General features: G+C 42.8%; 51 protein-coding genes, 6 tRNA genes and 1 pseudogene (1 of these 58 running past the window's edge). 17 read left to right on the top strand and 41 right to left on the bottom strand.

The window, feature by feature from the left end; genetic code table 11:
- Positions 1 to 164, bottom strand: the 5' portion of a protein-coding gene (locus BUC07_RS15180; protein ID WP_073171321.1) for a valine--tRNA ligase. The gene continues 2,878 nt to the left of window position 1, outside the view; 164 of the gene's 3,042 nt are visible here — the first part of the coding sequence; the start codon lies at positions 162 to 164; the stop codon falls past the left edge of the window.
- Between the two features lie 187 nt (positions 165 to 351).
- Here BUC07_RS15180 and BUC07_RS15175 point away from each other — a divergent pair, with 187 nt between their 5' ends.
- The 5 genes from BUC07_RS15175 (at position 352) to BUC07_RS15155 (ending at position 6,038) form a co-directional block, all read left to right on the top strand.
- The gene (locus BUC07_RS15175) at positions 352 to 2,202 is read left to right on the top strand and encodes an LTA synthase family protein (protein WP_073171318.1); all 1,851 of its coding nucleotides are present in this window, start codon (positions 352 to 354) and stop codon (positions 2,200 to 2,202) included.
- 5 nt (positions 2,203 to 2,207) lie between these two features.
- A complete protein-coding gene (locus BUC07_RS15170; RefSeq protein WP_073171315.1) occupies positions 2,208 to 3,095 on the top strand; it encodes a diacylglycerol/lipid kinase family protein in 888 nt (295 codons plus the stop codon).
- Between the two features lie 154 nt (positions 3,096 to 3,249).
- Complete coding sequence (locus BUC07_RS15165) at positions 3,250 to 3,729, top strand: nucleoside deaminase (protein ID WP_073171312.1); 480 nt, start codon at positions 3,250 to 3,252, stop codon at positions 3,727 to 3,729.
- Between the two features lie 93 nt (positions 3,730 to 3,822).
- The gene (locus BUC07_RS15160) at positions 3,823 to 4,530 is read left to right on the top strand and encodes a DUF2490 domain-containing protein (protein ID WP_073171309.1); all 708 of its coding nucleotides are present in this window, start codon (positions 3,823 to 3,825) and stop codon (positions 4,528 to 4,530) included.
- Between the two features lie 5 nt (positions 4,531 to 4,535).
- Entirely contained in the window at positions 4,536 to 6,038 is a 1,503-nt protein-coding gene (locus tag BUC07_RS15155; RefSeq protein WP_073171306.1) for a CotH kinase family protein, read from the top strand.
- An 18-nt stretch (positions 6,039 to 6,056) separates the two neighbouring features.
- Here the strand turns inward: BUC07_RS15155 and BUC07_RS15150 are convergent, their stop codons facing one another.
- From BUC07_RS15150 to BUC07_RS21535, 3 genes and pseudogenes are all read right to left on the bottom strand, one after another.
- Entirely contained in the window at positions 6,057 to 7,520 is a 1,464-nt protein-coding gene (locus BUC07_RS15150; RefSeq protein WP_073171303.1) for a NupC/NupG family nucleoside CNT transporter, read from the bottom strand.
- A 12-nt stretch (positions 7,521 to 7,532) separates the two neighbouring features.
- Positions 7,533 to 7,634 carry a UvrB/UvrC motif-containing protein gene (locus BUC07_RS21540; RefSeq protein WP_245792717.1) on the bottom strand — a complete coding sequence of 34 codons (102 nt, stop codon included), beginning with the start codon at positions 7,632 to 7,634 and terminating at the stop codon, positions 7,533 to 7,535.
- Positions 7,635 to 7,784: 150 nt separating this feature from the next.
- A pseudogene (locus tag BUC07_RS21535) lies at positions 7,785 to 8,026 on the bottom strand (bifunctional nuclease family protein); the annotation flags it as partial.
- Positions 8,027 to 8,389: 363 nt separating this feature from the next.
- Here BUC07_RS21535 and leuS point away from each other — a divergent pair.
- Both leuS and BUC07_RS15135 read left to right on the top strand, forming a co-directional pair.
- Complete coding sequence (leuS, locus tag BUC07_RS15140; protein WP_073171300.1) at positions 8,390 to 11,041, top strand: leucine--tRNA ligase; 2,652 nt, start codon at positions 8,390 to 8,392, stop codon at positions 11,039 to 11,041.
- Positions 11,042 to 11,127: 86 nt separating this feature from the next.
- The gene (locus BUC07_RS15135; RefSeq protein ID WP_073171297.1) at positions 11,128 to 11,829 is read left to right on the top strand and encodes an SIMPL domain-containing protein; all 702 of its coding nucleotides are present in this window, start codon (positions 11,128 to 11,130) and stop codon (positions 11,827 to 11,829) included.
- Between the two features lie 2 nt (positions 11,830 to 11,831).
- Here the strand turns inward: BUC07_RS15135 and BUC07_RS15130 are convergent, their stop codons facing one another.
- From BUC07_RS15130 to BUC07_RS15035, 19 genes are all read right to left on the bottom strand, one after another.
- Complete coding sequence (locus BUC07_RS15130; protein WP_175552543.1) at positions 11,832 to 13,493, bottom strand: lytic transglycosylase domain-containing protein; 1,662 nt, start codon at positions 13,491 to 13,493, stop codon at positions 11,832 to 11,834.
- A 9-nt stretch (positions 13,494 to 13,502) separates the two neighbouring features.
- Entirely contained in the window at positions 13,503 to 14,126 is a 624-nt protein-coding gene (locus tag BUC07_RS15125) for a DUF5683 domain-containing protein (protein WP_139279610.1), read from the bottom strand.
- 52 nt (positions 14,127 to 14,178) lie between these two features.
- Positions 14,179 to 15,051, bottom strand: a complete 873-nt coding sequence (locus BUC07_RS15120) for a ParB/RepB/Spo0J family partition protein (protein ID WP_073171290.1) — start codon at positions 15,049 to 15,051, stop codon at positions 14,179 to 14,181.
- Between the two features lie 16 nt (positions 15,052 to 15,067).
- Positions 15,068 to 15,868 carry a ParA family protein gene (locus BUC07_RS15115; RefSeq protein ID WP_073171287.1) on the bottom strand — a complete coding sequence of 267 codons (801 nt, stop codon included), beginning with the start codon at positions 15,866 to 15,868 and terminating at the stop codon, positions 15,068 to 15,070.
- A 122-nt stretch (positions 15,869 to 15,990) separates the two neighbouring features.
- Entirely contained in the window at positions 15,991 to 16,986 is a 996-nt protein-coding gene (locus BUC07_RS15110; protein ID WP_217652711.1) for a bifunctional heptose 7-phosphate kinase/heptose 1-phosphate adenyltransferase, read from the bottom strand.
- A gap of 130 nt (positions 16,987 to 17,116) precedes the next feature.
- Complete coding sequence (gene priA / locus BUC07_RS15105) at positions 17,117 to 19,585, bottom strand: replication restart helicase PriA (protein ID WP_073171284.1); 2,469 nt, start codon at positions 19,583 to 19,585, stop codon at positions 17,117 to 17,119.
- 66 nt (positions 19,586 to 19,651) lie between these two features.
- On the bottom strand, positions 19,652 to 20,515 hold the full coding sequence (locus BUC07_RS15100; RefSeq protein WP_073171280.1) for a 4-hydroxy-3-methylbut-2-enyl diphosphate reductase: 864 nt from the start codon (positions 20,513 to 20,515) through the stop codon (positions 19,652 to 19,654).
- Entirely contained in the window at positions 20,505 to 21,209 is a 705-nt protein-coding gene (cmk, locus tag BUC07_RS15095) for a (d)CMP kinase (RefSeq protein ID WP_073171277.1), read from the bottom strand. The genes BUC07_RS15100 and cmk overlap by 11 nt, the downstream gene beginning before the upstream one ends.
- Positions 21,210 to 21,271: 62 nt before the next feature.
- Entirely contained in the window at positions 21,272 to 22,294 is a 1,023-nt protein-coding gene (gene porQ / locus BUC07_RS15090; protein WP_073171275.1) for a type IX secretion system protein PorQ, read from the bottom strand.
- Between the two features lie 77 nt (positions 22,295 to 22,371).
- The gene (locus tag BUC07_RS15085) at positions 22,372 to 23,412 is read right to left on the bottom strand and encodes a PDDEXK nuclease domain-containing protein (RefSeq protein WP_073171272.1); all 1,041 of its coding nucleotides are present in this window, start codon (positions 23,410 to 23,412) and stop codon (positions 22,372 to 22,374) included.
- A gap of 16 nt (positions 23,413 to 23,428) precedes the next feature.
- Complete coding sequence (locus tag BUC07_RS15080) at positions 23,429 to 24,784, bottom strand: restriction endonuclease subunit S (RefSeq protein WP_073171269.1); 1,356 nt, start codon at positions 24,782 to 24,784, stop codon at positions 23,429 to 23,431.
- Positions 24,785 to 27,031, bottom strand: a complete 2,247-nt coding sequence (locus tag BUC07_RS15075; RefSeq protein WP_073171266.1) for an N-6 DNA methylase — start codon at positions 27,029 to 27,031, stop codon at positions 24,785 to 24,787.
- Positions 27,032 to 27,270: 239 nt separating this feature from the next.
- Positions 27,271 to 27,771 carry a YkgJ family cysteine cluster protein gene (locus BUC07_RS15065; RefSeq protein ID WP_073171260.1) on the bottom strand — a complete coding sequence of 167 codons (501 nt, stop codon included), beginning with the start codon at positions 27,769 to 27,771 and terminating at the stop codon, positions 27,271 to 27,273.
- 105 nt (positions 27,772 to 27,876) lie between these two features.
- The gene (locus tag BUC07_RS15060) at positions 27,877 to 29,313 is read right to left on the bottom strand and encodes a sodium:solute symporter family protein (protein ID WP_073171257.1); all 1,437 of its coding nucleotides are present in this window, start codon (positions 29,311 to 29,313) and stop codon (positions 27,877 to 27,879) included.
- A gap of 4 nt (positions 29,314 to 29,317) precedes the next feature.
- A complete protein-coding gene (locus BUC07_RS15055; RefSeq protein WP_073171254.1) occupies positions 29,318 to 29,521 on the bottom strand; it encodes an Lrp/AsnC family transcriptional regulator in 204 nt (67 codons plus the stop codon).
- A 22-nt stretch (positions 29,522 to 29,543) separates the two neighbouring features.
- Entirely contained in the window at positions 29,544 to 29,741 is a 198-nt protein-coding gene (locus tag BUC07_RS20960) for a hypothetical protein (RefSeq protein ID WP_073171251.1), read from the bottom strand.
- A 4-nt stretch (positions 29,742 to 29,745) separates the two neighbouring features.
- The gene (gene ablB / locus BUC07_RS15045) at positions 29,746 to 30,588 is read right to left on the bottom strand and encodes a putative beta-lysine N-acetyltransferase (RefSeq protein WP_073171372.1); all 843 of its coding nucleotides are present in this window, start codon (positions 30,586 to 30,588) and stop codon (positions 29,746 to 29,748) included.
- The gene (kamA, locus tag BUC07_RS15040; RefSeq protein WP_073171375.1) at positions 30,578 to 31,906 is read right to left on the bottom strand and encodes a lysine 2,3-aminomutase; all 1,329 of its coding nucleotides are present in this window, start codon (positions 31,904 to 31,906) and stop codon (positions 30,578 to 30,580) included. The genes ablB and kamA overlap by 11 nt, the downstream gene beginning before the upstream one ends.
- Before the next feature lie 212 nt (positions 31,907 to 32,118).
- A complete protein-coding gene (locus BUC07_RS15035) occupies positions 32,119 to 32,607 on the bottom strand; it encodes a MarR family winged helix-turn-helix transcriptional regulator (protein ID WP_073171248.1) in 489 nt (162 codons plus the stop codon).
- Between the two features lie 190 nt (positions 32,608 to 32,797).
- On the opposite strand from BUC07_RS15035, the gene BUC07_RS15030 reads away from it, so the two are divergent.
- Both BUC07_RS15030 and BUC07_RS15025 read left to right on the top strand, forming a co-directional pair.
- Positions 32,798 to 33,676 carry a sugar phosphate isomerase/epimerase family protein gene (locus BUC07_RS15030; RefSeq protein WP_245792716.1) on the top strand — a complete coding sequence of 293 codons (879 nt, stop codon included), beginning with the start codon at positions 32,798 to 32,800 and terminating at the stop codon, positions 33,674 to 33,676.
- Positions 33,677 to 33,747: 71 nt separating this feature from the next.
- The gene (locus BUC07_RS15025) at positions 33,748 to 34,638 is read left to right on the top strand and encodes an IS1595 family transposase (protein ID WP_073171245.1); all 891 of its coding nucleotides are present in this window, start codon (positions 33,748 to 33,750) and stop codon (positions 34,636 to 34,638) included.
- Positions 34,639 to 34,749: 111 nt separating this feature from the next.
- Here BUC07_RS15025 and BUC07_RS15020 read toward each other — a convergent pair whose 3' ends face one another.
- The 3 genes from BUC07_RS15020 to BUC07_RS15010 form a co-directional block, all read right to left on the bottom strand.
- Positions 34,750 to 35,259, bottom strand: a complete 510-nt coding sequence (locus BUC07_RS15020; protein WP_073171242.1) for a hypothetical protein — start codon at positions 35,257 to 35,259, stop codon at positions 34,750 to 34,752.
- A 31-nt stretch (positions 35,260 to 35,290) separates the two neighbouring features.
- Entirely contained in the window at positions 35,291 to 36,013 is a 723-nt protein-coding gene (locus BUC07_RS15015) for a head GIN domain-containing protein (protein WP_073171239.1), read from the bottom strand.
- 85 nt (positions 36,014 to 36,098) lie between these two features.
- Positions 36,099 to 37,007 carry a carbohydrate kinase family protein gene (locus tag BUC07_RS15010; RefSeq protein WP_073171237.1) on the bottom strand — a complete coding sequence of 303 codons (909 nt, stop codon included), beginning with the start codon at positions 37,005 to 37,007 and terminating at the stop codon, positions 36,099 to 36,101.
- A 180-nt stretch (positions 37,008 to 37,187) separates the two neighbouring features.
- Between BUC07_RS15010 and BUC07_RS15005 the strand changes: the two genes are divergently transcribed.
- Positions 37,188 to 37,264 (top strand) — tRNA-His (locus tag BUC07_RS15005).
- A 50-nt stretch (positions 37,265 to 37,314) separates the two neighbouring features.
- Here BUC07_RS15005 and BUC07_RS15000 read toward each other — a convergent pair.
- From BUC07_RS15000 to BUC07_RS14975, 6 genes are all read right to left on the bottom strand, one after another.
- Positions 37,315 to 37,983, bottom strand: coding sequence for a fatty acid desaturase (locus BUC07_RS15000; RefSeq protein ID WP_073171234.1), 669 nt, complete (start codon positions 37,981 to 37,983; stop codon positions 37,315 to 37,317).
- Between the two features lie 38 nt (positions 37,984 to 38,021).
- The gene (locus BUC07_RS14995; RefSeq protein WP_073171231.1) at positions 38,022 to 38,771 is read right to left on the bottom strand and encodes a LytR/AlgR family response regulator transcription factor; all 750 of its coding nucleotides are present in this window, start codon (positions 38,769 to 38,771) and stop codon (positions 38,022 to 38,024) included.
- Between the two features lie 2 nt (positions 38,772 to 38,773).
- A complete protein-coding gene (locus tag BUC07_RS14990; RefSeq protein WP_073171228.1) occupies positions 38,774 to 39,823 on the bottom strand; it encodes a sensor histidine kinase in 1,050 nt (349 codons plus the stop codon).
- 37 nt (positions 39,824 to 39,860) lie between these two features.
- A complete protein-coding gene (locus tag BUC07_RS14985; RefSeq protein ID WP_073171225.1) occupies positions 39,861 to 40,595 on the bottom strand; it encodes a LiaF transmembrane domain-containing protein in 735 nt (244 codons plus the stop codon).
- 42 nt (positions 40,596 to 40,637) lie between these two features.
- Positions 40,638 to 41,015 (bottom strand): LiaF transmembrane domain-containing protein, encoded by a 378-nt coding sequence (locus tag BUC07_RS14980; RefSeq protein WP_139279608.1) that lies wholly within the window; start codon positions 41,013 to 41,015, stop codon positions 40,638 to 40,640.
- Positions 41,016 to 41,155: 140 nt separating this feature from the next.
- Entirely contained in the window at positions 41,156 to 42,853 is a 1,698-nt protein-coding gene (locus BUC07_RS14975; protein WP_073171220.1) for a glutamine--tRNA ligase/YqeY domain fusion protein, read from the bottom strand.
- A gap of 123 nt (positions 42,854 to 42,976) precedes the next feature.
- Here BUC07_RS14975 and folB point away from each other — a divergent pair, with 123 nt between their 5' ends.
- From folB to BUC07_RS14960, 3 genes are all read left to right on the top strand, one after another.
- Entirely contained in the window at positions 42,977 to 43,327 is a 351-nt protein-coding gene (gene folB / locus BUC07_RS14970) for a dihydroneopterin aldolase (RefSeq protein WP_073171217.1), read from the top strand.
- 114 nt (positions 43,328 to 43,441) lie between these two features.
- Entirely contained in the window at positions 43,442 to 43,624 is a 183-nt protein-coding gene (locus BUC07_RS14965) for a hypothetical protein (RefSeq protein WP_139279607.1), read from the top strand.
- Positions 43,625 to 43,793: 169 nt separating this feature from the next.
- Positions 43,794 to 43,864 (top strand) — tRNA-Cys (locus BUC07_RS14960).
- Positions 43,865 to 43,985: 121 nt separating this feature from the next.
- On the opposite strand, the gene BUC07_RS14955 is transcribed toward BUC07_RS14960, so the two are convergent.
- Positions 43,986 to 44,058 (bottom strand) — tRNA-Phe (locus BUC07_RS14955).
- Between the two features lie 363 nt (positions 44,059 to 44,421).
- On the opposite strand from BUC07_RS14955, the gene BUC07_RS14950 reads away from it, so the two are divergent.
- Positions 44,422 to 45,786, top strand: coding sequence for a multiheme c-type cytochrome (locus BUC07_RS14950; protein ID WP_073171213.1), 1,365 nt, complete (start codon positions 44,422 to 44,424; stop codon positions 45,784 to 45,786).
- Between the two features lie 12 nt (positions 45,787 to 45,798).
- Positions 45,799 to 46,995 (top strand): hypothetical protein, encoded by a 1,197-nt coding sequence (locus BUC07_RS14945; RefSeq protein WP_073171211.1) that lies wholly within the window; start codon positions 45,799 to 45,801, stop codon positions 46,993 to 46,995.
- A gap of 9 nt (positions 46,996 to 47,004) precedes the next feature.
- On the opposite strand, the gene BUC07_RS14940 is transcribed toward BUC07_RS14945, so the two are convergent.
- The gene (locus tag BUC07_RS14940) at positions 47,005 to 48,123 is read right to left on the bottom strand and encodes a carboxypeptidase-like regulatory domain-containing protein (RefSeq protein WP_073171208.1); all 1,119 of its coding nucleotides are present in this window, start codon (positions 48,121 to 48,123) and stop codon (positions 47,005 to 47,007) included.
- Between the two features lie 108 nt (positions 48,124 to 48,231).
- On the opposite strand from BUC07_RS14940, the gene BUC07_RS14935 reads away from it, so the two are divergent.
- Both BUC07_RS14935 and BUC07_RS14930 read left to right on the top strand, forming a co-directional pair.
- A complete protein-coding gene (locus BUC07_RS14935; RefSeq protein ID WP_073171205.1) occupies positions 48,232 to 48,897 on the top strand; it encodes a hypothetical protein in 666 nt (221 codons plus the stop codon).
- A gap of 21 nt (positions 48,898 to 48,918) precedes the next feature.
- Positions 48,919 to 49,521, top strand: coding sequence for a 3-keto-disaccharide hydrolase (locus BUC07_RS14930; RefSeq protein WP_073171202.1), 603 nt, complete (start codon positions 48,919 to 48,921; stop codon positions 49,519 to 49,521).
- 715 nt (positions 49,522 to 50,236) lie between these two features.
- On the opposite strand, the gene BUC07_RS14925 is transcribed toward BUC07_RS14930, so the two are convergent.
- From BUC07_RS14925 to BUC07_RS14895, 7 genes are all read right to left on the bottom strand, one after another.
- Positions 50,237 to 50,309 (bottom strand) — tRNA-Gly (locus tag BUC07_RS14925).
- 6 nt (positions 50,310 to 50,315) lie between these two features.
- A tRNA-Leu gene (locus BUC07_RS14920) sits at positions 50,316 to 50,402 on the bottom strand.
- Between the two features lie 61 nt (positions 50,403 to 50,463).
- Positions 50,464 to 50,536, bottom strand: a tRNA-Gly gene (locus BUC07_RS14915).
- Between the two features lie 128 nt (positions 50,537 to 50,664).
- Positions 50,665 to 53,247, bottom strand: coding sequence for a DNA mismatch repair protein MutS (mutS, locus tag BUC07_RS14910; RefSeq protein ID WP_245792715.1), 2,583 nt, complete (start codon positions 53,245 to 53,247; stop codon positions 50,665 to 50,667).
- Between the two features lie 129 nt (positions 53,248 to 53,376).
- Positions 53,377 to 54,150 carry an inositol monophosphatase family protein gene (locus BUC07_RS14905; protein ID WP_073171195.1) on the bottom strand — a complete coding sequence of 258 codons (774 nt, stop codon included), beginning with the start codon at positions 54,148 to 54,150 and terminating at the stop codon, positions 53,377 to 53,379.
- 12 nt (positions 54,151 to 54,162) lie between these two features.
- Positions 54,163 to 55,434 carry a zinc-binding dehydrogenase gene (locus BUC07_RS14900; RefSeq protein ID WP_073171192.1) on the bottom strand — a complete coding sequence of 424 codons (1,272 nt, stop codon included), beginning with the start codon at positions 55,432 to 55,434 and terminating at the stop codon, positions 54,163 to 54,165.
- A gap of 72 nt (positions 55,435 to 55,506) precedes the next feature.
- Entirely contained in the window at positions 55,507 to 57,483 is a 1,977-nt protein-coding gene (locus BUC07_RS14895; RefSeq protein ID WP_073171190.1) for an SDR family NAD(P)-dependent oxidoreductase, read from the bottom strand.
- Positions 57,484 to 57,671: the final 188 nt, after the last annotated feature.

Genomic DNA, 57,671 nt, shown 5'->3' with positions numbered 1-57,671 from the left:
AGCATGTGCCCCATGTGCAACACGCCGGTTACGTTGGGTGGCGGAATAACGATTGTGTAAGGTTCCCGCTCATCCGGTTCCGAATGAAAAAAGTTCTGTTCAGTCCAGTATTTATACCACTTTTGCTCAACGTTGGCCGGGTTGTATTTGCTCGGAATTTCCATGTTTTTCTGATTCAGAATTCTACGTAAAAATTTGAGGTGCAAATATAATATTAAATGTTCAGGGTTCAATGTTCTCCGCAGCCTTAGTTCGTTGTGCGGGTTCAATAATACAATAACAGCCGAATAGAAAAAACAAGGCATTTTTTTTTATACTTTAGCAGGCTGGAATTTTTTGAGCATATTCTGAATGAAACGCATCATTACTGCATTTATTAAATACTACCTGTTTTGGGTGGTTTACTTCACTTTTTTTAAGGTGTTTTTTGTGCTGTACAATTTTTCTGTACTAAGTAATCTGCCCACTTCCGAAATTTGGGGAATTTTTCGCCATGGCATTGTTATGGATTTATCGGTAGCCGGTTATTTAAGCCTTTTGCCGGGTGTAATTTTCGGACTTGGCTACCTGTCAACTGCCCGTTTCAGCACCAGTCTGCTAAAATATTACACCCTGTTGGTAGTAATTTTAATGACAATTCTTGGCATTTCCGACAGCGGATTATACCAGCCCTGGGGAAACCGGCTGAATGCACAACTTTTCGAATACCTGAAAACTCCGGGCGGGGTTATTGCTTCGCTCTCCTGGTGGCAACTAATTCTGATTCCAATACTTTTAACCGGCATAGCCTGGGGGAGTATGTGGCTGTTTAACCGCACGTTGCAGCTGAATAAACTGAAAACCACGCACATGAAATGGCATGGAGTTCCGGTAGTTTTGCTGCTTACCGCGGCACTTATTCTTCCCATTCGCGGAAGTTTAGACAGCTCGCCAATGAACCACAGCAGTGTTTATTTCAGTGAATATTTAGAAGCTAACCAAAGTGCCTATAACTATTTTTGGAACCTCATGCACAGCACTTTTCAGAACAATAAATCGAAAATGACAGTGCATTACATGGACGATACCGAAGCGGAAACCGTGGTTCGCGCCCATGACAAGCCTGCTTTAACTGCCCCGCGGCTTATTCTTCCGAAAGATGGGAAACCAACTAATATCATTCTGGTTTTGCTCGAAAGTTTTTCAAACAAAATTATTGAACCGCTCGGAGGATTACCGGGAGTTACCAACCGGCTGAATGAATTTTGTGAAGAGGGACTTGCATTTCCAAACTTTTATTCAACCGGAAACCGATCCGATAGAGGAATGTCGGCCCTTATCGGCGGATTCCCATCGGACATGCGTCGCACCACAGCACTTGCGTTTCCTGACAGGTTGTCGCAACTCGATTACCTGCCCCGCTATTTTGCTAATATGGGGTACAACATGTCGTTTTACTACGGCGGCGATGTGAACTTTTACAACACCCGTGCTGTGATGATTGAATCCGGAATAAAAAAAATTGTGTCGAAAGAAAACTTCCCGCTCAAACTTGGGCGAAAACAAAACTGGGGTGTCCCCGACGAATATTTGTATGCCCGTTTGTTTAATGATTTAAAAAGTGAGCCACAGCCCTTTTTTAGCATGGTTTACACAATCAGCAGCCACGAGCCATTCGATATTGAAGGGTACAAAAAATTTAACGGAAGCAGCGTGGAACAAAAATATTTAAACGTGGCCGCATACGCCGACAGTTGTTTGGGCAATTTTATCGACTCGCTTAAACAAACTGATTACTGGGAAAATACGCTGGTAATTATCACTTCCGACCACACCTCGCTCCAGCCCGGACCAAGCAATATTATTGAACCATCTTCCTATAATATCCCGCTGATTATGATTGGCGGGGTAATTCCCGAACACCGGGTTTGTGAATGCTTTGGGAATCAAAATGATTTGGGGCCGATGCTGCTGAAACAACTTGGCCAAAAGCACAAACCTGACATCCTTTCGAAAGATTTTCTGGTTGAAGGAGATTATGCTTTCTATTTCCGGCAGGAAGGCTGGGGATTTGTATCGCCCGAAATGGGTTGGTTTTATAACGTAAATACAAATATGCAGGATTTCTTTTACAATTATTCGCCTGAAAAAACCGATTCGGTCATGCATTTTGCAAAGGCTTATGTACAATATTTACATAACGTGCCCTTCAATAAAATGTAAATACTATGGTGCAAAAAATTACCTTCATCATCAATCCTGTTGCCGGGCCGCACGATAATCTCAAATACATGGGGGTGCTGAAAAAATCACTAAAAAAGAGTAATATTCCGTTTCGCACCAAAGTCACAAAACATAAAAACCATGCTGCCCAACTGGCTCAAAATCAAATAAAGCAAGAAGGAAATGCGGTGATTGTGTCCATTGGTGGGGACGGCACTTTTAACGAAGTGGCATCGGAACTGGTCAACAGCAAAGCTTCACTGGGACACATTCCGCGCGGATCGGGAAACGGACTGGCACGGATGCTTAATATTACCGGGGCGTTGAAAAAAGTGAGAACTTACCTTGCAAACCCAACAATTCAAAAAATCGATGCGGGCAAAATCGGGGAAAAATATTTTTTCTGCACCTCCGGTTTTGGTTTCGATGCGTTAATTGCCCGGTATTTTGAAAAAAGCAACAAACGAGGGCTGAAAAGCTATGTCTTCTTCATCATAAAAAATTTCTTCCGTTTTAAAGGAGTGGAAGCCGATTTTGAACTGGATGGTGAGCGGTTTTCGGGCCGTTTTTTTACGGTTACCATTGCCAACGCCAACCAGTACGGCAACAATGCTTTTATTGCTCCCAAAGCTGAAATCAACGATGGTTATCTGGATGTTACCTTAATTCGTCCATTCCCCCGGTGGTACACGCCGCTGATAACACTGGCACTTTTTGGCAAGTGGCTGGATAAACTTCCGTATGTTGATACCCGCAAAGTGAAACACATAAAAATCAACCACGTTGCTTCCACCTGTTTTCACCGCGATGGCGATGCAGATGAACTTTCATTTCCAACGAATATTTCTGTAATACCGGATGCAATACAATTACTGGTTCCCAAACAAAAATGACAGTAAAATTATCCTGAAATCACACCAATTATCGCTTCTCCAAACAACAATTACAGTTTTACTGAAATAAAAAGCAAATCATCATAAATTGAGCATCGTTTTGTTTCCTTTGCTGAAAAAAGCTATCTTAAATGGCAAAATAAACAAGTAAAAAATGGACAACAAGCAACACAATTCGTTTATGCAGCGGGCCATTGAGTTGGCAGAAAAAGGGATGAACAATGGATTTGGCGGACCGTTTGGCGCCGTTGTGGTGAAAGACGGGAAAATAGTTGGGGAAGGTTACAACAGTGTCATTCACAATAACGATCCCACTGCCCATGCTGAAGTGCTTGCCATCAGAGAGGCTTGTAAAAACCTTACCTCTTTTGAACTGAACGACTGCACCATTTACACTTCGTGCGAACCCTGCCCGATGTGCCTCGGGGCTATTTACTGGGCACGAATAAGTAAAGTAGTTTACGCCTGCACCAAAGAAGATGCGGCGCAAATCAGCTTCGACGATGACGATTTTTACGGGGAGATAGCAAAAGATATGAAACACCGGAAAATTGATTTTGAAGAGCTAATGCGCGATAAAGCGTTACCACTGTTCAGCAAATGGAAAATGAAGCCTGATAAAAAAAACTACTAAAAAGGTTCGGGTTACTGGAAAATCCGGGAGGCTGCTTTTTTCAGTCCTTTCATTATATTTGAATGAAAATTTAAAGTTCCAACTAATGAATTCATGAATATTGAATCCTTCCGCCGGTTGCTAAAATATTGTTTCATCTTAATCGTTTCTCTTTGTTTCTGTGGTTCGTCTGCCGGCCAGGAACAAAAAGTAGTGCGCGATTTGGGGCTGTGGACAGAAATCAAGCTGGAGAAAGAAGTTATTAATAATTTGGAAATCTTTTTCAGTCAGCACCTGCGACTTCACAAAAATATGACAGGCTTCGACGATTACATTTCGGAAGCCGGGCTGGATTACAAAATCAATTCAAATTTCGACATTGGAGCCGCCGGCCGTTACACCCGCAACAACCATTTCGACAATCTTGCCGAAAACGATTACCGCTACGATTTGTATTTCAGTTACGACACAAACATCAGTGAAAAATTAAAAATATTTGCACGGGCCAAATACCAGAAAGAATTTTACCGGTCGGGGGTTTTTAATGAATTTTTGCACTATTTTGAAACGACTTACCGCTATCGCATGAAACTGGAATTTGCAAAAGATGAGAAACACGCATTTTATGGCTCTGCCGAGTTTTTCAGGCTGGCCAAAAAATCACGCGAACCGTTTTGGGATAAATACCGCATCTGGCTGGGCGATGAAATCGCCGGGGGTTTTGGCGATTTTGATTTGGCCTGGGGAATCGAACACGAGCTGAATGCAATGAATCCCTACACCTATTTTATCCTGAAAGTGAATTATACCATTGAATTGTAGTGCGCATGAGTAAAAAATGGCTGACATATTTCATTCTCCTGTTTCCGATAATTTTTCACTCGTGCTATCTTGAAGAAACAGTGTTCGATGCCGAACCCGACGATGCACTGAATCTGCCGGCTTTGCTGAAGTTGAATGGCAAACAGTGCTTTTTCGATGCACCTCAAAACATGCTTCGTTATTCGCTAACAGAAGATTCATCCGACTTTTCGCCGTTTGTGGAACACAATCGCAATTCCTTACTGACATTCAACGGCAAGACTCTTGACAACAACAAAATAAATCCTTTTGGTGAAATTGAGATTGGAAAAACCTATCCGCTGACAATAGAAAATAACGGAACGCAACAGCAGTTTAAATTTGTTTTTACAAATCTTCCGGTAGTTCAAATTATTTCCGATTCCGAAATTTACGACGAGCCCAAAACACTGGCGAAAATTCAGATTACTGAGACTGAATCAGCTTCCACCTTTTCATCTTTCGCCGGTATCGAACGCCGCGGAAAGTTTTCGAAATATTTCGATAAACGCTCCATGGGATTTGCGCTTTGGAAAAATATGAACAGCATTAGCGAATATTCTGCCCCTGTTCTGGGATTTCAACCGAACAGCGACTGGATTTTGAACAGCACCGTTGTGGACCCGTCGCGCATCCGCAACCTGGTTTCACTTGAAATATGGAACAATCTGCCGGGATGGGAAAATGAAGAAAATCTGAATTACACCGAAATTCATTCAAAACCGGTTGAAGTGTTTCTGAACAATAAGTTGCAGGGAATTTATATTTTTTCTGAACGAATCAATCGTGAATTTCTGGAAGCCGGCAACGAAGCGGTGCTTTACAAAGCCATCGACTGGTCGGATGGCGCCACCCGCTTCGAACGCTTCAATCCCAAATCGTCGAACAACCGGTTCTGGAACGGATGGGAGCAGGAAATTCCCGACCCCGATTCTGTGCTGAACTGGAAACCGCTGGAAAATTTGTATGCACTTGCCGTTCATGCATCCGATGAAACATTCAAAAATACCATCTCCTCCCAAATCGATTTGGAAAATTTCATCGATTATTTTTTGCTGCTGAATCTGACTTCAGCCGGCGACAATACCGGAAAAAATATGTTCTTCTACAAAGAAAACAGCAGCGCCCCGTTTCAAATTATCCCGTGGGATTTGGATGGTGCCTGGGGAATTCGTTACGACGGAACCAGAACCGGTTATGAATCTGTTTTAACCAACCATCTCTTTGATCGGCTGGTTGAAATCAATGCCGGAAATTTGAAACAGAAGCTGAAAAACCGCTGGTTCTATCTGCGGGAAAATAATTTTTCTGAAGAACAACTAATTCGGCTTTTCGCCTACTATTTCAGCGAAATAGAAGAATCAGGGATTATCGTTCACGAAAACAGAATTTGGAATGAAAACCTCAATTTTGATGCAGAAAGAAGCTACATTGAAACCTGGATAGAAAACCGACTTATTTTTCTCGATGAATATTTCAGTCAGTTGTAACTTCCTTTTACAAGGCAGTTACCCCATTATCATTCCAATTATCGTAGCGCTCATCAGCGATGCCAGCGTTCCGGCCAGCAGCGCCCGCATTCCAAACTGAGAAAGCAGCACCCTCCTTTTTGGTGCCAATGCACCAATTCCGCCAATCTGAATTCCGATGGACGAGCAGTTGGCAAAACCGCATAAAATATAGGTGGCCATGATAATCGATTTTGGATTGGAAAGCACGCCGCTCGATTTTAATTCTGCCAGGCTGATATACCCGATAAATTCGGTCAGAATTAGTTTTTCGCCCAACAAACGGCCAACCGAAATGATGTCTTCACCCGCTACGCCGATCAGCCACATGAGCGGGGCAAACGTGTACCCCAGGATAAACTGGAGCGAAAGTCCGTCGTAACGGCCATTGGTTCCTTCCACAATCAGTTCGTTGAGAGTGGTCCATTCTCCGATTTTCCCCACAATAAAATTAAACATGGCAATAAATGCGATGAAGGCCAGCAACATGGCAGCCACGTTCACCGCCAGTTTTACACCCTCGCTGGTTCCGTTGGTAATGGCATCGAGCACGTTGCTGCCAATTTTTTCTTTGCTCACTTCAATTTGTTTGTTAATGGCATCGGTAGGTGGAACAAGCATTTTTGAAAAAATAATGGCTGCCGGTGCGGCCATCACCGATGCGGTGAGCAGGTGTTTTGCAAATTCGAGCCTCAACACAGGGTCGTCGCCGCCAAGCATGGCAATGTAGGCTGCCAGCACACCCCCGGCCAGCGTGGCCATCCCGCCGGTCATCACCAGCAGAATTTCCGATTTGCTCATTTTATCTAAGTAGGCTTTAATCATAAGCGGCGATTCGGTTTGTCCCAGGAAAATGTTCCCGGCAACCGACAAGGCCTCGGCTCCCGAAATTTTCAGCGCCTTTGTGAAAACCCATGCGAGTCCGTAAACCACTTTCTGGATGATTCCCCAGTAAAACAAGAGGCTGGTGAGTGCCGAAAAGAAAATTATGGTGGGCAGCACCTGAAATAAAAAGATGTAACCGTAAGTGTCGGCGTCCATCAAATCGCCCAGCAGGAATTCGCTGCCTGCTTTGGTGAAATCGAGTATCTTAACAAATATCTGTCCGAAAAATTCAAAAATGACCCGAATAAACGGAACGTACAACACCCCCACGGCCAGAAGAATTTGGATAACCAAACCAACAATAACCGTTCGCCACGGAATGTTGCGGCGGTTGGAACTGAAAAGAAAACCAATAAAAATGAGAACGGCCATTCCAAGCATTCCCCGTAAAATAGTGGTAAAGGAAAAAGGTGTTTCGCGTTCGCCTGATAACAGCAGCACCGAGTTGTCGGAGGTAGTATCTTCAACTGCCGATACCTGCTCTGTAGTTTTTGGAGCTGGTTCCGGATCTTGCGCCTGAACGGGCTGAAAAAAGAAAATGCCGGTAATCACGACCAGCATAAAAAGAAGTTGTTTCATCTTTTAAAAAGGTTAATTTTTTTTGCGGTTATTGATTTCATCTCTCAGCACCGAGGCTTTTTCGTAATCTTCATTCTGAACGGCTTCGTTTAGCAACTCTTCCAGCTCCTGCATGGTGTATTGCGAAAAAGAAGAAGTTCCTGAAGAACCAGCCTTTTTCTCCGGTGCTTCTTTTTCCGAACCCTTTATTTCATCCGATTCGAGCACTATTCCAGCTTTGGAAAGAATACCTTCGGTGGTGTAAATGGGGCACCTGAAACGAAGTGCCAGCGCCACAGCATCAGAAGTTCGTGAATCAATTTTCACCTCTTTGCCGTCCATTTCACACAATAATTCGGAGTAAAATATTCCTTCTTCCAGTTTATAAATAGTCACCTCAAGCAACACAATCTCAAAAGCCTGGGCAATATTTTAATCAAATCGTGGGTCAGCGGGCGGGGTGGTTTCAACCCTTCCAGCTGAATGGCAATGGCCTGGGCTTCAACCGGGCCAATGATAATAGGCATGCGGCGCTCACCTTTTTCTTCTGCCAAAACAAGCGCGTAAGCTCCTGATTGTGTCTGGCTTACCGAAAGCCCCAAGATGTTTAAACGAATTTTTTGCATTACAGATTCTGCCTCGTTTTTTATGTGAAAACAAATATAACAATCATTTTTGTTTTAGCTAAGGTTCACAAACGGAAGTACGGAATCTTTCCTTCCGTGATTGATTTTTATCATAAATCCTGCTCTTGAAAAATACAAACAAAAACGTTCATTGTTGAATTAAAAGCTGAAATGATTGATATGGTTTTGCTTTCATTAATTTTTTTAGCCTGTCTCCACGAATCATTTTTTATCTTTGCGGCTTAAAATCAGATTTTCAAAAAAATGGAATACAAGTTCGCCGAAATTGAGCCAAGGTGGCAAAAATACTGGGAAGAAAACAAAACGTTTAAAACGGAGGATGATTTTTCCAAACCGAAATACTACATCCTCGATATGTTTCCCTACCCGTCGGGGGCCGGATTACACGTAGGCCATCCGGAAGGATACACTGCAACTGACATCATCAGCCGCTACAAGCGGATGAAAGGTTTTAACGTGCTTCATCCTATGGGTTACGATGCCTTTGGCCTGCCGGCCGAACAGTATGCCATGCAAACCGGAACCCACCCGGCTGTTACCACCAACAAAAACTGCGACAATTTTCGGCGGCAAATTAAAGCCATTGGACTGAGCTACGACTGGGACCGCGAAATAAATACCACTGATCCGCATTATTTTAAATGGACGCAGTGGATTTTCAAGCAGCTGTACAGCACCTGGTTCGACGAAGAACAACAAAAAGGACGCCCCATTTCCGAACTGCCGATGCCCGACGAGATTCAGGCCAAAGGTAAAAAAGCGGTAAATGAATACATTGCCGGGAAACGGCTGGCTTATTACGACAACGCCCAGGTGTGGTGGTGTAGCTCGTGCAAAACGGTTTGTGCCAACGAAGAAGTACTCACTGACGGGTCGCACGAAAAATGCGGCAACCAGGTTATCCGGAAAAACCTGAAGCAATGGCTGCTACGTATTCCGCATTATGCTGAACGGTTGTTACAGGGGCTCGATGATCTCGACTGGCCGGCAGGAGTAAAAGACATGCAGAAAAACTGGATTGGTAAATCCACCGGCGCTGAAGTCGATTTTCAAATTAACGGCTTGAATGAAAAACTGCGTGTTTACACCACTCGTCCCGATACGCTGTTTGGAGCTACCTACATGGTTATTGCCCCCGAACATCAGCTGGCTGAAAAAATTGCCGCTCAGGAGAAAAAAAGTGATGTTGAAGAATATATAAAAACTGCCGCTCTGAAATCGGATCTCGACCGGACGGATTTGGCTAAAGAAAAAACCGGGGTGTTTACCGGGCGCTACGCCATCAATCCGGTGAACAACAAAAAAATTCCAATCTGGGTAGCCGACTATGTGTTAATGGGCTACGGCACCGGCGCTATTATGGCTGTTCCGGCGCACGACACCCGCGACTTCGAATTCGCCAAGGAATTTGACATTCCGATTACCTGCATCCTCGATCCAAAAGATGCCGAAGGCCGCGACGAAATTCTGGCCGGCGACAAATGCTGGACTGAGGACGGAGAGTACATCAACTCTTCAAATGAAGAAACCGGGCTCAACATTAACGGGCTCAACAAAGAGGCCGGAATTAAAAAAACCATTGAGTGGCTCGAAAAAAACGATTTGGGAAAAGCCACTGTAAATTTTAAAATGCGCGATTGGCTGTTCAGCCGCCAGCGTTACTGGGGCGAACCGTTCCCGGTTATTCACTGGGAAGACGGCGAAGTTTCTTTGCTCGATGACGAGGAATTGCCGTTGCTCCTTCCTGAACTGGAAAAATACACACCCGGAGAAGCTGGCGAGTCACCGTTGTCCAACGCCACAGAGTGGTTGCATGTAACCGACAAAAACGGTCGAAAAGGCCGCCGCGAAACCAATACCATGCCACAGTGGGCCGGTTCATGCTGGTACTACCTGCGTTTCATCGACCCGAAAAACGATGAAAAGATTTTCAATCCACAAAAAGAAAATTACTGGATGCCCGTTGATTTGTACATTGGCGGTGCCGAACATGCCGTGCTTCACCTTTTGTATTCACGTTTCTGGCACAAAGTGCTGTTCGATCTGGGCATTGTTTCCACCGACGAGCCGTTCCAAAAACTTTACAACCAGGGAATGATCCTCGCATTTGCCTATGAAACTTCAGCAGGAGCAAAGGTTTCGCAGGATTTGGTGAAAGAACGCGACGGGCACTACTTCCACAAAGAAACCGGAGAAGAGCTGAAACAGATTGTGGCAAAAATGTCGAAATCGCTGAAAAATGTGGTGAACCCCGACGATGTGATCGCAAACTACGGCGCCGACTCGTTACGGCTCTACGAAATGTTTATGGGGCCTCTCGACGAGCGCAAACCGTGGGCCGAAAACGGAGTGAAAGGTGTCCATAACTTTCTGAACCGTGTCTTCCGGTTTTTTGCCGACACAACTAATATTGGTGATGGAGATGAGGCCAAGGAAGTGGCAAAACTGCTTCACCAAACAATCCAAAAAGTAGAGTCGGACATCGAAAACCTGAAGTTCAACACGGCAATTTCAGCATTGATGGTTTTCAATAACCTGGCAATTAAAAAGGGCAAGGTAACCAAACAAACGGCAGAAACATTTAACAAAATACTTTCACCTTTTGCGCCCCATCTGGCTGAAGAATTATGGTCGATTTACGGAAACAAACAAACACTTGCCTACGAGCCGTGGCCGCAGGTGAATGAGAACCTGTTGAAAGAGGACAGCTTTGAATATCCGGTTTCGTTTAACGGCAAAATGCGATTTAAAACTGAATTGCCGCTGGATATGCCAAAAGATGAAATCGAGAAAACAATTTTATCGGATGAACGGGCGCAAAAGTGGCTGGAAGGAAAAGAAGTTCGTAAATTTATATTTGTGCCGAAAAAAATTATTAACGTGGCAGTGGGATAAAGTGAACTGATAGAGTATTTGGTAAGGTTAATTTACCTCTCGCAAAGACGCTAAGTCGCAAAGAAATATTACAAAGAGATAGAACAATGAAAAATTCATGGGCATTTATTCTGGGCATTTCGGTGATTATTGCTTTTGGTTTGTGGGGTTGGTTTTTTCAGCAATCGAGGCAGGTACAGCAAACCGTGCGGGTAGTTGGCTATGGCACCGAGGAATTTGACAGTGACCTGGTAAAATGGACGGTCAGTTTTTCAGAACGCGTTTCGCTGAACGGAACCGAGGAGGGGTACAAAACTATGGCCCGCAAACTCGGGGATTTCCAAAATATATGGGAACAAACCGGCATTGAAGCATCGGAGTTTAAAATTTTCCCGGTAAACGTAAACCGCGAATACGGGCAGGGCGGTCACAGCGGTTACACACTAACTCAGCGGGTTTACATTGTTTCAAACGAGATTGAAAAAGTGGAACAACTGGCCATCGACCCGAAGTTGTTTGTTAATAGCGGGGTAACGTTCGATAATTCAACCATGGAATTTTTCAGTACCGAAATTGAGGAAATCAAAAAGCAGCTACTGGGAAAAGCCACTCAAAATGCATTTGAACGCGCCGAAGAAATTACCTCAACCACCGATTTAGAAGTGGACCAGCTCATTTCAGCCCGGGCAGGTGTGTTTCAGATTACTGAGCCCTACTCCACCGAAGTGGCCGGCTACGGAATTCACAACACCAGCTCGGCCCGGAAAAATATCAAGGTAACCGTTTCAGCAGAATTTACGCTGAAATAGAATCAGGATTTCCTTTTGATCTTCAACTTCTGTCCGATATCCAAATCATTTTCATTACGCAGGTTATTCAGTCGCACAATGTCATCCGAAGAAATTCCGGGGTAGTTGCGGGCAATTTCCCAAAGTGTATCGCCACTTCTTACGGTGTGGTAAATAAAATTCGGATCGATTGGTTCCTGTTTTTTTGCCGAAGATCTGCTGCTGCCGGAAGCCGATTTCCCAATGCTTGCCTGTTTTTGCGCGAAGGTCATTGAGTTGATCCTTTCATACTTTTCTTTTTGATCTTCCGGAACGTAAATCAAAAGCTTCTGACCGGCGCGAATAAGGTTGCGGCTGATGTTGTTCCAGTATCTCAAATCGGATGCCCGCACGTTGAACCACTCCGAAATGAAACCCACATTGTCGCCACTCTGAACAGTGTACAGTACTTTTGCCTTCCCATCAATATCCGCTGGTGTGTAGTACGAAGCACTGCGGCTGGTGGGTTCCACCAGTTGATTGTCGGGGAAAAACTTTTTGCGCTCGTGTGCAAAAACCTCATTTTCGGCATCAATAAAATCCATAATAGTTTCATTGGGCAAAACAACCGGGAGAGGCTTGTCTTTTTTTGCAGGAACCACATCGCGGCGGTACATTGGATTAAGTGAACGCAACTGTTCTTTATCAATGTCGAGGGTTGCAGCAAGCTGGTCAAAGTGCAGAAAGTCATTAACCATTACCGTGTCAGTCTGCAATTCAAAATCGGGCAAACGCGGATACAGGTTGTGCTCTTTGTGGTATTTCATTACATAAGCCGCTGCAATATAAGCAGGCACGTATCCACGTGTTTCGCGGGGCAGGCGGTAGTAGATTTCCCAGTAATTTTTGGTTCCGCCGGCCCGCCGGATGGCGCGGTTCACATTTCCCGGACCGCAATTGTAGGCTGCAATGGCCAGGTGCCAGTTGCCGTAACGGTTGTATAAACTCTGAAAATAGCGCACTGCCGCATCGGTTGAAGCCACCGGGTCGCGGCGTTCATCAACAAAGCTGGTAATTTCCAACCCCATTTGGCGGGCAGTGCCAAACATAAACTGCCACAAACCGGTTGCTCCCATCCGCGAGCGAGCGGTTGGGTTCAGTGCCGATTCAATGACCGGCAGGTATTTTAAATCAAGTGGCATTTCGTATTTGTCGAGTGTTTGCTCGAACATCGGGAAATAATATTCTGCAAGTCCCAGCATCATTTCCACCTGGTCGCGTCGCCTTTCAGTATAAAGCACTATGAAATTTTTCACCACATTGTTATACGACAAATCCACAACCTCCTGCATGTCCTGCAACCGTTTGATGTAAACCGAATCGGGCAGATTTTTCGGATACAGCTGTGCGGCATCGCCCAGCGAATCTTCGTGAAAAGCCTGTTTCGCATACCAGGTGTCATCAAGACTGTCCATTTTTTCAGAGAAAAAATCATCGAGATTTTCATCCGGGCCTTTAAAACTGCCTTGTTGTTTGCCTGAATATGAACCAGCCGGAGCTGCCACAAAAGTTCCTTCATTTATATCTGTTATTTCCAGGCTTTTCATTCTGGGCATTACAATCTTTTGGCGCTCGTCCTCTTGTGCTGAAAGCGTTCCTGAAAAAATAAACATTAGTATTCCCCCCAAAAGCAATATTTTTTTCATCACCATATACTAAAAGTTAAATTTGAAGTTGAAACAATATACTAAATTGTCGTTAATATTTAGCATAGAAGGTTCCCAGTTGAAAGTTAAATCGTCGCTGATATCGAAATTAAAAAGGTGGGCATCCACACTTGCATCAATAATATTTATCCCGTAAAAAGCAACCATACTAATAACGAGCAAATCGCGGTTACGGCGGTAATAATCCTGCCGTTTTATCAACCCGTCCCTGAAGTTGTTAAAATGGGTTGGGTTGTCCAGATCGTAATATTTAATGGCATCAATTTCCTGAAATCGGTTTGTTTCAGGGTTATCGTCAATCAGATGATTATAGGCCATTTTGTTGAACTGGTAATTATCGTTGTTCCACTTTATGAAATAACCGATAGTTCCAAACCCGATATATACCAGTGGTATTTTCCAGTATTTTTTATTGTATGCCTGTCCAAGCCCCGGCAAAACGGCGGAGTAAATGGCAGCTTTTTTAGGTGAATGAACCTCTTCCTCTTTTACGGGCTTTTTTTCAACCTGTTTTATGGTATCGGCATTAACCAATTGGGCATGCAAATTAAATACTACCAGCAACTGGAGTAGGATCAAACTAATTTTCAACAAAAAACCCCTGATATCCACGATAAGCAAATTTGGCCCAAAAATAGAAGTTTCACTACAGAGCAAACCTTCTTTAGTTACCTTTATTTTGGTTTTCAATAATTTTAACAATTCGTTCCAAATCATCTCCCGACTTAAACGGGATTACAATTTTCCCTTTCCCTTTTTCATTCATTGAAATACCAATCCGGGAATTAAGCAGTTTCCCCAGTTGTCCTTTCATCGACCTGTATTTACCGGGCAATTCCCGTTTTTTTGCTTTCGATTGTTTTTCGTCGTTATCTTCATTCAGGTCGCGCACAATTTCCTCCACCTTGCGTACCGAAAAACCATGTTTTACTATCTGGTTGTAAATCATCTCCTGCACATCGGCATCGTCAATATTAATTAAAGCACGTGCGTGTCCCATCGATATTTCTTTGTCGCGTAATCCTTTTTGAATGATTGCCGGCAGTCTCAGCAAACGCAGATAGTTGGCAATTGTTGAACGTTTTTTCCCCACACGGCTGCTTAGTTCTTCCTGGGTAAATTCCAGTTCTTCCATCAACCGCTGGTAGCTCAGTGCAATTTCTATGGCATCCAGATCCTCGCGCTGAATATTTTCCACCAGGGCCATTTCGAGCATTCCGTCGTCTTTTGCCTTGCGTATATAGGCAGGAATGGTCTCAAGTCCGGCCAATTGTGCGGCTCTGCAGCGTCGTTCTCCGGCAATAATCTGATAGCTGTCTTCACCTGTTTTCCGCAAGGTGACGGGCTGGATCAACCCAATCTCGCTGATTGAGGCCGCCAGCTCTTTCAGCGATTCTTCATCAAACTTCGACCTGGGTTGAAAAGGGTTGGCTTCAATCTTTTTCAACTCCACTTCACTTATCCCGGCTTGTTTCATTTTTTCGGCATCGTCGATAAGCGCTCCTAATCCTCTGCCAAGTGCATTCCTCTTTACCATGGTCAAACTATTTTATCTAAACAATAACTTTCTTTTCCTGTGAAATTTGTGTCATCCCGTTCCGCTGTAAAATTTCGCGGGCCAGGTTCATGTGGTTGATTGCCCCCCTTGAGCTGGCATCGTACAAAACAACAGGTTTCCCGTAGCTTGGCGATTCACTCAGTTTGATATTCCGCTGAATAACGGTCTCAAAAACCATATCCTGAAAATGACGTTTCACCTCTTCGTAAACCTGGTTGGACAGGTTCAGGCGCGAATCGAACATAGTAAGCAGGAACCCTTCAATTTCGAGCGCCGGATTCAACCGGTTCTGAATAATTTTGATGGTATTCAGCAGTTTTCCCAATCCTTCGAGGGCAAAATATTCGCACTGAACGGGAATGATTACCGAATCGGCTGCGGTTAAAGCGTTTACCGTAATCAACCCCAGCGACGGAGAGCAGTCGATAAAAATAAAATCGTATTCATCTTTCAGCTTTGTTAAGGCTGTGCGCATAACTTTCTCGCGGTTGGGCAGGTTAAGCATCTCAATTTCGGCCCCAACCAAATCGATATGTGACGGGATGATGTCAAGATTCCCGATTTCAGTATTCAGAATAACTTTTTCCGGTTCAACTCCATCAACAATGCAATCGTAAATGCTCGACTGCACATTTTTCACATCAAAGCCAAAACCAGATGTAGAGTTGGCCTGCGGATCGGCATCAATTATCAATACTTTTTGCTCCAAAACAGCCAGGCTTGCCGCAAGGTTAATAGCTGTTGTTGTTTTTCCAACACCGCCCTTTTGGTTTGCCAGTGATACGATTTTTCCCATCTTAATATTTCTGTTTAAATGATCGGTTTCAAATTTAATAAAATAGCCTTAACCAACTGAAAGCATTTTTATCAACACAAAATAAAAGTTGCTAAAAAACTGGAAGTGAGCAGTTAAAAAATTTAAAATTCCTGCGATTTCATCACCATCATCAACTGGTTTTTGTTTACCGGAACTACCCCCAGGTTTTCGCAAACGAGCCCGCCGGCAATGTTCGACATTAATGCCATAATTTTTGGTGGCAATCCAGCTGCCAGTGCCAGACTGGCCACACTTATCACCGTGTCGCCGGCTCCTGAAACATCGGCTATATGGCGGATAACCGCAGGATAATACTGCTCTTTGGCACCATTACTGATAAAAACCCCTAATTCTGAAAGGGTTATAAAAATTAGCTTGTAACTATTTTTCTCTTTCAGCTCCTGTGCAATTCGCCTGAGGGAATTCAGGTCGCCTTTTTCGAGCGGCAGGCCAATGCCGTCAACAAACTCTTTAAAATTTGGCTTGAAAAGGCCAATGTTTTTATAGTAATTGAAATTACGTTTTTTCGGATCCACTGCTGTGGGGATCCCTCTTTCGAGGGCTAAATTATTAACTGCCTGAAAAAGCGAAGGAGTAATTACACCTTTGTCGTAGTCCACAAAAATAATGACATCCACCTTATTTTCTTCAACTTCCTGGCGGATGCTTTCAACCATCTCCTTTTCCAGTTCACCGGAAATAAAGTCCTCCGACTCCTCATCAACACGTGCAATGTGCTGCCCTTTTCCAATTATGCGGCTTTTAACCGTGGTTATCCGCTTTGGATCAACAAAAACGCCCTCTTTCGACAGCTGCTTCTTCTCCAATAGTTTTTTGAATTTCCGCCCCTTGTCGTCGTTGCCAATAACTGAAAACAAAACGGGAGTAGCACCCAAAGCCTGCAAATTGAGCGAGACATTTGCAGCGCCTCCCAAACGGCTTTCGCGTTTTGTAACAGAAACAATCGGAATGGGAGCCTCGGGTGAAACCCGTTCAACTTTTCCCCAAAGATAGGTGTCAACCATTGCATCGCCAATAACCAGGGCCCGCATTTGGCTGAACTGTTCGAATATTTGATTTACTTCTTTCCCGTTCACCCGTTTAATTTAAAGAAATACAAAACTATAAAAAAAAGGCTGTCATAAAAAGATCACCCATTAGATTTCTGGATTGAAAAACTGAATTTTTGAAAAGCTCACAACTGGTTACTTCAAACCTGACATTCCACTATCCCGGATCCACATCGATGTTGACCACACAACTACTGTTGTCTTTCAAATGTTTTACAGTATCAATGTTGTTTATAATGAAATTCTTTACCTCGCCAGGCGAAAATTTGCGACTGACTTTGAGCCATATCTCTTTCTGATACCATAACTGAATCCGGCTTACCAGCGGGAATTCGGGGCCCAAAACAATGAGCGAACTGTTATGGCGCAGATTGGTTGCCAGCTGGTTTGCAAACCGGTTTACATTCTCCGGATTTTTATGTTTTACAACAAGTTTAATCAGCCGGTAAAAGGGCGGGTACTTAAAAAGTTTCCGCTCTTCCATTTGCGACTGGAATGCTTCCTGGTAATCCTGTTTCCTGATTATTTCAATTAGCGGATGCTCTGGTTGCGAGGTTTGCACAATAACCTTTCCGCGGTTGTGCTTCCGGCCTGCGCGGCCACTCACCTGCGAAATCAACTGGTAAGCACGTTCGTGCGCCCTGAAATCGGGGAAATTAATGAGGTTATCGGCATTTAAAATTCCCACAACGCTCACGTGTTCAAAATCGAGGCCTTTCGTAACCATTTGTGTACCAATAAGGATGTCGGTTTTTCGCGATTCAAGATTATGCACAATTCTGCTAAAAGCATTTTTCGAGCGTGTGGTGTCCAAATCCATTCGGTCGATACGCGCACCGGGAAACAGCGGCTTCAATTCATCCTCAATTTTTTCAGTGCCAAATCCACGGGTTTTTATATCTGGCGAACCACACTCCGGACACTCATTGCTAACAGGCTGGCTGAAACCACAGTAATGGCAGTTGAGCCGTTTTTTGTATTTGTGGTAAGTGAGGCTCACATCGCAGTTCTGGCATTTGGGAATCCAGCCACAATTAAAGCACTGCACATAAGGCGAATATCCTCGCCGATTCTGAAAAAGGATTACCTGCTCCCCTTTTGAGATAGCGGTATTCATCAGTTCAAAAAGCTCGTGGCTGAGCACCGAGTGCATCTGCTTTCTTTTCCAGACCCGTTTCAAATCAATAATCATCACTTCGGGCAGCTCAATGTTGGAATGCCTTTTATCGAGATTTACCAGTCCGTATTTTCCGGTTTTTGCGTTGAAATAGCTTTCAAAAGAAGGGGTTGCCGAGCCCAGCAAAACTTTTGCCTTATTCTGTATTCCCAGCACAACGGCCATATCGCGGGCATTGTAGCGTGGAGCCGGGTCAAACTGTTTGAACGAATTTTCGTGCTCTTCGTCAACAATTACAAGCCCCAAATTTGAAAAGGGCATAAAAAGCGAAGAACGTGCCCCTAAAATTACCTGGTAGCCTTTGTCGCGATTTTGCCGGAACTGCAGCACCTTTTCCCAAATTTCCACCCGTTCCTGGTTGTTGAGGCGCGAGTGGTAAATCCCCACTTTGGGACCAAAAACATTTTTCAGCCGCTGAACAATCTGCGTTGTGAGTGCGATTTCCGGCACCAGGTAAAGAACCTGTTCTCCTGATTTCAGTGCTTCGTCAATCAGGTGGATATAAATTTCAGTTTTCCCGCTTGCGGTAATACCATGTATGAGTGCCACATCTTTTTTGCTGAAAATGGACTTAACTTCAGCGAGTGCTATTTCCTGAAATTTGTTCAGCAGATTAATGTCCACCTGTTTTTGCTCAGATTCAAGAATGCGTGAAACAGGCTGCTCAAATTTTTTCAGAATTTTCTTTTTGTGCAGTTCGTTTAAATGGGCGGAGTTAAAATCAGTTCCTTTAAAAAGTTCTTTTTTACTGATTTCTTTTTGAGATTTTTCGCCAAACGCATTTGTTTTTTCGCTAAAATGAAGCAACAGTGCTTTCTGTTTTTTGGCGCGTTCCAGTGAAGTTATTTTTTCGTGAAGTTGTTTTTCGGTGCCAACCTCAGGATGCAGCTTCACAAAAATTTCGGTTTTGGGCTTATATTTTGAACTGATTTTTTCTTCCACCTGCACAACATTGTTATTCAACAGCTTTTGCAGGGCCGGGTATGAAAACCTGCTCCCCAGTTTCTTCTGAAGTATTTCCACTGTGGAAATATCCTGCAGCTGATTAATAATGAGCTGCTCTTTTTCGGAAACCTGCTGCTCATCGTCGTTGCCGGTTAAAAAAATTTTCGATTTGCTCTCCAGTTTCAGTCCCGGTGGCAGCGCTGCCCTGAAAATATCGCCCAGGGAGCAACAATAATAACTGGCCATCCATCGCCACAGTCCCAGGTTTTGCGGCAACACTACGGGACTTTCATCCAACAGTTGAACAATTTCTTTGGCCTGGAAGCCTTCAGGTTTTTCGTCGGATACCGAAACCACCAAGGCTGCATAAAATTTTTTGGGCCCAAACTGAACAACCACCCGCTGCCCGGGCTGAATTGCCGGCTGCATATTTAGCGGCACTTCGTAGGTGTAGGCATCGTGTAACGAAAGGGGCAAAATAACCTGGGCAAACATTTTGGGCATGGTAAAAATTTTTCAACCTTGTTCAAAGTAACAAAAAAATGAGAAACAGCCCTCTGTTGGAGAAGCTTAATTGAAACGCTGATTGACCCAACCGGCCACTTCTTCCATCAACCAGTTGGGGGTTGAAGTTGCCCCGCAAATGCCCACCGAATTTACACCTTCAAACCAATCGGGATTAATTTCATCAGGATTTGAAACAGGGTATGAATTCGGATTTGACTCCTTACAAATGGTAAACAGGTACTTTCCGTTGGAGCTTTTTCTGCCTGCCACAAAAAGAATCAAATCGTAATTCCCCACAAATCTTTTAAGGTTGGGCACACGGTTCGAAACCTGCCGGCAAATGGTGTCTTTGATATCAATTGGCACGCCGGGTTTCATTTTCGATTTCACCAACTTTGCAATTGCTTCAAAATCTTCAATTCGCTTGGTGGTTTGCGAATAAAGCCACACCGGGCGCGAAAAGTCAATTTTATCCACATCGTCGATACTTTCCAGCAAAATCGTGTTGTGCCCTGCCTGGCCGTCGAGGCCAATTACTTCGGCATGGCCTTTTTTGCCGTAAATAACAATCTGCCCCTGGTCGGCTAAACTTTTTTGGTAAGAGTTTTTCACTTTCTCCTGAAGCGTTAAAACAACCGGGCAGGTTGCATCTACCAGTTCAATATTGTTCTTTTTGGCATATTCGTAAGTTTCGGGAGGCTCTCCGTGTGCGCGGATTAACACTTTGCAGTTGCTCATCTGAAAATATTCTTCTCTCGAAATGGTCTTTAAACCCATTTTTTCCAGGCGTTCCACTTCCATTCCGTTATGGACAATATCGCCCAGGCAATACAATTGTTTTTCGTTATCCAGTTCGTTTTCAGCGGTTTTAATAGCTTTAATCACCCCAAAACAAAAACCGGATCGTTTATGTATTTCAACCTTCATGTTCTTCAATAATTTCTTTTGCCATTTCCAACGCCCACTGCAGCTGTTCTTCGCGTGTCAGGTGGCTGTTGTCGAGCACAATAGCATCATCGGCTTTTTTGAGCGGGCTCACTTCGCGGCCGGAGTCGATGGTATCGCGCTGTTCCACATTTTGCAGTATTTTATCGAAATCTACTTCTGCACCCTTTTCTTTCAGCTCGAGGTAGCGCCTTTGTGCCCTGATTTCTGGTGAGGCAGTCATGAAAATTTTGAGTTCGGCATCAGGAAAAACCACCGTGCCAATATCGCGGCCATCCATCACAATCCCTTTATTTTTGCCGTTTTCGCGCTGCTGTATCACCAGCTCGCTGCGCACCCCTGCGATTGTACTTACAGGGCTCACATTGTTTGAAACTTCCAGTTGACGAATTTCATTTTCAATATTCTCGCCGTTTAAGAATGTGGTGTTTTTTTCGGTGTCAGTGTCCCATTCAAACGTTATGCGAATGTCTTTCATTCGTGCAATCAATTCTTCCTCATCAACCTTACTGTTTTTAATCAACCCATTCCGGAGTGCAAAAAGTGTAACAGCACGGTACATTGCTCCGCTGTCGATGTACGTATAGCCCAGTTCGCGGGCAAGCGATTTTGCCAGCGTGCTTTTTCCGCAAGAAGAATGCCCGTCGATGGCAATTACAATTTTCTTTTTCGTCATTTTTTTTGATGGATTTTGAGCAAAGATAAAGGATTTTCAAAACCGGACAGGATCGTCTTTAACTAAAAGTCGTTTAAATTAACGGCCAGCGAAAAAAGATTAGAGGAGCCTGCAAGATGGAACCGCGAAGTGGCAAAATCGAAACGGAACCGTTTTATTTTCACGCCAAACCCCAGCGAAAAGCCAACAGTTGAAAGCCGCTGGTCGAACTTGAGTTCCTGGCGGCGCTGGTAGTTGTAGCCCGCCCTAAGCGTGAAATTATCCGACGGCAAAATTTCCACACCCAGCACCACATGCCGCATAATTTGTTTGGCAAAGCTCTCCTCGCGTTCGTACATATTTTCAAGGCTGTTCTCATTGTCTTCGGAGTTTGCCAAATCCCAGTGATTAAGGTGGTGCATGGTAAGCGAAAAAATTACCGGGGCATATCTCAGTTTGCTGCTTATTCCGGCCTGTAAATCGAATGGAATTGGCTCGCGATTACCGTCCTGGTAGTAGGTTGTGAGCTGCCCGCCAATGTTTTTGGCAACCAATGCCACATGCGTGAGGCTATCTTTACTGCCGAAACTTACGCCCAGGTCGGCAGCTAATCCAAAGGACCTGTAACTTTCGAAAACCGAAAACACAGGTTTCAGGTTGGCGCCGTAGTTCAAACGCTTGTAATGGCTGGAGTAAATAATATTCAAAGCATACTCCGAGGCATTGAAAAAATTCCCGGTTAACTCCCCCACTTCGGTGGCCTCTTTAAAATCGCCGTAATTGATGTAGTGCATGCCCAGCGCAAAGTTGCCAATCCCTTTGTAATGTCGGGCATACGATGCATATCCGAAATTGATATCGGCAAAATAATTGACGTAATTCACCAGCACTGTGTTGTGCATGCCTTTGTGCAACAGGGCAGGATTATGAAACGGTAAATTCAAATCGGCACTATCGGTTAGTGCCACCTGAGTGCCGCCGAGAGCCGCCACACGGGCGGAGTTAGTCAGTTCCAGAAACTGGTAGGTTGTTTCGCCGCCAATCTGGGCTTTCCCCGCAAAAGCGGCCAGTAAAAAATATATAATGAAGATAAACTTCCTGCTCATTCGCTTTTTGTATATCCGATAAAACGCCAAATGTATTGAAATATTACTTGTTCCGTATGCTAACATTTAGAAGTTGGCTATTTCAGCTTTTTCATCTGTAATTTTTCTCTTTCCAGTTCTATCACTTTATGTAATTTCTTTTGCAGCAACTCTTTTGGTGGCAACTCCATCCAATATTCCGCTACTCGAATTTCAGAATTATCAAGTTGTAACAGCTCAATTTGTTCTTTTGAACCTTCTGAACATAGAATTAATCCGATAGGCGAATTCTCCCCGCTCTCTAATTCGTATTTTTCAAGGTAGCGCAGATACAATTCCATTTGACCTTTGTATCGGGCTTTAAAACGACTCAGCTTTAAGTCAATGGCAACAAGCCGTTTCAGTTTTCGATGATAAAACAATAAATCAAGTTTAAAACTGTCTCCATCAATTAACATTCTTTTTTGTCGTTCAACAAATGTAAAGCCTTGTCCCAATTCCAAAATGAATTTTTCAAGCTCTCTTAATATCGCCTCTTCCAATGATTTTTCGCTATAATTCTCTTCCAACCCAAGAAAATTCAGAAAATAGGGGTCACGAAAAACGAGGTCCGGACTTAGTTTGTTTTCTTCCCGCAACTCTTTGAGTTCCTTTCTTATCAGCTCTTCGGACTTTTTTGAAATTGCTGTCCGCTCATAAAGCATTGAATCAATCTTTTGGTTAAGTGTTCTTGTATCCCAATTTTCCAGTTTTATCATCTCAATGTAAAATTCACGTCTGAGTTCATCTTTTAGGTACATTATTGTTCGGAGATGTGTCCAATTCAATTGTCTACTCAATGCGTAGAGAATTTCTTTATCGGGAAAAGTCTCCGCAATGCGTAGACAATGTCTGATTTGTTGTTCGCTCCAACCTTTTCCAAATTCCTGAGTCAATTTTTGAGAAAGCGATTTTACAACTTCCTTTCCATATTCGGCACGTTTGTTATTAAGAATTTCACTATTTACCCTTTGACCGATATTCCAGTATAAAATTGTTGTTGCAGCATTAACAGTAACCGCAACATTTTGCTTTGCTTCCTCAATCAATTGTTTGATTTCTGAAAACAGGTTATAAATATTATGTGGCGAATTACTCATGATAAATTATTTTATATCAATCTAACATAAAAATTTCGTTTTCAAATTCTTTAATCGCCGAATCTTTAAGAGAGGCTGATTTAGAAAGAAGTTCGTTAATTTCATTCAACCTTCCTCGAATTGATTTAACAATACCTTCCTGAACTGGTAACGGTGGCAATACAACAGGAATTTCCAGAAATTCATCTGTATTTATGCTTTCTACTGTTACTCCAAATTTTTGCGCTCTTTCAAGAATAAATTTTTGAAAGGTTTTTAAATAAAACAGGAAATATTCTTTACGTACAATTTCTTCGTTTACTCCAATTGCTTTTAAATCCTGGTTTATTGCTGTTTCCATTTGAGTTAATGTAACAGGAAATGAATGACGTAAAATTCCGCTTCTGAAAACTCCTAAAATAGTTCCTCTGGGATAAACCTTTAATTTGGCTTCTTTAACTGCTGTTTCAGTAATTTGATCCTGCACAGAATCTAAAAACAGCGATTTCATATCTTTGGCTGAAGTCCAGTAAACATTGCCTCCCCAAAAATCCTTTCTTGAAGTAGATGGTGTTTTGCCCCCTTCAAAAAAAGTAATTAAAGTTTTTAAGGGTACAATTGAAAATTTAACATTATCCATAAAAAAACGTTGTTCTTTAAACAAATAACTTAAAGCCCAACGATTGATTTCTTTATAGGAAACTGTTTGTAATCTGAAACTTTTATTTTTTCGTTTACCTTTTTCGATGCCAAGTTCATTTGACAAAAACGACTCAATCCCTTCTTCCAATTTTTTTGCTTTCTGCTCAAGTTCTTCTGCTTGATTTATTTTTTTATTGTAAGCTTCAAAAATCCTATTTTGTTCTACTAATGACGGTAAAGGAATCCTTATGTCTAAAAACTCATTTACCTTTACTCTTGCTTTTGAGATTCCGGAAGTTTTTGTATTTAGTAATCTTTTAAATTCTTCGCTTCTTAGAACCAATCTCAAAAATTCACCATTTACTTTCTCTGCATCAAAGGTGAAAGTGGGATATTCTGAACTTACAGCAAATGGTTCTTGTCCCTTTTTATGGAAATACACACAACCATGTCGAACATTAATTTTCGAATAAATGATACTATTTTCAGGAACAAGATTTAAATTGCCTTTATAAGATTGTATTTCATTTATTTCACGCAAAAATAATAGTCCATGAAAATTTATTTTTGAAATAATAGTCCATCCATTTTTTAGTAGTTCTTTCTTTGTTACGCTCTTTCTAAAAGGGAATAAAATATCTCTTAATAACACAGCATTATCAAATTCAAGAGATAGATGATTGATATATCGTTTTACATCCCAAAAATGAAATTTCGAATACTGTATATTTTGTAAATACGTATTTTTCATCTACCCATAAATTTCCTGAGGTTCGCCGGCCATCGGAATACGGAGCATTTTACCATCTTCCATTATTTCATATTGGATGGAATTGAATTTGTTTTCCCACAATTGGTTTTGTTTACGGTACCTGGTAAATTCTTCCTTTAGCGGAATCAATTCGTTTTCAATCTCGGCACCGGTGGTACTTATTCCTGCTTTTTCAACTTCGGCAATAGGTATTTGATAATCGAAGTCCTTTTTAATTTGGGCTTTTATTTCAATCTCAATTTTATTTTGAAGCTCTTTTAATTGGCCTTTTAACTCTTTTTTTTCTTTAGCTGGAATGGCCTCCTTTCCCCTTAATGCGAGTTTTTGTTCTATTGGGTTTATTTGAGATTCGTATTTTTTTGTAATCTCTGTTTTGGCTTTTTTAGCAATGCGGTTCCATTCAGTTGCTTCTTCTTCTGTAAATTTTTTGAAGAAAAGCAAACTCGGTTTAACGGTTGCTCCGGAGGCAATAAAAACATCTTGCGGAATAGAAGTAATTAAAATAATTTTTGCTTTGCTTTCCACAAAGTCGCGCACCCGCTGCAAGTTGGTATTGTTCAGAACACCTTCGGGCAAAACAATTCCCATTCTGCCTCCCGGTTTCAATAAATTCAGGCAACGTTCAATAAACAACACCTCAGTTAATGTGCTCATTTTACCCGTTTCATAAAGGTTAATGAGCGGTTTCCCAATATTTTTATTTATTTGGTTCATTGCCTTATCATAAGCGGGACCGTATCTTTTCTGATATTTTTTTATTCTTACCTGGTCGGTAAATTTATCGGCTTCGGTTATTTTCCAGCTCTTTTCAACCCGTGAACCAAACGGAGGATTAGTGAGTATAATATCGAACCGGTTCTCAAAAACGCCATTCACATTTAACAAGCCGTCGTTGTGGTGAACACCGCCGTGTCCGTCGCCGTGCATAATCATGTTCATTTTTGCGGTCCTGCTCATTCTCGGGTTGGCATCCGTTCCAAAAATGCAATCGTAACTGAGTTCTCTTAACCGGCTGTTTGCATTATTAATGTCAAGTTCGTAATTGAGTTTATTAAATTGTTCAATTACTTCAGCATCAATTTTTTCTTTTTCATCGTCCGAAAGATTTTCATATTCCACGGTGAAAGTTTCCTTTTTAATTTTTGCCTTTGCTTCCTGGATTTCATTTTCAATCTTCGAACGCACATATTCAAAAGCCCGAATTAGAAAACCACCACTTCCGCAACAGGGGTCGCACAAAATTTCCCCTTCTTGTGGATCCAAAACTTCAACCATAAAATCAACAATAGTTCGAGGCGTAAAAAACTGGCCCAATTCGCCCCTGAAAGTTTTTCCAAGGAATTTCTCAAAAGCAATACCTTTCACATCGTCAGAGGTTGTTGACAAATTGTAAATTTCGAGTTCCTTTACAATAGCTTCAAAACTGTTTTCCCTTATTCTGATAACCTCATTTGGTTCGAATAAATTATCGTCTTTAAAATCCTTTTTTGTATTTTCAAAAAGCTTTTGATAGAAAGGCAAATCATTCTCAGCTCTATATTTGTCATCATATTCTTTTGCTTTTATAAATTCGGTAAGAGAAAAAATCTGAGCGCCTGTATTGTCTCGTTCGTACCTTATTTTTATGAACAAGATTTTGCTAATCTCATCGAACGCCGCCTCAGGAGAAAGTTTATCGTTATTTCGGATGATATTGTGGCATTTAAATAATAGCTTGGAAAATTCATCGCGTGTAAACGCCTTTGTTTGTTTTAATAACTCATTTACTTTTTTGCTGTTATTGATTGTATTTGCATCCGGAATATCAATTACTTCTGCCAGTTTTTTGGGCATTTTCCCTTTAACTACTTTGAATATTCTGGTTTCTTTCAGATTGGTGGTCACAAAAAAATCTGCACCTGCCCACGCAGCATAATTAAAACCCTGAAAATAATCTTCTTCCCGAATCGTGATATGCTCTGCTTTGCATTCTACAACAATTGCCGGGCTATTATTTTCAGATTTATCTTTTGCGGATTTCCAAACCACGATATCTGCCATTGCACGCCCTTGCCCGCGCTGGGAATTGCTCACCTGAACTTCTTGCGTCATTTGATCCAGCTCAAAACCATATTTATTAACCAGACGTAACAGGTATTTTTGACGAACTTCTTCTTCCGGTTTTAATACCAGCCACTTGTCTTTTAAAGGCGCAAATATTTTTCCGTTTTGTATTTGAATTTCCATGGTTTAATTTTTTAATACCTTGTGTATTACTTTAGTCGTTTGAAATACCCTAACAAATATAAAATTGTTTTCCCGAAAAAGCCGAAAATTACACATTCAACGTTCATATAAAACATTATTGTAGTTTCCAGTTGACTTGGTGTCGCAAATTGCGATTTCAAGTATTCAAATTCAACTTCCGACAATTGAAACATAAAACCATCGGGAAACATCTTTACATTTTTGGGGATAGAATTTAATTAGAAATTATGTTTCAGACTTTCAAAAATCTCATACACCACCGGGCAGGTTTCGCAATTTTTATGTGACAGGTTCAGGATTTGATGAAACCGGTTTCTGTCGGTATGCGGATAGTCGCGACAGGCTTTGGGGCGGTTTTCGTACACCATGCAGTAATTGTCGGGCAGTAAAAAAGGACAAGGTTCTGTGTTAAAAACAAAATCCCCGTCTTCGTCGGTTTTCACATATTGCTGAATAAAGGCCGACGGTTTCATTTTGAAATGTTTGGCCAGCCGGTCAATGTCTTTTTCGATGAGTCGTGGCCCAATGGTTTTGCAACAGTTGGCACAATCGAGGCAGTCAAAAGTTGAAAATGCTTCATCGTGCAAATTGTGAACTATTTCATCGAGTTTTTTCGACTTCAGTTTTTTCAACTTTTTAATAAGCTGTTGCGTCTCCCGCCGCTTTCTTTCCGTCAGGAGTTTCAGCTCAACAGGTGTTTTGTATTCCACTTTTTTCATTTTCGGTAGTACAGATGTAACTTCCAATGAATTTTAACATTTCAACCTGAAAAATCCAGGGGTGTTTCAACCCATTTTTTAATGGCACAAAATTATTTTTTTCTGTCAGACTTTGGAAGATGAAACGACTGGAGAATCACCGGGCTTTTCAATAAAATGAAACAGCGCGTAAGTGAGTGCTGCAAGGATAATTCCGTAAAAATTGGCATCTAAACCCAATGGAAGTTCCAGCCCGCTTAAAATCAACGAAAGCGTAACCGATCCCCCGATAATCATTGACCAGAAAGCTCCGTTTGCACTTTTCTTCTTCATGAAAATACCCGCTAAAACCGGGATGAACAATCCCGACACCATAAATGAATAGGAATGCAACATAAGATCGAGTACGTTGGGAACTTTCCATGCCACAACCAGCGCTATTGCTCCAAGAACAAGTGTTGTTGCCTGCGAAAGCAACATTATTTTCCCGGATTTATGTTTTTTAAAGATATCGGTAATGAGATTGCCCGATGAAGCCATGAGACAGCTATCGGCCGTTGACATTATCGCAGAAAAATAAGCGGACAAAATAAGTCCGGTTAAACCAACCGGCAGAATCGTCCGCAGCAGGATGGGCAGTCCCATTTCCGGGTCCATTGCCCCTTCAATTCCTGCACCAATTATACCGTCTTCGAAAGCTGCTTTGGCAAACATCCCTAAAAACACACCGGTAAATGCCATCACGGGATATTCGAATAACCCGGCAACAAACCAGGCCCGCTGGGCAGTTTTCTTGTTGCCGGCAGCGTAAATTCGCTGGTAAAGCGTCATTCCGATAAACCAAATGGGAACGATAGTGATAAACCAGTTGACAATTTGCTGCCACGAAACAGCCGTTAAACTGAAAAAATTATCGGGTAATGTATTTTGCAAAGTTTCGTAACCGCCAATTCCGAAATAAGCCACCGGAAGGGCAACAAAAACCAATCCCGATAAAAGCAAAAGCCACTGGAATGTATCTGTATAAATCACAGCTTTTATGCCTCCAATCGAGGTATAAACCACTGCAATTATCCCCATTAAAATGAGTGCGGTTTGCAATGAAATATTAGGGAAAGTTGCCGAAGCCAGCTTGGCACCTGCTAATATCTGAGAACTTGTAAACCCCAGGTAGCCAATGGCCGAAATTAATCCGGCAATGAGGGCAACACGCCCATTGAATAAGTTTTCGAGAAATTGCGGGAAAGATAAAAAATTATGTTTCGTGGCTAATTTGGAAACTTTTGGAATGAGCAAAACCGCACTGAGCCAGGCGCCAATAAGCCCGGTAAAAAGCAGCCAGGAACCGGAAAGCCCCATAACAAAACCCAGTCCGCCCAGGCCAATGGAAAAGCCACCGCCCACATCGGTAGCCACCACCGACAAGCCAATATGAAAAGCGCTCATTTTTCGCCCACCGACAAAATAATCATCGGCCGACTTGTTTTTACGCATAAAGTAAAAACCAATCCCCAACATAGCAGTCAGGTAAACCCCAAATATTGAATAATCAATCCAGTGCATTGAATTACTTTTGCTCTGAATTCAGTTCGTACTGTAAGGGCGGATCAGAGTGTTTTATGATGCCTTTTGAAAGCAGCTGTGTTACGTGTTCCAGCCCTTTCGAATAAGACAATTTCAGTTCTTTCACCACTTCGCCCAAAAAACTGGGCCCATTCTCATCTAAAAATTGAACAATTTTCTTTTCTGTTTTATCTTTAATTCTCGCCATATAGAAATTAACGTTTATTTTTTCATCCGTAGGGGGTCATGCTGTCATCCACTTTTTTCCCTTCTTCGTATGCCAGAAAACGTTTGCAATTGTGCCACCCTTTGGCACCGCGGTTGCAAAATACATTCCTGACAAGAAAAATTGGTTTTTCTATTTCTTCATTTTCATTCTGATATACTGTACATACTGATGCATACTTACACAGTTTTCCTAAATGCATATAATTATAATTTTTTATAAAAGATGTTCATACTCTCGATGCTTCCACCAATATGGGTGTTTTTCACAAGAGTTCCCGTGTACTTGTAACCTGCATTCATAAAGGTTTTGTTCATTCCTAATTCCCTCAGGCGGGCCACGGTGTAGGCTGTTTTTATTCCGGCCTTTTTTATCTCTTTTTCCATATACTCCAACAATCTGAAAGCCAGTTTTTGCCCCCTGTATTCGGGTAAAACAGCAAAGTCGGTCATTTCGGCATTTTTGTAATTCCAGTCGGTTTCTGCAGTGGAAATTCCAATGAGCTTACCTTCGTCCCAAATGCCGAAATACTGTGCTGAATTATTTTGCATGGTACTTTTAATATATTCTGCATTGTGAACCGGGAAAGGGTAGGTTTCAAATACCCTTTTAAAAACCTCTGTAATTGCCTCTGCATCGTTTTCGTCCAGGCTGCCTGGCACAAACTCTTTTTGGGGCAAATCAACCGGCTGCGTTTTCCCGTTAGTTGGGTTTTCTCTAAGCAACTCCCTGAAGCGTTTCATCTCAATTACAGGCAGTTTTTTTCTTTTCTCATCGGTAAATTTTGAAACATACATGCAGTCGTACTCGCCGTTAAAATAACCAGGAATGTATGCTTCTACCCTGTAACCGGCAAGTAGAAACCGGGGAAAAGAATCGGCAAAAATTTTAGCTGTTATTTTTGTGTACCCTTTTTCTTCGGCAAGTTTATCCATTTTGGATATAATTCGCGAAGTTCCCTTGGGGGTAGTTTTCATTAAGTAAATCCGGTTATTGAATTTACCGTGTTGTATTAGTGAATCACCTATTTTTTCAAATTTATCTTCCATCACCATTTTCCCTCCTGTTATGACGTTCGTTATTATCAGGAATTAAAGAAATTGTATTGTCGTAATCAGCCAGTAGCTTTTCAATACCAATTGATTTTTCTACTTCATCGGGCTCTTCATCCAGGTTTAAATCGAGGTTGCATTCTTCACAGTTCCGGTCGCAAAATTTGGACTCATAACTTTCGGGTTCCTGGTAGGTTGTAATAATTCCTTCGTAATTACGAAGCACCACCTTATTGGTTGACCACGAAATAATGTAAGTAGGCATAATTGGTATTTTCCCTCCTCCACCCGGTGCGTCAATCACATAAGTAGGCACGGCAAAACCTGAGGTATGCCCAATCAGGCTTTCCATAATTTCAATCCCTTTTCCGACCGGTGTGCGGAAATGCGCCAACCCTTCGGACAGATCGCACTGGTACATATAATACGGACGCACGCGGTTTTGAACCAGTTTGTGTACCAGTTTCTTCATAACTCGCGGGCAGTCGTTCACTTCGGCCAGCAATACCGACTGGTTACCCAGCGGAAAACCGGCATCGGCAAGCATTGCCAGTGCTTCGCGCGACGATGCAGTAATTTCTCTGGGATGATTGAAATGTGTATTAATCCAAAGCGGCTGGTATTTTTTCAGCACTTTTATCAAATCTTCGGTAATGCGGTAGGGCAAAACAACCGGCATCCGGGTACCCAACCGAACTACTTCAACATGCGGTATTGCGGTAATTTCGGAAAGCAGCCAGTCGAGGTAGCTGTCTGGCAACATCAGCGGGTCGCCACCCGAAAGCAGTACATCGCGTACCTGCGGTGTATTTTTAATGTATTCAATTCCTTCTTTGAGCTGTTCTTTGCTGGGAATGGAATCAATATCACCCACTTTCCGTTTACGCGTGCAGTGGCGGCAGTACATGGAGCAAACATTGCTCACATGAAAAAGTACCCTGTCGGGATAACGATGTGTGATTCCTTCCACGGGGCTGTCGGTATCTTCTGAAAGCGGATCTTCCATATCTGTTTTCAGAACGGTTAATTCATTTACATTGGCAAAAGATTGCTTAAATACCGGGTCGTTTTCATAATTATCAGTATCAATTAACGAGAGATAATAAGGTGTTATTGACAAAGGAAAGCGGTCGAGAGTCGTTTTCAACTGACTTTTTTGCTCCTCAGGAAATTTAATCCCCGTAAGTAATTCAAAGGTGTCAATTGATTTAACAGAATTCTTTAATTGCCATTTCCAGTCCTTCCAGTTCGAGATGTTACTTTCAGGTTTTATCTTCCGGGCAATCTCTTGTTGCGCGTCATTAAATATATCCATTTCTTTCATAATTGTTTCTATGCGAACAAAAATAGTTAAATTATTTAATACAGCCAATGTGACCTTAATCACTCAAATGCAACAGAATCCAACCAAACCGCTTGTTAACAACCAATTAAACAAACCACAATCAACTTAACATAAGCCTTGTTTAACATTGAATTAATTTGAATTTGTTTTTACAGAAATCATTTCCATTTATTACAAAATGCTCAATTGTTAAGGCTTGCATCGGTAAAATCATCGTTGGCAATAAGCGGAGAAGCTTCCAAGTGATCAAGCTCCAGAAGCTTTTCCAGCAGCTCAAGGCTCGTCTGGATGTTTTCAAGTGTTGAATCGTCCAGATTTTCCAGTTTTTCAGTCAATTGCTCGTGAAGCAACGAAGGAATTTCCTGCATTAACTGATCGCCTTTAGAAGTAAGAGCAATTGTAACCGTACGTTTATCGCCCCTTTTAGGCAGCCGCGCAACCAGCCCTTTGGTTTCGAGCCGGTTAATAATGCCGCTAGCCGTACTTGAATTGAGGTTTAAAAATTTACGTATTTCTCCCTGTCCGGCCTGATAATTTGTTGAATTGCGCAAAAACTGAAGGCATAAAATCTGTGGAATGCTCACACCATGCTCCTTTTGAATTTTTTTCGATTCCAGATTTATTGACCGAACAATTTTGCGAATTTTAATTAAAATCTCAGTTGTATCCATAATCAGATAGTAAATACCTTCAAAGGTATAACTATTTTTTTTGTCCCCGGGTTACATTTTTCCGCAAGAATAAATTGTGCCCTGGCAAACCACACATTTCCAAAAAACTTATCCTAATCTGGGCATATAAAAGAAAGATTTAAATAAATTTGAATCAAAATTTTAATAAACCATAAAAATCTAAAAAAAGATGATGAAAAAAGGAGTAATCAGGTTCTTATTTTTTGCCGGAATGGCAGCATTAATCACACAGGTTTTCAGTGCCTGTGACCCACAGCCAGAGGAAAAATTCATTGGCTTGCAGCTATACTCTGTACGCCAGGACATGAATGAGGATGCCAAAGCAACAGTAGCCAAAGTGGGCGAAATGGGCTACAAATTTGTGGAAGCGGCAGGTTATGCCGATGGCAAGTTTTACGGCATGTCGCCAGCAGAATTCAAAGAAGTTTGCGAAACCAACGGACTACAGTTCCTGGGTTCCCATACCGGACAGGATGTACCCACTGAAGAAAATTGGGATCAGACAATGGCCTGGTGGGATGAGTGCATTGATGCCCATGCCGAAGCCGGAGTAAAATGGATTGTACAGCCCTGGATGGGCGGTACAGGCTACGAAAGCCTTGACGGGTTAAAACGCTATTGCGAATACTTTAATGCAGTGGGTGAAAAATGCAACCAAAAAGGCATTCGCTTTGGTTACCACAACCACGCCAACGAGTTTACAACCGAACTTGAAGGCAAGCCGGTTTATGACTGGATGCTCGAATTGACCGATCCTGAAAAAGTGATGTTCCAGCTTGATTTATACTGGATTATTGAGGGCGGAAAAGATCCGGTTGCTTATTTTGACGAACACCCCGGAAGATTTGAACTTTGGCACATAAAAGATAAAGAAGAAGTTGGCGCAAGTGGCGAAATCGATTTCGAACGGCTTTTTGCCGAACGCGAAAAATCAGGTGCCCGGTATGGAATTGTAGAAGTGGAAGAGTACAACTTTGAACCGATTGTGAGCGTTGAAAAAAGCCTTGAGTTTTTGAAAAATGCTGAATATGTAGATTTCTACGAATAAATAAATAAATTGAATTAGGCATTTTGTCAATACATCAAAAGTAGCTAAATTAGGGGAAAATGTAATGAAAGATGGAGAACAAATTTAAAAGCCTTACGATTTTTGAGTTTCAGGAGCGTTTTGCTGACGAAAATGCCTGTTATGAATATCTCATTGAATTAAAATGGGGGAATGGTTTTGTTTGCCCAAATTGTGGGCATACCAACTATTGTAAGGGGAAGCGCAAATATGACCGCCAGTTTACCAGTTGCCACCGAATAGTTTCCCCCACAAGCGGAACTTTGTTCCACCAGTTGAAGTTTTCGATATTGAAAGCATTTTATATTGTCTATTATGTCAGCACCAGTAAGAAAGGAATCAGCAGTACAGAACTGAGCAGGAAACTTGGATTGAGACAGAAAACCTGCTGGTCTTTCAAGCAAAAGGTTATGCGAGCAATGAAAAGTAGCGGCAGACATAAAATTAAGGGAAAAGCCGAAGCCGATGAAACTGTGGTTGGTGGGCAGGAAGAAGGAACCAAAGGACGTAAAAACAACAAAAAGAAACTGGTTGTATTTGCCATTGAAAGAAAGGGAAAAGGTATAAGCCGTATGTATGGAAAAGTAATCAAACAAAGCAATTCAAAAGAACTGGGGACATTCCTGGAATCGGTACTGGAAAAGGATGCCAGTATAAAAACCGACAAATGGCGAGGATATCAGCCTCTACGAAAGGAATTCTGTAACCTACTGCAAGTTGAATCCGGGAAGAAAGGAAATAATTTTCCTGACTTACATAGGGCAATTATGGGTTTCAAAGGTTGGCTGAGAGGAATGCATCACCAGGTAGAACATTTACAAGCATACATCGATGAATACTGCTACCGGTTTAACCGTAGCTTTATGAAAGAAGGAATTTTTGATAACCTATTGAGCAGGATGGTCAACGCCCCACCTGTGACGTATAAACAAATTATTGCTTAAGTGCCTAATTCAATAAATAAATTCCAACATAAATGAAACCGTGGTTCATACTTTTGAATCACGGTTTTTTTTCATTGAATTTTAAACCTGATTGTACCCCTCAAAAAAAAGCTAAAAAAGATATTTAATTGTAAAAGCGATATCGAAAATCTGAATGCCTATGCCTCTTTTCCCAAAAACATCGATATAAGGTTTTATTTCCAACCCTGCGGTAACCGGGAAATCGTAAAAAAGATATTCTGCTCCCACCAAACCATCGACACCGGTTACAAAAGCTGTTTTTGTATCGTACCAGCTTGCGTTGTTGCTGGTTTTTAACACATCCCAGCTTTCATAGCCTACATGCACCCCAAATCCATAATAAACAACAAGTTGGTACGAGAAGTCAAACAAATCGTATTCGTAAAACTCGGTGAGTGCATGTAGTTGCAAGCCGCGCAAATCATTTGCATACCGGTTACTGAGCAATGCTTTTAACGATTGTGAATCGTTGAGATAATAACGGTATTCAATCCCGGGATTAAAAATACCTCCGCGTATGCCAACAGCCTGGTTAAATCCCTGTCCAAAGAGCAAACCGGAGAAAAGTAAAAAAGCTGCTATTACCAAAATTCGTTTCATGGAAGTTATTCTTAAATACAGCGCAATTTACTCAATTTTCATTAAATATATTTCCTGAACCCGAAATGCGTGTTTCAATTTCGGGAGTTCCGGAATAATATACACTTCCGCTGCCCGAAATAATTGCTTTCAGAAATTGTTCAACAGTTAACCACATGCTGCCCGAACCGGAAATTGTTGCCTCGCAGCTTTGAAGTTCCATGTCCCAGGCATCGATTTGTCCTGAACCACTAATTACAAAATCAGCTGATTTTGCTGTGCCTGAAACAAATAAAGCCCCCGAACCGGAGATCATCCCGTCCACGGAGTTTGCATCAATTGCTGTTTCAATACTACCCGAACCTGAAATGACAAACTCAAAATGATTCCCTTCAAAAAAATCTGTTGTAATAGTCCCCGATCCACTTTGCTTAATCTCTTCAATAAAAGGAACAGTAATAAAAATTTCCATGGGCAGACTGTTTTTCAAATCACGCAGCCCGCGGGTATGAATCCGTAGCGTATTCCCGCTTACATCTGTTTCAATGTATTGAATCAGGTTCGATTCGGCTTCAACCAGTATATCAAATTCATTTCCGTGAGTTATATGTATATCGAATTCTCCTTCTGATTTTATTTTTGAAAAGTCGGGCGTAATCCTCGCTTCGGTGGCCGAAATGCCGTTACCATCCACCAACAGTTCGTTGATGCACCCTGTGGTAAAAAATAACATAGCAATTGAAGCCAGAGCAATAATCTGATTAATTGGTTTCATGGCGAATTAAATTGTTTTCTGTTGTTTCTGTTAATAATACAAGACTCTGAACTTCACAGTTTGTTACAAAAAACATGCACATTTTTTAACTTTCTTCTTTTTTATTCAAAAATTTATTGATGTCACTTTCTGAATATTGCGGAACAGCCCCATTTTTTGATGCCACAAACGCTCCCACAGCGCATGCAAATTCCACTGATTCCTGCGGCGTTTGATTTTTTGAAAGGCTTGAAATTAACGCCGCCAGAAATGCATCGCCGGCACCTACCGTATCAACTGCTTCCACATTAAACCCGGGGTGTTCGTAGAATTTATCGTTTATCAGCAAGGCTGCTCCATTTGCACCACGGGTTACGCAAACAACACTGCAATTATAAAAGGAAGCCAGCCAGCGCATTACATATTCTTCATTTCCAAACACCTGGTTCCACAACGCAATTTGCTGCAACTCGCTGTCGTTCAGCTTAACAAAATCCGAAAGGCGAAGCAATTCCTGCACAAGTTCAGGCGCATCGTAGGGCGGACGGAGGTTAACGTCCAGCAAGCGGGTTGAATTTATGGTTTTCAGCAAATTAAAAAGTGTTTCTCGGGTAGTGGTATTACGCTGTGCAAGGCTGCCGAAAACAATCAAATCGGAACGCGCTGCTTTTTTCTCCAGCTCTTTCGAGGGCAGGATGTTATCCCACGCAACGGGTTCGCAAATTTCATAAGTGGCATTTTTTTCGTCGTCGAGGGTTACGAGCACTTCGCTGGTTGGCAATTTTTCATCAACAGAAACCAACCGGGTATCCAATCCCGAACTCCCCAAAAACTCCTTGAGCTCTGTTCCCTGCCGGTCGTTGCCAACGCGGCTAACAACCACAGGACTGAGCCCCAGCCGTTTTAAATGAACGGCCACATTCACGGGGGCGCCTCCTGGTTTTTTGCCCGAGGGAAGCATGTCCCAAAGCATTTCGCCAAAACACATTATATTTTTAAAACTATTCCCTTTCATAATCAGAAGTTTGCTTCAAAATTACCCAAAAAAAATGGTCATCCCGAATAATCTGCAAATTAAGTTCAGCGAGAACAGGTCCGGTTAAAATAACACTCGAATATATTATGACATTAATTCGTTCTCTTTTTTTGGACTTCAAACGAATAAAATATTATATTTGCACCCGCAAAATAAATGGTGGATGTAGTTCAGTTGGTTAGAACGCTGGATTGTGGTTCCAGAGGTCGCCGGTTCAAATCCGGTCTTCCACCCCACTTTTTCAAAGCAGTCTGAAAGTTCAGACTGCTTTTTTTGTGTCCATTTATTATTTCGATTTGTATAACTGCCACCAGGGAGTTGTGGGTGATTCGTGGTGCTCGTGGTGGTACCCGAAAAAGTAGCACGAAAGCATTGCCCACAGGTGATTTTTACGCTGGGTGCGCGATTTGTGCGGTTCCATATCGCGGGAATGCGGACGGCGATGTGGCAAATAAGTACCGAAAAAAAAGAGCTGAAAAGTGGCCAGGATTGCTGGAATTACCCAGAAGGCAATTAACTGAATTTCGGAAAACCAAATGAGCAACACATTAAAAGCAATAGCCATCAAAAGAATCTGCCACCAGGTAACGTAATTTTTCATGAACACAAACCACCACACAAAAAAATTATTGCTCCGGGGTGAGAAGTCAGGGTCTTTTTCGGTTCCGGGAAAACGGTGGTGCTGGTAGTGTTTTTTACGTAAAACATTGTACGATAAAAATGCAAAAAGTGTGGTTGAAAGGTGCCCGATAAAATTGTTCAGCCTTCTGCTTTTTGCAACAGTGCCGTGCATAGAATCGTGGGCTGTAATAAAAAGCCCGGTATATAAATAGGCCTGAATTAAAATGTGAAGGTAAAAAAAGGGCGACAGTAAATCGGGTTCAACAAAAAAAAGGGAATAAAGCAAATGCCCCAGCCAGAAGATTAAAATTACTATTGCGACAAAAACACCCATAACACTCTTTTTTTACAGGTGCAATATAATGCAATTCCTTAAAAATTAAGAATATCCTTCAAATTTTTATACCCGTTTTTGCTCACTTTCAGCTTTGTTTTGTCGTGCAGAATAACAATGTACGATTCCTTTTCGTACTGCTGAATTTCGTTGATTTCATCGACTTTAACAATATAGGAGCGGTGGATGCGGATAAAATTTTTGGGGTCGAGCGCGCTTTCGAAATACTTCATGGTTTGCTGTTTCATGTGGCGCCCGTTTTGGGTGTAAATCATTACATAATCGTCCATCGACTCAATAAAACGCACATCGCTTGCAGGAATGATGTTTATTTTATGGCGGTCTTTAACCACAATACGGTCGAGGTACTCCCCTTTCGGGTACTCGCTCATTTTTTCGGCAACGTCGGAAACACTGCCTTCGCTTTCAATCCGCTCTGCCACCTTTTCGATGGCTTCCTTCAGTCGTTCCCTGGAATAAGGTTTCAGCAGGTAATCGGCAGCATTGTATTCAAACGCTTTAATGGCGTACTGGTCGTAGGCTGTGGCAAAAATAATGTGTGGTTTATGGTCGAGCAATTCCAGCATTTCAAAACCGGTAATTTTTGGCATCTGAATATCCAGGAAAACCAGGTCAGGTTTCAGTTCGTTAATCATTTTCACCCCCTCGAAACCATTTTCACATTCTGCTACAAGTTCAATAGTTTCAATCTCTTTCAGGAATGTTTTCAACAGGTTTCGGGCCAGTTCTTCATCTTCAACAATAATGGTTTTTAGTTTCTCCTGCATGGTTAATTTTTTTGTGGAATTGCCAAAGTTACTTTAAAATCTGTTTTGTTGTCTTCCACTTTCATTAAAAGCGGATTGTTGTAAATAATTTGCAAGCGGTCGCGGATGTTGCGCAATCCTATTCCTTCGCCGCGTTTACTAAGTGCTTCCGGGTCGTAATTATTTTGAATGACCACCTCTAGCATATTATCTTTCATTTTGCAACGCGTAACAATGTCAATCGGTTCGGTTGCTTCGTAAACACCATACTTGATGGCATTTTCGTAAAGAGGCTGTAAAATCATGTTGGGGATTTCGGCATCGAGGCACGCTTCATCCACTTCAAAAACCGGATTGAGTTTTTTACCAAACCTTACTTTTTCAATCTGCATGTAAAGTTTGTTGTTTTTCAGCTCCTCGCGAAAAGGCACTTTTTCAACCTGATCATGTTTCAGTGAATAGCGCATCAGGTTCGACAGGTTGATAACCATTTCCTGCGCTTTCACCGGGTCGGCCATGGTTAAAGATGAAATGCTGTTTAGGCTGTTGAATAAAAAATGCGGGTTAATTTGCGATTTAAGGGCATGCAACTCAGCCTCTTTTACCAATCCTTTCAGTTTACCTTCGTTGCGTAATTTTTCTTTAAAACCTTCGTAGTAATTAACGGCATAAAAAAATACCACATAAATAACGTAGAAGGCGTATCCCATAAAAATATTTATAGGAATGCGGTTATCGATATAAACTGATGATTGCGGATGGAGCAGCTTGATGAAAACAACGCCGATGTAGAGCCAAACCAGAACAATAATAGTAGCTGCAATAAAATGTGAAAGAATTACCCGGGGCACACTGTTGTTTTCGAGGGTTGAAAATTTAATTACATACCAGATTGCCGTGCCTATAATGGCAAACAAAAACGGGAGTGCAAAAAATTCAACAGCAGCAGTTCCGGGTTCAACATTAAATGAATACCATTTTAAAAGAACTGTAGCGATTCCGGTGGCAATCCAAAAAAGCAAATAATAGATTACCAACCGGGGTTTTGATAAAAAAGGATGTTTAAAATTCATAAATGGTTTCTACAATGTAAATTCAGTAAAGGCGAATTTACTGATATTTCACTTCTACGCCGCCAAAAGCACAAAATCCTCTAATTACCAATGTTTTTGAGTTGTCGGTTACCACGTCGTGGGCGGTCATTCCCCTTTTGTCTTCAAAAGCACCAAAAATGGCAGTAACTTCATTTTTCACCGACCAGTCGGGAGGAACCTTAAACCCGCTGCCGCCAAAAACGCAAACCGATTCAATCACTGCTCCGTTTTCAGATAATCTCGACTGACGCAGATCGTATTCGGCCCCGCCAAAAATGGAGGTTATTTTTCCACCCAGAAAGTTATTGGAATTCACAAATACTTCCCTGCCACCAAAAATCACAAAGTCATCGAAATAATCAACCGAACACTGATTCCCATTGAGGTTTTGCGGGATTTGAGTGCCCTTTCGATAAGTAAGCAGGAGGGCAACACCAATTCCGATAATCAGCAAAGGCCAGCCAATACGACGCAGTTCATAGGGAATTTGAACGATATCCGGAATCATAAAAAAACCACCGATAACAATCAGAATAGTACCAGATGTTCGGTTTCCGCCAATCATTGAAAATACACCAATCCCAATGAGCAGCATTTTCCATGAAATAAGGACATCGTTCCAGGTATCAGGAATAACATCCAGTTTCACTAAAATCCAGAACACGCCCAGGGCTATCAAAAACAACCCAAACAAAATCCTCTTATTCGATACAGTTTCGTTTTTCATCTCTTCTTTTTCAAATTGTTTCATTTTGAACAAATCCAAAATCCGGATATTCCGGAAGCCGGATTATTAAACATACCGGGCAATCATAACCACTCCGGCACCTATGAGCACAACCGGTAAAACATAAGTGATACTAAACGGAGGAAACAACAGGATTTTGGGCAAAAGGAAAATGCCCCCGACAATTATCAGCACAATTCCTGACGATCGTTTTCCGGCCATTAAAATGAGGCCAACCAGAATAAGCACTACCTGCCAGGAAAAAATAAACTGCCCAAGGCCGTTAAATAAATGGCGAACGGGCATAAACAAATGATTCAGGTGAATAACCGGAAATTCGAAATGAATTCCCAGCCTTTTTAACATCCAGAGCACACCAACGGCAATTAATACAAATGCCAGAACAATTCTCGAATTCGCTTTCTGTGTTGCTTCTTTTTCCATCTTATATTCTCCGGTTAATTTTAACCCAAATATATAAAATGAAAACATGGGAACCGGCTTAACATTCGGTTAACACAAGAAATGAATCGGTAAAAAGTTTATATCACGTGTAATTCAAGAAAATTCTTTTTGGATTGTATTTATTTGTTTTTCTGCATTTTGGCCCACGAATCGCGCAGAGGCACAGTACGGTTAAACACTGGGTTACCGGGAGTTGAGTCGTAATCGGCATTAAAATACCCCACGCGTTCAAACTGGAAATGCTCCAGAGGTTGGGCATCTTTCACAAACGGCTCAATATAACATTCGGGCAAAATCCTCAGCGATTCAGGATTCAGAAATTCTTTGAAATCCACATCTTTATGACCACTGGGATCTTCATCGTTAAACAGCCGATCGTATAATCTCACTTCAGCTTTAACGGCATGTTTTGCCGACACCCAATGCAGTGTGGCTTTCACTTTCCGGCCATCAGGTGAATTTCCTCCGCGCGATGCAGGATCGTATGTACAGCGCAGTTCGGTAATTTCTCCGTTTTCGTCCTTCACCACTTCGTTGCAGGTAACAAAATAGGCATAACGCAAGCGCACTTCGCGCCCGGGTGCCAGTCGGAAAAACTTGCGTGGCGGGTCTTCCATAAAGTCGGCACGTTCAATGAACAGTTCTTTTGAAAACGGCACTTTGCGGGTGCCCATGCTTTCATCTTCCGGGTTATTTACGGCTTCCAGTTCTTCCTCCTGATCTTCGGGGTAATTGGTAATTACCACTTTCAAAGGGTCCAGAACCCCCATAACACGCTGGGCCGTTTTGTTCAGGTGTTCACGAACGCTGTATTCCAGCAACGACACATCAATCATCCCGTCCACTTTTGTTACGCCAATCCTGTCCGAAAAATTCCGAATCGACTCAGGCGTATATCCTCTGCGGCGAAGTCCGGTAATTGTTGGCATCCGCGGATCATCCCATCCGTTAACATGGCCTTCTTTCACGAGTTCGAGCAGCCGACGTTTACTCATAATGGTATAGGTGAGGTTCAGCCGGGCAAACTCAATCTGGCGCGGGCGGTAATCGCTTTCCTGCAACTGATCGATAAACCAGTTGTAAAGCGGGCGGTGTACTTCAAATTCGAGCGTGCAAATGGAATGCGTAACTCCTTCCCAGTAATCGCTCTGCCCGTGGGCAAAATCGTACATGGGATAAATGCACCATTTATCGCCGGTGCGGTGGTGCTTGGCTTTCATAATCCTGTAAATAATGGGGTCGCGCATGTGCATGTTGGGCGAGGCCATATCAATTTTTGCCCGCAAAACATGGGAGCCTTCATCAAACTCGCCGGCAGCCATTTTCTTAAACAATTCCAGGTTTTCTTCGGGAGTACGGTTCCGGCACGGGCTTTCGTAACCGGGCCGTGTGGGCGTTCCTTTCTGGGTGCTGATGGTTTCAGCATCCTGATCATCAACATAAGCCTTGCCCTCTTTCACAAGCTGAATGGCAAAATCATACAATTTATCGAAGTAATCGGAGGCAAAAAACAGCCGGTCTTCCCAGTCGAATCCCAGCCAGCGAACATCTTCTTTTATTGAATCGACGTATTCCATTTCTTCTTTGGTAGGATTGGTATCGTCGAACCGAAGATTGCATTTGCCGCCAAATTTCTCAGCAATTCCAAAATTGAGGCAAATCGACTTTGCATGCCCAATGTGCAAATAACCATTGGGTTCCGGGGGAAAACGGGTGTGCACCCTTCCGTTGTTTTTTCCCTGTTTTAAATCTTCTTCAATCTGTAAATGAATAAAGTTCGATTTTTTCGCCGGTTCGTTGTTGTCGTTATTTGCCATATTGCTACTATTTAAACGCTTGTTATCAATGACTGCAAAATTAAGAAAAGGTTTCTCAGTTTAATTAACGGGCTGGTAATTTCTTTGCTTTAATCACTTATTCTTAATTTCGCCGAAAAAAGTATGGGATTGATTGAAATTGAAGGGATGCACTTTTTTGCCTTCCACGGCCATTTTGAAGCAGAGCGTGTGGTTGGAAATGATTTTCTGGTAGATGTTTCCATAAAAACCGATTGCACAGCTGCCGCCAAATCAGACAATCTGGATGATGCACTGAACTACCAGGCCGTTTACAACCTCATAAAAACGGAGATGAAAATAAAATCGCACCTCCTTGAAAACGTGGCCGGGCGCATTCTCGATGCATTGTTCAATGAATTCCCTTCAATAGAAAGCGCAAAAGTAAAAGTTTCAAAAATGAACCCTCCAATGGGCGGCCAGATTGAAAAGGCCAGCGTTACTTTGTCCCGTTAATTTCATTACCACACCATTTGTCTGGATGCTGAAAAACAATTTTTCACCTGACAAATATCCCTATTTCTGTTATTGAATATTCCTACCTTTGAGTCGAATTTTAAAAGTAAAGCCATGTTTACATCATTCAGCAAATTAAACGAGGGAGGATGTGCAGACACCCCAAAAGGCTGCCGGAAAAACGAACTGCACGAAGGTCTGAACCCAAAAGTTGCTGAGCGCGACAAGCACTTGCGCCGGTGGGCCAACGGGAAAATTTTATCGCACAAAAATTCCCGCTGGGAACAACTTCGCTAACCGAAATTATTACTTCAGCCTGCCGGAATTAATTGCCGCAGAATCAGTGTTCATTTAACCTCCCAAACTAAATCCGGCGATATTTCTTTTTAATCCGGAAAAATTGTTTCAGGGGAATGTATGGTTGTAAAGGCATTTTTCTTAAATTTGCAGTCCAATTTTAAGAAATGGTCTCTTGGCCGAGTGGCTAGGCAGCGGTCTGCAAAACCGCGTACGGCGGTTCGAATCCGCCAGAGACCTCAACATCCGGTAACAGTTTTCACGAACAGTTGCCGGATTTTTTTGTGACACAATCCAAAAATCCTGCATAAAAAAATCCCGCCGGAATTTTTCAACTCCGGCGGGATTTTCTTTTTGAAAGTGGTGCCACCTGGAATTGAACCAGGGACACACGGATTTTCAGTCCGTTGCTCTACCAACTGAGCTATGGCACCGTTTTTTATTTTGGTGATGCAAAAGTAAGCATTTTTTTAAATCCACAAAGAAATATTTGTTCAAATGAAAAATTTAAAACACAACCTCAACACTATCAATTCATTTTAACATTTTCACTATTTTTATTTAGAACAGAAATAAATTAACATCCTTATGAAACCCGCTGTTCTCAGGGTAATGCCTGTGACATTGCATGTTAGCTTCTTGAATTATTTCACAATTTTAAACATAAGCTTTAACCATTGCCCGCATATTTGAATAAGCCCTGCAATTTCCATAATTTTAGTGGACAATTTTACTTTGAAAGTTGCAATACATTTTAGCGTGAAACTGCCAATACATTTTAACTTAAAACTAAAATCATGAAAAAATTAACTACACCTTCATTTTTCGGAATAATTACACTTGGGTTGCTGGTCAGTTTTAGTTTTATGTTTCCATTATCGGACAGCCGCATTGAACCGGGTGATTCTGATTACGATGATTTTGAAACACCCGAGTATTGCGCGCAATGCCACAACCAGTTTTACCAGCAATGGAAGCAGGCCATGATGTCGGAAGCTTACACCCACCACTGGGACGAAATCGAATACTTTAAACTGGCAGTGGCCCATGCTGAGGCTGACCCCGATTTTAAAGAAGCAGTTGACGGATGCAATGGCTGCCACACCCCCATGGCATATCTCGTCGGCGATTTTCCGCCACCCCGTCCTTCAGAAGGTTCACGAGCAAACGAATCAGTTTCGTGCGAAGTTTGTCACCTGATAAAAGGTATTTCCGGCGACACGGCCTACAACTTCAACTTTATTCTCGAACCGGGCGACACCAAATACAGCTCCCGCAAGGGGGAAACCGAATCACCAAATCATGAAATTGTGGAAATTGACCTCCACTCTGACACCCGTCTCTGCGGAACCTGCCACAACGAAAAAAGTCCGTTCGGGGTTTGGGTAAAATCCACTCAGCTGGAATGGGAAGAAGGACCTTATGCCGAAAACGATGTCACCTGCCAGGAGTGTCACATGCCCGACACTGAAATGCGCACAGCCAAACTAGGCAGTACTTATCCGGATGCCCGCATGCACCTTTTCAACGGCGGGCACGACCCCGGCAAAGTCAAAGGAACCATTGAGCTGCGCATTCAGCCCGATATTCGCGAAACCGTTCCGGGCGAAGTAGTGGTCCTCACGGCTACGCTTTTCAACCAAAAAACAGGACATAAATTTCCGACCGGGTCAGTTGAAGACCGCATTGTGTGGCTGCATGTGGAAGCTGAAGATGAAGACGGAAATACTTTCCACATTCCGGTTGACAAAAAAGGATTTGAAGGCGAAGAATACACCATTGCAAGTGATGTGCTGGCCTACCAGGATATGGGTGTACCGCTGGGAATTGAAAATTTTGAAGGCGTCAGAAGAGAAGATGTCCCCATTGGCGACCGCATTTACCGCATGCCCTATTTCGACCCGGAAGGACGCATGACCATAATGCAATGGAACACCGCCTCGCTGGGCGTTGACTACCGCATTGGGCCGCGCGAAACCAAGACAGAAACCTTTACATTTGAATTGCCCTTCGAAATTAAACCCGGAAAGGTTCAGGTTACTGCAACACTTTATTACAGGTTGCTTGTAAAACCTGTTGGCGAATTCCTCGAAGTGCCCGAAGAAGAATATACAGCACTTGAAGTAAACAGCCATTCAACCGAAATTACAGTTTATCCTTAAAACAAAATAATCATGAAAAAAAATCTATCTATTGTAATTCTTACTCTTGCTGCTTTTTTCATTACTGAAACAATTCAGGCAATTCCTGCTTTTGCCCGAAAATACAGGCTGAGCTGCACAACCTGCCACACACCCGCCGCTCCGGCACTCAAAGCTTACGGCGATGAATTTGCAGGCAACGGATTCAGGCTGGAAGAGGAAAGTTCGCCGCGCTACTACGTGGAAACCGGCGACACCGAGTTATCGTTACTGCGTGAGCTGCCCATTGCTGTCAGGCTCGATGGTTTTGTAACCTACAACATGGGCGGAAACGAACGAAGCGATTTTGCATCGCCTTATATCATCAAGCTGCTTTCCGGTGGCGAAATTTCCGAACGCCTCTCCTACTACTTCTATTTTTATTTTAGCGAAAGAGGCGAGGTGGCCGGCGTTGAAGATGCCTTTTTGATGTATAACGACCTTTTTGGAATTGACCTGGATATTGCCCTTGGACAGTTCCAGGTTTCCGACCCACTCTTTAAACGCGAACTCAGATTGTCGCTCGAAGATTATGTGCTTTACACTTCGCAAATCGGAAATTCGGGAATCGGGTTGAAGTATGACAAGGGAGTGATGGTTACCATGGGGCTGGACTCCGGAACAGGTGTATCACTCGAAGTCACCAACGGCAATGGATTGCCAGAAGCACAAAACCGCGTATTCGACCATGACAAGTATAAAAATTTCCTGCTGCATCTTTCACAGGATTTTGGTAAAATGGTAAACGTGGGGGCTTTTGCTTTTACCGGGAAAGAAGATTTGATGCATAGCTTTGCACCCACATCAACCAATGAAGTTTTTATATGGGGTCCTAATTTCACTTTTGCTCCCTCGCCCAAAATTACGCTCAACGCCCAGTATCTGCAGCGGAGCGACTCACAGATTTACAGCAGCTTTAACAGTTCTGCAGAAATGGAGGATGTGAAAACCGACGGGGCGATGGCAGAACTCATCTTTAGTCCCGGCGGCGACCAAACCAAATGGTACCTGTTGGGTCTATACAACTGGGTGGAATCTGATTTTAATGCGGCCGATTACCAGTCTGTCACATTTCATGCGGGATACCTGCTGAGGCGCAATGTGAGATTAGTAGCTGAATACACGCTCGATTTTACCTACAGCGACCATAACATCAATAAATTCAATTTTGGATTTGTTTCCGCGTTCTGATTTGAAAAACTATTCCGAAGCCGGAAAATAATCACGCGAAAAAACCACTTTAACATCAGCCATTTGAACCCGGTTGATCGTTAAGGTGGTTTTTTCGGCTACCTGCCGGCCTTTGTAATCGTATTTTTTATTCAGCATGATTACATCGGGTTTGAGCTGCGAGTAGGTTACAGAAAAATTGTAGGAGACATTTTTGTAATAGTTTGAATTGGAATTGCCCACTGCCAGCGATTTTCCCTGCCGGTTGTGTTTGGAAGACTGAACCGATCCTTCAAGTTTTTTCACCGAATAATCCTCTTTCAGAACAGTAATTTGCCCCGAGAACGAACTGGCATGAAAATCACCCGTCCCGGCGAATGTGGGCTCATCCTGACTAAAGGATATTACCCATGCCGGCTTGCCGTCAACCTCAACTTCCGCTTCCTGCTTTAGATCGAACTGGTAAAGCAACGCCGGATTTAAAACCGATGAACCTGTTCGTACCCAGTCCATGCTAATCAGTTCATCAAAATTCAAAATGCCCGACGAAAAAGTGTAGGCTGGCTCGGCCGGCGTAATTTCATATTTCCGCATCCTGAAAGCATTCAGTTTTGAAGGCTCAACATATCCTACCTTATCGTAAATCAACACCTCAGCCATTTGCACAACTTCAGTAGTATCATCAATTGTTTTTAGATTTTCGTAACTGCATTCCAGGTTAAAAGGCCCGCCAATAAAATTGTAGGGCGTATTTTCCGATGCCATGCGCAGAATTCGCTCAAGCACTCTCGACCGGGCAGCAATATCCACATCATCAATATCATACGATGTAGGCTCCAGTTTAACAATATTGTATTCGCGATCAAAATAAGTATCTACCGGAAATTTCTCATTTTTATACCCCACCGCTGAAAATAATATCTGACCGCCAGCCATTTCTTCCGGAATTTTCAGCTCAAACTCCCCTTCCTCATTACTGGCCGTGCCGTAAAAAGTGCCTTCAATACTTATGTTGGTGAAAGATACTGACTCGTTTGTGGCTTCATCAACCACTTTCCCTTTTATGGTTTGAATAATCTGTGATCCATCCTGGGCCTGAAGGCTAAATCCAAGCGAAATTATTGTAACTAACAGAAACAGTTTCTTCATTTTAAAAATTTTGACTAAAAGTAGTAAAACTATACAATTCAACTTCTATATAACGTTATAATACCCTGTTATTATTTGTTATATTTGCTGAAATCTAAAAGAATTAACATGACAAACAAATATTTTATACTCCTTTTTATACTGTCCGGACTTTTTATGCATTCATGCGTATCAAAAAAGAAGTTCGTGGAGATGCAGGACGGACGTTTGAAGGCAGAGGAACAGGTGCGCCAACTCACTGAAGAAACCAATTACCGTGCCTCGCGAATTGAAGCCCTGATTGCCGATTTTGAGGAAATGAAAAACGAACTGCTCGAAAGCAACGCAAAAAAAGACCAGTATATTGACTCGCTGAACACTGAAATTTCGCGACTTAACGAACTGCTTACCGAACAAAAAGAGTCGTTGCAGGAAACCAGTTTTAGTTTTGGTTTTGAGCAGCAACGCATGAAAGAAGAACTGGAAAACAAAGATGCAAATATCAGGGCACTGCGCGCACAGGTTAATAATCTGGAAGAAGAAATTTCGGACCAATCGACGGTTATCGACGACAAAAACTTTCAGTTAAATTTGCAAAAAGATGAAATTTCATCGCTGGAGTCGAAAGTTAATCAGGCTGAGCAGCAACGCGAGCAACTTCAACAGGAATTGCAGAAAGTGAAAACAGAAACTGAAAATCTCCGGGCCGAAATAGAAGAAAAAGATGCCGAAATTAAGCGTTTGCAAAACAACGTTAACCTGCTCAAAAAAGAACTTGGAGGTGGAGGAAATTAATTTTACAAAAATTATAATCAAATGAGAAAAATTACATTTTTAGGATTGGTTCTCTCGTTAAGTATCGTTGTAATTGCCTGCAACGGTGGATGGGAATCATTATTTAACGGTGAAAACCTGGACGGATGGAAAGTACACGGAACCGAAAAATGGTACGTGGAAGATGGATTGCTGATTTGCGAAAGTGGTCCCGATGAAGCTTACGGGTACCTGTCAACCGAAAAGAATTACGACGACTTTGAACTTTCGGTTGAATTCCTTCAGGAGGCCGACGGCAACAGTGGCGTATTTTTCCGATCCACATTCGACGGCACCAAAGTAAGTGGCTGGCAGGTAGAAGTGGCGCCCCCAAATCACGACACCGGTGGTATTTATGAATCGTACGGTCGCGGCTGGCTGGTACAAATTCCCGATGAAAAAGAAAATATTCTGAAAATGGGCGAATGGAACGAAATGAGGATTCGCGTGGTTGGCGGGCATGTGACCACCTGGCTCAACGGAGAACAGATGGTTGACATTGAAGATGAAAAAATTGCCGAAGGGAAAGGCGCCATTGCCCTGCAAATTCACGATGGCGGCGGCATAAAAGTGAAATGGCGGAACATCAAAATAAAAGAGCTGTAGATAATTGGCTTCTTCTCAATTCAATTAAGTGCCAGTTTACGGCTCAATTGCAAAACATAATACACAAATATAAAGGTTGCTCGCTGGGCAACCTTTTTTTATGGGAACACTTTAAAAAGTAGGTGGAGTAAAAAGGAATCACGAATTTAAATGATTAATTTTTTCCTGCCGGGAGCCTTCATCTTTGCCTTGAAGCAAAGACGAAGCAGAAAATTCAAGGCTGATTTTCATCTTTAACCTCCATTTTCATAAAACCTAACTTCGGCCGGGTGATCTCCTCATATATTCGGAGCTTCCCGGTCTCAGTAAGGTTTCATTTTAATTCCGGTTTCGATGAAAATAGGCCACAGGACTGCAAGTTCGAAGCCATCAAAATCCTGATTGAATCAGGATAAGCGCGCGGGCTTGAAAAAAATGCGGGCCGGGGAGGACATGAACCGACTTTTAGGCCGAAGTAGCCGTAATACGAAAGCCGTTAAGAAAGTCTGGAGCGCGTAGAAGCGCCATAGGCATCCCTCACGGGACTTGATTCTTTTTGCCTTAGGCATCCCTTCGGGGGATACTTCTCATCAAGGAAAAAAGTTAAAAAGCTGAAGAAATAAAAAATGACTGCTTCTTAAGTGAACTTCTTTATATTGAGCAGGTGACCGAAAGTCACCAGCTCAAAAAGGAGAGATCAAAAAAAGGCTGCCTTTTGGGCAACCTTTCAATTTTGAGCGAGAAACGGGACTCGAACCCGCGACCCCGACCTTGGCAAGGTCGTGCTCTACCAACTGAGCTATTCTCGCAAGCGGTACCCGGAGCGGGACTTGAACCCGCACGGCCGTTATAGGGCCATTGGATTTTAAGTCCAACGTGTCTACCAATTCCACCATCCGGGCATCCTTTTCAAAAAACGAGGAAAAATCGGGATAAACTTCTCGTCCCTTTTTCTCTCCTTCGAGCGAGAAACGGGACTCGAACCCGCGACCCCGACCTTGGCAAGGTCGTGCTCTACCAACTGAGCTATTCTCGCTAATGGTAATGAACTTCTTCTGTTATCAGTGATTTCCCACTTTTCAGCGGGTTGCCTTTTTCAGAAGCGATGCAAATATATTGCTATTTTTTTGTTATCACAAAATTCTGAAAAAAAAATGCCTGTGCCTACTTCAACCCTGTCAATTTCTTAATCTCATTAAGTTTGTTCAGGGCTTCCACGGGGGTCAGGTTGTTAATATCGAGCGTGGCTATCTCGTCGCGGATTTGCTTGAGTACCGGATCGTCGAGCTGGAAAAAACTCATTTGCATCCCTTCGCGATTCCCGCCGATTTCTCCCAGTGGTTTCGAAAGGTCTTCCTTCCCTTTTTCACCTTCCAGTTTTTTCAAAATTTGTTCGGCACGCTTAGTTACCGATTTGGGCATTCCGGCCATGGAAGCCACGTGAATACCAAAACTGTGGTTACTTCCGCCTTTCACCAGCTTGCGTAAAAAAATCACCTTATTCTCCACCTCTTTTACTGAAACATTAAAATTTTTCACCCGCGAAAACGATCCTTCCATTTCATTCAGCTCGTGGTAATGGGTGGCAAAAAGTGTTTTCGCTTTGGCACGCGGGTGTTCGTGCAGGTGCTCCACAATCGACCAGGCAATGGAGAGGCCATCGTAGGTAGAAGTTCCGCGCCCCAGCTCATCAAACAAAATCAGGCTGCGGTCCGAAACATTATTCAGAATGCTGGCCGCTTCGTTCATTTCCACCATGAAAGTGGATTCCCCAAGCGAAATATTATCGGATGCCCCAACGCGGGTAAATATTTTATCGACAATCCCGATTTTAGCCGCTTCGGCAGGAACGAAACTCCCCATTTGTGCCAGCAAAACAATCAGCGCTGTTTGGCGCAGCAGCGCCGATTTACCTGCCATATTCGGCCCCGTAATTATAATAATCTGCTGATCTTCCTGATCCAGCTTTACATCGTTGGCAATATATGATTCGCCAATAGGCAACTGGTGCTCGATAACCGGATGCCGTCCGTTTTTGATTTCGACAGAAGTACTGTCGTAAATCTCGGGCCTGAAATAGTTATAGGTTGAAGCGCAGGCAGAAAAAGACAACAAACAATCAATCTGCGCCAGGATATTTGAATTCAACTGGATGGCCGAAATGTATTCCGACAAAGCAAAAACAAGCTCATTAAATAACTTCGATTCGAGTACCTGAATTTTTTCTTCGGCACCTAAAATTTTCGATTCGTATTCCTTCAGCTCTTCAGTAATATACCGCTCGGCATTCACCAGTGTTTGTTTTCGAATCCAGTCGTCCGGAACTTTACTTTTATGCGTATTTCTCACCTCGATATAATAGCCAAAAACATTGTTGAAACTCACCTTGAGCGAGGGAATTCCATATTTTTCGCTCTCGCGTTTTTGCAGGTTTATCAGGTAATCTTTCCCGGAATAGGCAATTTCGCGAAGCTCATCCAGCTCTTTCGAAACCCCTTCGGCAATAGTTTTACCTTTGTTCACGGCAGTTGGCGGATCGGGAACAATTTCCTGCTCAATTTTTTCCCGTATTAAATCACATGGATTAAGCTGTTCAGCAAAACGTTTCAGCGTTTTATTTTCGGCATTCTCGCAAACTGATTTTACCGGGGCGATGGCATTGAGTGCATTTTTCACATGCACCATTTCGCGTGGATTAATTCGCCCAACCGCTACTTTTGAAACCAGCCGCTCCAAATCCCCAATCTGACGTAAATGCTCTTCGAGGTTTTCTCTGGTGTCAGGCTGTTTCAGAAAAAATTCCACCACGTTGAGCCGGTCGTTTATCGGGTCGATATCTTTCAGCGGCAGGGCCAGCCAGCGTTTCAGCAACCGCGACCCCATGGGGGTGATGGTTTTATCGATGACCTGAAGCAATGATTTACCTCCTTCATGAATTGGTGAAAACAGTTCAAGATTACGGATAGTAAACCTGTCGAGCCAAACATAATGCTCTTCTTCAATACGACTAAGGCCGGTAATGTGTTTTATGTGAAGGTGCTGGGTGTAATCGAGGTAATGCAACACAGCGCCCGAAGCAATAATGGACAGTGGCATGTTCTGAATACCGAACCCCTTGAGTGATGTGGTTTCAAAATGCCGGGTCAGGCGGTCGGTGGCAGCATCGAGGGTATAAACCCAGTCGTCGAGCTTGTAGGTATAAAATTTATTGCCGAAAATCTCTTCAAACTCCTGCCCTCTCCCCCGCTGAAAAAGCACCTCTTTGGGCTGAAAAGAATTGAGCAGCTTATCTACATATTCAAAATTTCCCTCAGCGGTAAGAAATTCACCGGTGGAAATATCCATAAAAGCCACGCCGGCCATTTTTTTATCGAAATGCACTGATGCAAGGAAATTATTTTCCCTGTTCTCCAAAATATTTTCGTTGATGGAAACGCCCGGGGTAACCAGCTCGGTGATGCCTCGCTTCACTATCTTTTTGGTCATTTTGGGATCTTCCAGCTGCTCGCAAATCGCCACCCGCTGACCTGCCCTCACCAGTTTGGGCAGGTAAGTTTCCAGGGCGTGATGCGGAAATCCGGCCAGCTCCACATAACTGGCTGCACCATTGGCCCGCCGGGTAAGGGTTATCCCCAAAATTTCGGCCGATTTAATGGCATCTTCACCAAAGGTTTCATAAAAATCGCCTACCCTGAAAAGCAACACCGCATCAGGATGTTTGTCCTTGATTTTGTAATACTGCTTCATCAAGGGCGTTTCCACATATTTTTTCTTATCAGTCATCGGAAAGCAAAGATAGTGGTTTGAGCATTGAAGGAAAAATATTGCTCCCTTGTTCAATCATTATTTTTCAACAAAAGCTCAAGGTATTTTTAATCAGCCCTTGAGTTTTGCTATCAGTTCTTCATGAATTTCCGGGCGGGCAAACAGCAGATGGTTTTCGCCCCTTTCCCAGAGATTTCCCTGCCAGTCGGTAAACATGCAACCGGCTTCGGTAGCAATCACAATTCCAGCGGCAAAATCCCACAATTCATCGCCCGAGCAAATGAACCCGTCGAACGACCCGTTGGCTACGTAGCACAGTTCCAGGGCAGTTGTGCCCAGTTTGCGAAGCCGATAATCGCACGCCAGTCGCTCATTTACAGCGGCATATTTCAGTTTGTCTTTATCGCATGAACCGTGATTCAGAAACAGGTTGATGCCATAATCTTTCCTGAACCGGGGCATTTTCAACCGTTCCCCGTTGCAATAAGCGCCTTGTTCTTTTTCTGCGTAGTATTCATTTTGAAGCACCGGGTCGATAATAACGCCAGCCAGTGACTGCGAACCGTGGATGAGGCCAACTGAAACGGCAAAAAGCGGCAGCGCCCGGGCAAAATTGGAAGTTCCGTCTAACGGATCGACCACCCATTGTGGGCCGTCAGCGATGCCAGTCTGCCCACTTTCTTCGCTGATTATTCCGTAGTCAGAATTTTCGCGCAACACTTTCAGAATGACCTTTTCAGCAGCGATATCGGTGTCGGTTACCAGGGTTTCGGAACCGGCCTTCAACCTTGTTTCAGGAATTTTACCGTACCGATCCCGAATGATTTCAGCTCCGGCGCGGGCAGCTTTCAGTGCAATGTTCAATTCCGGAGAAAGATTGTGCATAACTCAGATGACCTAAATTTCCGGTGCATTTTCCAGCAAATATTTTTCTGCCTCCACATTCCACAATCCTTTGGTTTTGCTCACCAGTTTGGCGAGTTCAGCATAAAACGGATCGCTTTTCCCTTTTTCTTCAAAATCGGAAATGGCAGTAAGCGAAAGTTTTTTGTGCGTGTAAATCAATTTCTTGCCACCTGGAATTTTGGGCAGATTCAGGGTGGTTTCTGCCACGGCGTTCAGCCCGCCAACATGGGTAATTAATCCCGCCGGATCGAGACCTTTACTCATACAGTCGAGCGCTTCCACCATGTCATCGTTGTTTCCGCCCGAAGTACCGACAATGTGCGTGTAAGCATAATGCACATTGTAAAAATTCAGTTTTGCAGAAAAATTCGGATCAGACGGTCCGGCAAAAAAGTTGAGGCAGCCGTCGTGTGCCAGAATAGCATCTCCTTGTTCCACAACCGGTGCAACGGGAGCAAAAACAAAAACATCGTTGTAGCCGCCACCGGAAATCTCCTTCAGCTTTTCCACCGGATTATCCACATTCCCGGTATTCAGATAAATCAATTCAATGCCTTTTTCATTGGCCCATGCAGGCGGAAAAATTTCCGCTGCCCGGTCGAGGCGGCCCTGGTCGATGTCGGTTATTACCAACTGCGATGGTTTGCGGTCCTTGCGGTTTACCACGTAGTTGATGGCAGCCAGTCCCATGGGACCAACTCCTGCGAGAATCGCCATTTTGCCGCCGTCCACAATCTCCATCTGGTGAATGTACGAACCCGGTTTGGTGTGGTAGTTTGCATGCATGGCACCAATCACACAGCTCAGTGGTTCAGCCAGCGAGGCGGGATAATAACCGGGGCCGTCGTAAGCCAGCAGGCAGTCCTGTTCCAGTACATCTTTCGGGATGATAACGTAGGTGGCATCGCCACCAATATGCGGATAAGAATAACCCGGAGCGCTCAAAATCCCCATCGGGCCATTTTCGTAATAAATGGCCGGCTGGATTGAATATTTCTGCCCGGGCTTAAATTTGTGCTGCCATTTGGCACCCACTTCCACAATTTCGCCGGCAAACTCGTGCCCGATGATTATTGGGTTTTCATGCACATTGTCTGGAACCCGTTTGTGGTCGGGCCCCTGTTTGGCTGCTTTATAGCTCGACATGCAAATACTGTCGGACACTACTTTTGCCAAAATTTCATCTTCTTTTATCTGCGGAAGCTCAAACTCTTCGAGCCGTAAATCTTCTTTTCCGTATAATCTAATCGCTTTTGTCTTCATATTTCTTTATTCTTTGCGTCTTGGTGTCTCAGCGGTTCGAATTTTTACCGCAAAGGCGCAGAGGCGCGGAGTTTATTTCAACATATTTTGTCCGCCGGTTACGGGAACTGCCTGGCCCGTTTCGTAATGCTGGTCAATGACGTAAAAAATGGCTTTGGCCACGTCTTCGGGTGTGCAACCACGGCCGGCTGGCACCTGCACTTCGTAAAACGCTTTTACATCGGCAATAGTTTTGGCGCCCGGCACTTTTCCTGCATTGAGGTACTGCACAAAAAGGCCTTTTTCGGGGTCGCTCCACAGCGGACCGTCGAAAAAGTTACCCGGACAAATGGAATTTACTTTAATATTGAATGGCATCAGTTCCAGCGCAAATGATTGGGTGAGACCAATTCCGCCAAATTTACCGCCGGCATAAGCAAAGTTTTTATTACTGCCCTTCAACCCTGACTTTGAATTGATTTGTATAATGTCCATAAAATGGTTGGGCCGTATGGAATGTTGCAACCTCATCACCGGTTTGGCGTATTTTGCACACAGAAAATAGCCAGTGTAATTGACTCTGGTCATCAATTCAAATGTTTTCTGATCCATCTCGTCGAGACTGCCGGCGTGCAGAATCCCGGCGTTGGAAATCAGTACATCCAGTCCGCCAAAACTGAGCACGGTTTCGCTCACCATGCTTTCTACCGAGGCGGCTTCGGCCACATTTACTTTAATAAAGCGGGCCCTGTTTTTGGTTTTTCGGGTATTGAGCTGTTCGGCAAATTCGTTTCCTTTCTCTTCGTTCAGGTCGGCTACCACAATGTTGGCGCCCTGGTTGAAAAGGATTTCGGCAATGCCGGCCCCAAATCCCTGGGCAGCGCCTGTAACAATAATTGATTTGTTCTCCACGCGCCCCATCTGTTGGCTGCCCAGCATCACTTTTTTGCGGTAATTTTCCACTTCCCAGTTTTCGATAAAAGCAGCCTGTTCGCCTGTAAGAGGATGCGGACCACCAAAATTTTCTGAAAAATTGCTGATTTGGCAAAAATCGTTCACCATATCTTTTAAATGGCCAACAGAAACGGAAGAGTCTTCGGCGGCAATTGCGCCTTCATTCTGAACAAAAATAATTTTCGGGAATATTCCGCGGCGCGATTTAAATTCTGCAATTTTAGTACGGGTCTCCTCAATTATTTCTTCTTCAGATGAGCTGCTTTCAACAAAAAGGTATTCCGACAGGCAGTAAACCATCTGATCGGGATTAAACGGCCGGGAGATGCCTGCTTTGAAAGCTTCTTTTCCGGAAATAAAATTTTTTATCACTGAGCTGCTGAAGGCCGTGGCCACTTTCAGCTTTTCTTCAGAAAGTAACATGCGGATAGCCGGAACCACACCGGTTAGTTTTTTAGAAACAGGCTCTTCAATATTTTCCGGGAATTGGTCAAAAGTGCCTTTCAGCTTTTTGGCCACATCGGAATAAATGGCATTTATTTCATCAACCGAATTGGCGGCCACAAAAATTCCATGGTTCTGAATGAGGACAATTTGCGGATCGCGATTAAACTTTTTATTATATTCCTCAATTTTTTCTGCAATGATTTTAAAAAGCACAAACCCCGGGTCGGAATAGGGAATATAAAGCACCTCTTCGCCAAATATTTCAATGGTTTTTTGTTCTGCCTGATTGCTGCACATGAGGCCATTGACAAGCGTTGAATGGGTGTGTACCACAAACTTATAGCTAAACAAATTGTGCAGCGATGTTTCCACCGACGGACGTAAACCCAAATCAGGATTGACCCGACTTTTGAGCAGGGCATTTTTTACTTCATCTTCCCGTTTAACCGGGTCATCTGAAAATTCCTGGTTGGGGATTTCGTTCAGCTTTTGGCGGTCGAGTACACAAAATCCATTCTCGTCGATGTCGCCCAGATTCACACCACTGGCTTTTATCCACAGGTGTTTTTCGTCTTTAAAGGAAGTGTTCCCGCCCCCGGCAATCACATACTCTTTTTTTTGCCCGTAAAATCTTGAAACGTCTATTAAATTTTTTATTTCCGGTTTCATGGTTTTTCTTATTAGCACCGTACTTTAGCGCGGTGACAATTGTATTTTTATTTTGACCGGATTTGATGAATCAATACTTCGTTAAAAATGTGGATAACTATTTGAAAATGAGCAAACCAAGTCATCAAAATATTTAATCAAACCCCCTGACAGTCAGTGTATTGATGGATTTTGCCACAAATCTGTTA

It is taken from the genome of Tangfeifania diversioriginum (assembly GCF_900141875.1).
GTDB lineage: Bacteria > Bacteroidota > Bacteroidia > Bacteroidales > Prolixibacteraceae > Tangfeifania > Tangfeifania diversioriginum.
This window is presented reverse-complemented; position numbering and strand designations above follow the sequence as displayed.

What these genes read in the sequence shown, in the direction of transcription:
- BUC07_RS15170 (WP_073171315.1), top strand. Translation starts at nt 2,208, where the DNA reads ATGGTGCAAAAAATTACCTTCATCATCAATCCTGTTGCCGGGCCGCAC.
- BUC07_RS15055 (WP_073171254.1), bottom strand. Translation starts at nt 29,521, where the DNA reads ATGGCGAGAATTAAAGATAAAACAGAAAAGAAAATTGTTCAATTTTTA.
- BUC07_RS14895 (WP_073171190.1), bottom strand. Translation starts at nt 57,483, where the DNA reads ATGAAACCGGAAATAAAAAATTTAATAGACGTTTCAAGATTTTACGGG.
- folB (WP_073171217.1), top strand. Translation starts at nt 42,977, where the DNA reads ATGGGATTGATTGAAATTGAAGGGATGCACTTTTTTGCCTTCCACGGC.
- BUC07_RS15075 (WP_073171266.1), bottom strand. Translation starts at nt 27,031, where the DNA reads ATGGAAATTCAAATACAAAACGGAAAAATATTTGCGCCTTTAAAAGAC.
- BUC07_RS15065 (WP_073171260.1), bottom strand. Translation starts at nt 27,771, where the DNA reads ATGAAAAAAGTGGAATACAAAACACCTGTTGAGCTGAAACTCCTGACG.
- BUC07_RS14995 (WP_073171231.1), bottom strand. Translation starts at nt 38,771, where the DNA reads ATGCAGGAGAAACTAAAAACCATTATTGTTGAAGATGAAGAACTGGCC.
- BUC07_RS14950 (WP_073171213.1), top strand. Translation starts at nt 44,422, where the DNA reads ATGAAAAAATTAACTACACCTTCATTTTTCGGAATAATTACACTTGGG.
- BUC07_RS15100 (WP_073171280.1), bottom strand. Translation starts at nt 20,515, where the DNA reads ATGAAGGTTGAAATACATAAACGATCCGGTTTTTGTTTTGGGGTGATT.
- BUC07_RS15000 (WP_073171234.1), bottom strand. Translation starts at nt 37,983, where the DNA reads ATGGGTGTTTTTGTCGCAATAGTAATTTTAATCTTCTGGCTGGGGCAT.
- BUC07_RS14975 (WP_073171220.1), bottom strand. Translation starts at nt 42,853, where the DNA reads ATGGCAAATAACGACAACAACGAACCGGCGAAAAAATCGAACTTTATT.
- BUC07_RS14980 (WP_139279608.1), bottom strand. Translation starts at nt 41,015, where the DNA reads ATGGAAAAAGAAGCAACACAGAAAGCGAATTCGAGAATTGTTCTGGCA.
- BUC07_RS14945 (WP_073171211.1), top strand. Translation starts at nt 45,799, where the DNA reads ATGAAAAAAAATCTATCTATTGTAATTCTTACTCTTGCTGCTTTTTTC.
- priA (WP_073171284.1), bottom strand. Translation starts at nt 19,585, where the DNA reads ATGCCCAAAATGTTTGCCCAGGTTATTTTGCCCCTTTCGTTACACGAT.
- cmk (WP_073171277.1), bottom strand. Translation starts at nt 21,209, where the DNA reads ATGACGAAAAAGAAAATTGTAATTGCCATCGACGGGCATTCTTCTTGC.
- BUC07_RS14930 (WP_073171202.1), top strand. Translation starts at nt 48,919, where the DNA reads ATGAGAAAAATTACATTTTTAGGATTGGTTCTCTCGTTAAGTATCGTT.
- BUC07_RS15015 (WP_073171239.1), bottom strand. Translation starts at nt 36,013, where the DNA reads ATGAAACCAATTAATCAGATTATTGCTCTGGCTTCAATTGCTATGTTA.
- BUC07_RS15130 (WP_175552543.1), bottom strand. Translation starts at nt 13,493, where the DNA reads ATGAAAAAAATATTGCTTTTGGGGGGAATACTAATGTTTATTTTTTCA.
- BUC07_RS14940 (WP_073171208.1), bottom strand. Translation starts at nt 48,123, where the DNA reads ATGAAGAAACTGTTTCTGTTAGTTACAATAATTTCGCTTGGATTTAGC.
- BUC07_RS14985 (WP_073171225.1), bottom strand. Translation starts at nt 40,595, where the DNA reads ATGAAACAATTTGAAAAAGAAGAGATGAAAAACGAAACTGTATCGAAT.
- BUC07_RS14990 (WP_073171228.1), bottom strand. Translation starts at nt 39,823, where the DNA reads ATGAATTTTAAACATCCTTTTTTATCAAAACCCCGGTTGGTAATCTAT.
- BUC07_RS15115 (WP_073171287.1), bottom strand. Translation starts at nt 15,868, where the DNA reads ATGGGAAAAATCGTATCACTGGCAAACCAAAAGGGCGGTGTTGGAAAA.
- leuS (WP_073171300.1), top strand. Translation starts at nt 8,390, where the DNA reads ATGGAATACAAGTTCGCCGAAATTGAGCCAAGGTGGCAAAAATACTGG.
- BUC07_RS15020 (WP_073171242.1), bottom strand. Translation starts at nt 35,259, where the DNA reads ATGAAACGAATTTTGGTAATAGCAGCTTTTTTACTTTTCTCCGGTTTG.
- BUC07_RS14900 (WP_073171192.1), bottom strand. Translation starts at nt 55,434, where the DNA reads ATGAAGACAAAAGCGATTAGATTATACGGAAAAGAAGATTTACGGCTC.
- ablB (WP_073171372.1), bottom strand. Translation starts at nt 30,588, where the DNA reads ATGGAAGATAAATTTGAAAAAATAGGTGATTCACTAATACAACACGGT.
- BUC07_RS15060 (WP_073171257.1), bottom strand. Translation starts at nt 29,313, where the DNA reads ATGCACTGGATTGATTATTCAATATTTGGGGTTTACCTGACTGCTATG.
- BUC07_RS15160 (WP_073171309.1), top strand. Translation starts at nt 3,823, where the DNA reads ATGAATATTGAATCCTTCCGCCGGTTGCTAAAATATTGTTTCATCTTA.
- mutS (WP_245792715.1), bottom strand. Translation starts at nt 53,247, where the DNA reads ATGAAGCAGTATTACAAAATCAAGGACAAACATCCTGATGCGGTGTTG.
- BUC07_RS15035 (WP_073171248.1), bottom strand. Translation starts at nt 32,607, where the DNA reads ATGGATACAACTGAGATTTTAATTAAAATTCGCAAAATTGTTCGGTCA.
- BUC07_RS15135 (WP_073171297.1), top strand. Translation starts at nt 11,128, where the DNA reads ATGAAAAATTCATGGGCATTTATTCTGGGCATTTCGGTGATTATTGCT.
- BUC07_RS15085 (WP_073171272.1), bottom strand. Translation starts at nt 23,412, where the DNA reads ATGAGTAATTCGCCACATAATATTTATAACCTGTTTTCAGAAATCAAA.
- BUC07_RS21540 (WP_245792717.1), bottom strand. Translation starts at nt 7,634, where the DNA reads ATGCAGGAGCTGGAAGAGTTGCTAAACGAAGCCGTTCAGAATGAAGAT.
- BUC07_RS15120 (WP_073171290.1), bottom strand. Translation starts at nt 15,051, where the DNA reads ATGGTAAAGAGGAATGCACTTGGCAGAGGATTAGGAGCGCTTATCGAC.
- BUC07_RS15150 (WP_073171303.1), bottom strand. Translation starts at nt 7,520, where the DNA reads ATGAAACAACTTCTTTTTATGCTGGTCGTGATTACCGGCATTTTCTTT.
- BUC07_RS15155 (WP_073171306.1), top strand. Translation starts at nt 4,536, where the DNA reads ATGAGTAAAAAATGGCTGACATATTTCATTCTCCTGTTTCCGATAATT.
- BUC07_RS14935 (WP_073171205.1), top strand. Translation starts at nt 48,232, where the DNA reads ATGACAAACAAATATTTTATACTCCTTTTTATACTGTCCGGACTTTTT.
- BUC07_RS14905 (WP_073171195.1), bottom strand. Translation starts at nt 54,150, where the DNA reads ATGCACAATCTTTCTCCGGAATTGAACATTGCACTGAAAGCTGCCCGC.
- BUC07_RS15030 (WP_245792716.1), top strand. Translation starts at nt 32,798, where the DNA reads ATGATGAAAAAAGGAGTAATCAGGTTCTTATTTTTTGCCGGAATGGCA.
- kamA (WP_073171375.1), bottom strand. Translation starts at nt 31,906, where the DNA reads ATGGATATATTTAATGACGCGCAACAAGAGATTGCCCGGAAGATAAAA.
- BUC07_RS15010 (WP_073171237.1), bottom strand. Translation starts at nt 37,007, where the DNA reads ATGAAAGGGAATAGTTTTAAAAATATAATGTGTTTTGGCGAAATGCTT.
- porQ (WP_073171275.1), bottom strand. Translation starts at nt 22,294, where the DNA reads ATGAGCAGGAAGTTTATCTTCATTATATATTTTTTACTGGCCGCTTTT.
- BUC07_RS15175 (WP_073171318.1), top strand. Translation starts at nt 352, where the DNA reads ATGAAACGCATCATTACTGCATTTATTAAATACTACCTGTTTTGGGTG.
- BUC07_RS15025 (WP_073171245.1), top strand. Translation starts at nt 33,748, where the DNA reads ATGGAGAACAAATTTAAAAGCCTTACGATTTTTGAGTTTCAGGAGCGT.
- BUC07_RS14965 (WP_139279607.1), top strand. Translation starts at nt 43,442, where the DNA reads ATGTTTACATCATTCAGCAAATTAAACGAGGGAGGATGTGCAGACACC.
- BUC07_RS20960 (WP_073171251.1), bottom strand. Translation starts at nt 29,741, where the DNA reads ATGCATTTAGGAAAACTGTGTAAGTATGCATCAGTATGTACAGTATAT.
- BUC07_RS15165 (WP_073171312.1), top strand. Translation starts at nt 3,250, where the DNA reads ATGGACAACAAGCAACACAATTCGTTTATGCAGCGGGCCATTGAGTTG.
- BUC07_RS15080 (WP_073171269.1), bottom strand. Translation starts at nt 24,784, where the DNA reads ATGAAAAATACGTATTTACAAAATATACAGTATTCGAAATTTCATTTT.